Source organism: Streptomyces sp. NPDC044064 (assembly GCF_056434245.1).
This window is the reverse complement of record NZ_JBWKFN010000047.1, coordinates 1-56,437: the sequence shown is the minus strand read 5'-3', so window position 1 is coordinate 56,437 and position 56,437 is coordinate 1. Positions and strand designations below refer to the sequence as shown.

At 72.4% G+C, this 56,437-nt stretch carries 48 protein-coding genes and 1 pseudogene (1 of these 49 cut by a window edge); 29 read left to right on the top strand and 20 right to left on the bottom strand.

The window, feature by feature from the left end:
- The 5 genes from AC07DS_RS43470 to AC07DS_RS43450 form a co-directional block, all read right to left on the bottom strand.
- Positions 1 to 2,531, bottom strand: the 5' portion of a protein-coding gene (locus tag AC07DS_RS43470; RefSeq protein WP_479154260.1) for an efflux RND transporter permease subunit. It extends 571 nt beyond the left edge of the window; the window shows 2,531 of its 3,102 coding nt (coding positions 1-2,531); the start codon lies at positions 2,529 to 2,531; the stop codon falls past the left edge of the window.
- A 162-nt stretch (positions 2,532 to 2,693) separates the two neighbouring features.
- On the bottom strand, positions 2,694 to 3,374 hold the full coding sequence (locus AC07DS_RS43465) for a response regulator (RefSeq protein WP_479154259.1): 681 nt from the start codon (positions 3,372 to 3,374) through the stop codon (positions 2,694 to 2,696).
- Positions 3,371 to 4,591, bottom strand: a complete 1,221-nt coding sequence (locus tag AC07DS_RS43460) for a sensor histidine kinase (RefSeq protein WP_479154258.1) — start codon at positions 4,589 to 4,591, stop codon at positions 3,371 to 3,373. Before AC07DS_RS43460 ends, AC07DS_RS43465 begins: the two co-directional genes overlap by 4 nt.
- Positions 4,592 to 4,816: 225 nt before the next feature.
- Positions 4,817 to 5,095: a PspA-associated protein PspAA gene (pspAA, locus tag AC07DS_RS43455; protein ID WP_479154257.1), complete on the bottom strand. Its 279-nt coding sequence runs from the start codon at positions 5,093 to 5,095 to the stop codon at positions 4,817 to 4,819.
- A 34-nt stretch (positions 5,096 to 5,129) separates the two neighbouring features.
- On the bottom strand, positions 5,130 to 5,921 hold the full coding sequence (locus tag AC07DS_RS43450) for a PspA/IM30 family protein (RefSeq protein ID WP_479154256.1): 792 nt from the start codon (positions 5,919 to 5,921) through the stop codon (positions 5,130 to 5,132).
- A 279-nt stretch (positions 5,922 to 6,200) separates the two neighbouring features.
- On the opposite strand from AC07DS_RS43450, the gene AC07DS_RS43445 reads away from it, so the two are divergent.
- The 3 genes from AC07DS_RS43445 (at position 6,201) to AC07DS_RS43435 (ending at position 8,775) form a co-directional block, all read left to right on the top strand.
- On the top strand, positions 6,201 to 6,827 hold the full coding sequence (locus AC07DS_RS43445; RefSeq protein WP_479154255.1) for a DUF3043 domain-containing protein: 627 nt from the start codon (positions 6,201 to 6,203) through the stop codon (positions 6,825 to 6,827).
- Between the two features lie 83 nt (positions 6,828 to 6,910).
- A complete protein-coding gene (locus tag AC07DS_RS43440; RefSeq protein WP_479154254.1) occupies positions 6,911 to 7,612 on the top strand; it encodes a class I SAM-dependent methyltransferase in 702 nt (233 codons plus the stop codon).
- 92 nt (positions 7,613 to 7,704) lie between these two features.
- Positions 7,705 to 8,775, top strand: a complete 1,071-nt coding sequence (locus AC07DS_RS43435; RefSeq protein WP_479154253.1) for a S1C family serine protease — start codon at positions 7,705 to 7,707, stop codon at positions 8,773 to 8,775.
- A gap of 48 nt (positions 8,776 to 8,823) precedes the next feature.
- Here the strand turns inward: AC07DS_RS43435 and AC07DS_RS43430 are convergent, their stop codons facing one another.
- Positions 8,824 to 9,036: a hypothetical protein gene (locus AC07DS_RS43430; protein WP_479154252.1), complete on the bottom strand. Its 213-nt coding sequence runs from the start codon at positions 9,034 to 9,036 to the stop codon at positions 8,824 to 8,826.
- Between the two features lie 134 nt (positions 9,037 to 9,170).
- On the opposite strand from AC07DS_RS43430, the gene AC07DS_RS43425 reads away from it, so the two are divergent.
- Positions 9,171 to 10,373: a bifunctional adenosylcobinamide kinase/adenosylcobinamide-phosphate guanylyltransferase gene (locus tag AC07DS_RS43425; protein WP_479154251.1), complete on the top strand. Its 1,203-nt coding sequence runs from the start codon at positions 9,171 to 9,173 to the stop codon at positions 10,371 to 10,373.
- Positions 10,374 to 10,396: 23 nt separating this feature from the next.
- On the opposite strand, the gene AC07DS_RS43420 is transcribed toward AC07DS_RS43425, so the two are convergent.
- Entirely contained in the window at positions 10,397 to 11,386 is a 990-nt protein-coding gene (locus tag AC07DS_RS43420; protein ID WP_479154250.1) for a class I SAM-dependent methyltransferase, read from the bottom strand.
- Between the two features lie 133 nt (positions 11,387 to 11,519).
- Between AC07DS_RS43420 and cobT the strand changes: the two genes are divergently transcribed.
- From cobT to AC07DS_RS43405, 3 genes are read left to right on the top strand one after another with little or no spacing between them, the layout of a single operon-like run.
- Complete coding sequence (gene cobT / locus AC07DS_RS43415) at positions 11,520 to 12,584, top strand: nicotinate-nucleotide--dimethylbenzimidazole phosphoribosyltransferase (RefSeq protein ID WP_479154249.1); 1,065 nt, start codon at positions 11,520 to 11,522, stop codon at positions 12,582 to 12,584.
- Positions 12,585 to 12,637: 53 nt separating this feature from the next.
- Positions 12,638 to 14,416, top strand: coding sequence for a phosphatidylglycerol lysyltransferase domain-containing protein (locus AC07DS_RS43410; protein ID WP_479154248.1), 1,779 nt, complete (start codon positions 12,638 to 12,640; stop codon positions 14,414 to 14,416).
- Positions 14,417 to 14,440: 24 nt separating this feature from the next.
- Positions 14,441 to 15,169 (top strand): hypothetical protein, encoded by a 729-nt coding sequence (locus AC07DS_RS43405; protein WP_479154247.1) that lies wholly within the window; start codon positions 14,441 to 14,443, stop codon positions 15,167 to 15,169.
- Here the strand turns inward: AC07DS_RS43405 and AC07DS_RS43400 are convergent.
- Positions 15,109 to 15,873 (bottom strand): hypothetical protein, encoded by a 765-nt coding sequence (locus tag AC07DS_RS43400; RefSeq protein ID WP_479154246.1) that lies wholly within the window; start codon positions 15,871 to 15,873, stop codon positions 15,109 to 15,111. The genes AC07DS_RS43405 and AC07DS_RS43400 overlap by 61 nt on opposite strands.
- A 60-nt stretch (positions 15,874 to 15,933) precedes the next feature.
- On the opposite strand from AC07DS_RS43400, the gene AC07DS_RS43395 reads away from it, so the two are divergent.
- Entirely contained in the window at positions 15,934 to 16,719 is a 786-nt protein-coding gene (locus AC07DS_RS43395; RefSeq protein WP_479154245.1) for an adenosylcobinamide-GDP ribazoletransferase, read from the top strand.
- Here the strand turns inward: AC07DS_RS43395 and AC07DS_RS43390 are convergent.
- The 4 genes from AC07DS_RS43390 to AC07DS_RS43375 all read right to left on the bottom strand — a co-directional run bounded on the left by AC07DS_RS43390 (position 16,716) and on the right by AC07DS_RS43375 (position 22,489).
- Entirely contained in the window at positions 16,716 to 17,369 is a 654-nt protein-coding gene (locus tag AC07DS_RS43390; RefSeq protein ID WP_479154244.1) for a spherulation-specific family 4 protein, read from the bottom strand. The genes AC07DS_RS43395 and AC07DS_RS43390 overlap by 4 nt on opposite strands.
- On the bottom strand, positions 17,366 to 18,850 hold the full coding sequence (locus tag AC07DS_RS43385) for a hypothetical protein (protein WP_479154243.1): 1,485 nt from the start codon (positions 18,848 to 18,850) through the stop codon (positions 17,366 to 17,368). Before AC07DS_RS43385 ends, AC07DS_RS43390 begins: the two co-directional genes overlap by 4 nt.
- Positions 18,847 to 20,382 carry a GT4 family glycosyltransferase PelF gene (gene pelF, locus AC07DS_RS43380; protein ID WP_479154263.1) on the bottom strand — a complete coding sequence of 512 codons (1,536 nt, stop codon included), beginning with the start codon at positions 20,380 to 20,382 and terminating at the stop codon, positions 18,847 to 18,849. The genes AC07DS_RS43385 and pelF overlap by 4 nt, the downstream gene beginning before the upstream one ends.
- Positions 20,383 to 20,452: 70 nt before the next feature.
- Positions 20,453 to 22,489, bottom strand: coding sequence for a hypothetical protein (locus AC07DS_RS43375; RefSeq protein WP_479154242.1), 2,037 nt, complete (start codon positions 22,487 to 22,489; stop codon positions 20,453 to 20,455).
- A 343-nt stretch (positions 22,490 to 22,832) separates the two neighbouring features.
- Here AC07DS_RS43375 and AC07DS_RS43370 point away from each other — a divergent pair, with 343 nt between their 5' ends.
- The 7 genes from AC07DS_RS43370 to AC07DS_RS43340 all read left to right on the top strand — a co-directional run bounded on the left by AC07DS_RS43370 (position 22,833) and on the right by AC07DS_RS43340 (position 33,292).
- Complete coding sequence (locus tag AC07DS_RS43370; RefSeq protein WP_479154241.1) at positions 22,833 to 24,359, top strand: leucyl aminopeptidase; 1,527 nt, start codon at positions 22,833 to 22,835, stop codon at positions 24,357 to 24,359.
- 245 nt (positions 24,360 to 24,604) lie between these two features.
- A complete protein-coding gene (gene lpdA / locus AC07DS_RS43365; RefSeq protein ID WP_145875391.1) occupies positions 24,605 to 25,993 on the top strand; it encodes a dihydrolipoyl dehydrogenase in 1,389 nt (462 codons plus the stop codon).
- 62 nt (positions 25,994 to 26,055) lie between these two features.
- Positions 26,056 to 27,831: a 2-oxoglutarate dehydrogenase, E2 component, dihydrolipoamide succinyltransferase gene (sucB, locus tag AC07DS_RS43360; RefSeq protein WP_479154240.1), complete on the top strand. Its 1,776-nt coding sequence runs from the start codon at positions 26,056 to 26,058 to the stop codon at positions 27,829 to 27,831.
- Between the two features lie 209 nt (positions 27,832 to 28,040).
- Positions 28,041 to 28,664, top strand: a complete 624-nt coding sequence (locus AC07DS_RS43355) for a GntR family transcriptional regulator (protein ID WP_145875395.1) — start codon at positions 28,041 to 28,043, stop codon at positions 28,662 to 28,664.
- Between the two features lie 259 nt (positions 28,665 to 28,923).
- The gene (aceE, locus tag AC07DS_RS43350) at positions 28,924 to 31,626 is read left to right on the top strand and encodes a pyruvate dehydrogenase (acetyl-transferring), homodimeric type (protein ID WP_479154239.1); all 2,703 of its coding nucleotides are present in this window, start codon (positions 28,924 to 28,926) and stop codon (positions 31,624 to 31,626) included.
- A 94-nt stretch (positions 31,627 to 31,720) separates the two neighbouring features.
- A complete protein-coding gene (locus AC07DS_RS43345) occupies positions 31,721 to 32,707 on the top strand; it encodes a helix-turn-helix transcriptional regulator (protein WP_479154238.1) in 987 nt (328 codons plus the stop codon).
- Positions 32,708 to 32,773: 66 nt separating this feature from the next.
- A complete protein-coding gene (locus tag AC07DS_RS43340; protein ID WP_479154262.1) occupies positions 32,774 to 33,292 on the top strand; it encodes a DUF4240 domain-containing protein in 519 nt (172 codons plus the stop codon).
- Here AC07DS_RS43340 and AC07DS_RS43335 read toward each other — a convergent pair.
- Together AC07DS_RS43335 and AC07DS_RS43330 are read right to left on the bottom strand one after the other, a co-directional pair.
- Complete coding sequence (locus AC07DS_RS43335) at positions 33,282 to 33,482, bottom strand: hypothetical protein (protein ID WP_479154237.1); 201 nt, start codon at positions 33,480 to 33,482, stop codon at positions 33,282 to 33,284. The two genes, AC07DS_RS43340 and AC07DS_RS43335, sit on opposite strands and share 11 nt — an antisense overlap.
- A 65-nt stretch (positions 33,483 to 33,547) precedes the next feature.
- Complete coding sequence (locus AC07DS_RS43330; protein ID WP_479154236.1) at positions 33,548 to 34,411, bottom strand: peptidoglycan recognition protein family protein; 864 nt, start codon at positions 34,409 to 34,411, stop codon at positions 33,548 to 33,550.
- Positions 34,412 to 34,610: 199 nt separating this feature from the next.
- Here AC07DS_RS43330 and AC07DS_RS43325 point away from each other — a divergent pair, with 199 nt between their 5' ends.
- From AC07DS_RS43325 to AC07DS_RS43315, 3 genes are all read left to right on the top strand, one after another.
- Positions 34,611 to 35,804, top strand: a complete 1,194-nt coding sequence (locus AC07DS_RS43325; protein WP_479154235.1) for a MarP family serine protease — start codon at positions 34,611 to 34,613, stop codon at positions 35,802 to 35,804.
- A gap of 54 nt (positions 35,805 to 35,858) precedes the next feature.
- Positions 35,859 to 36,752 (top strand): TIGR01777 family oxidoreductase, encoded by an 894-nt coding sequence (locus tag AC07DS_RS43320; RefSeq protein ID WP_479154234.1) that lies wholly within the window; start codon positions 35,859 to 35,861, stop codon positions 36,750 to 36,752.
- A gap of 216 nt (positions 36,753 to 36,968) precedes the next feature.
- Positions 36,969 to 38,333, top strand: a complete 1,365-nt coding sequence (locus AC07DS_RS43315) for an NAD(P)/FAD-dependent oxidoreductase (protein ID WP_479154233.1) — start codon at positions 36,969 to 36,971, stop codon at positions 38,331 to 38,333.
- Positions 38,334 to 38,337: 4 nt separating this feature from the next.
- Here AC07DS_RS43315 and AC07DS_RS43310 read toward each other — a convergent pair whose 3' ends face one another.
- Positions 38,338 to 39,801 carry a regulator gene (locus AC07DS_RS43310; RefSeq protein ID WP_479154232.1) on the bottom strand — a complete coding sequence of 488 codons (1,464 nt, stop codon included), beginning with the start codon at positions 39,799 to 39,801 and terminating at the stop codon, positions 38,338 to 38,340.
- Between the two features lie 238 nt (positions 39,802 to 40,039).
- Between AC07DS_RS43310 and lipB the strand changes: the two genes are divergently transcribed.
- From lipB to AC07DS_RS43290, 4 genes are all read left to right on the top strand, one after another.
- Positions 40,040 to 40,837 (top strand): lipoyl(octanoyl) transferase LipB, encoded by a 798-nt coding sequence (gene lipB / locus AC07DS_RS43305; protein WP_479154231.1) that lies wholly within the window; start codon positions 40,040 to 40,042, stop codon positions 40,835 to 40,837.
- A 123-nt stretch (positions 40,838 to 40,960) separates the two neighbouring features.
- Positions 40,961 to 41,950, top strand: coding sequence for a lipoyl synthase (gene lipA, locus AC07DS_RS43300; protein ID WP_479154230.1), 990 nt, complete (start codon positions 40,961 to 40,963; stop codon positions 41,948 to 41,950).
- A gap of 213 nt (positions 41,951 to 42,163) precedes the next feature.
- Positions 42,164 to 42,361 (top strand): SCO2195 family GlnR-regulated protein, encoded by a 198-nt coding sequence (locus AC07DS_RS43295; RefSeq protein ID WP_145875414.1) that lies wholly within the window; start codon positions 42,164 to 42,166, stop codon positions 42,359 to 42,361.
- Between the two features lie 61 nt (positions 42,362 to 42,422).
- Complete coding sequence (locus AC07DS_RS43290; protein ID WP_145875416.1) at positions 42,423 to 43,124, top strand: DUF4191 domain-containing protein; 702 nt, start codon at positions 42,423 to 42,425, stop codon at positions 43,122 to 43,124.
- 84 nt (positions 43,125 to 43,208) lie between these two features.
- Here the strand turns inward: AC07DS_RS43290 and AC07DS_RS43285 are convergent, their stop codons facing one another.
- Complete coding sequence (locus tag AC07DS_RS43285) at positions 43,209 to 43,676, bottom strand: RDD family protein (protein WP_392283083.1); 468 nt, start codon at positions 43,674 to 43,676, stop codon at positions 43,209 to 43,211.
- Between the two features lie 208 nt (positions 43,677 to 43,884).
- Here AC07DS_RS43285 and glnA point away from each other — a divergent pair, with 208 nt between their 5' ends.
- A complete protein-coding gene (glnA, locus tag AC07DS_RS43280; RefSeq protein WP_479154229.1) occupies positions 43,885 to 45,294 on the top strand; it encodes a type I glutamate--ammonia ligase in 1,410 nt (469 codons plus the stop codon).
- Between the two features lie 117 nt (positions 45,295 to 45,411).
- Here glnA and AC07DS_RS43275 read toward each other — a convergent pair whose 3' ends face one another.
- Positions 45,412 to 47,613, bottom strand: coding sequence for a tetratricopeptide repeat protein (locus AC07DS_RS43275; protein WP_479154228.1), 2,202 nt, complete (start codon positions 47,611 to 47,613; stop codon positions 45,412 to 45,414).
- 131 nt (positions 47,614 to 47,744) lie between these two features.
- Positions 47,745 to 48,014 carry a hypothetical protein gene (locus AC07DS_RS43270; RefSeq protein WP_479154227.1) on the bottom strand — a complete coding sequence of 90 codons (270 nt, stop codon included), beginning with the start codon at positions 48,012 to 48,014 and terminating at the stop codon, positions 47,745 to 47,747.
- A 276-nt stretch (positions 48,015 to 48,290) separates the two neighbouring features.
- Here AC07DS_RS43270 and AC07DS_RS43265 point away from each other — a divergent pair, with 276 nt between their 5' ends.
- The 4 genes from AC07DS_RS43265 to pspAB all read left to right on the top strand — a co-directional run bounded on the left by AC07DS_RS43265 (position 48,291) and on the right by pspAB (position 51,597).
- Complete coding sequence (locus AC07DS_RS43265) at positions 48,291 to 48,548, top strand: SCO2583/SCO2584 N-terminal domain-containing protein (RefSeq protein WP_479154226.1); 258 nt, start codon at positions 48,291 to 48,293, stop codon at positions 48,546 to 48,548.
- Positions 48,549 to 48,568: 20 nt separating this feature from the next.
- Entirely contained in the window at positions 48,569 to 49,939 is a 1,371-nt protein-coding gene (locus AC07DS_RS43260; RefSeq protein ID WP_479154225.1) for a hypothetical protein, read from the top strand.
- A gap of 118 nt (positions 49,940 to 50,057) precedes the next feature.
- On the top strand, positions 50,058 to 50,975 hold the full coding sequence (gene htpX, locus AC07DS_RS43255; RefSeq protein ID WP_336111971.1) for a zinc metalloprotease HtpX: 918 nt from the start codon (positions 50,058 to 50,060) through the stop codon (positions 50,973 to 50,975).
- A 34-nt stretch (positions 50,976 to 51,009) separates the two neighbouring features.
- Entirely contained in the window at positions 51,010 to 51,597 is a 588-nt protein-coding gene (pspAB, locus tag AC07DS_RS43250) for a PspA-associated protein PspAB (protein ID WP_479154224.1), read from the top strand.
- 16 nt (positions 51,598 to 51,613) lie between these two features.
- Here pspAB and AC07DS_RS43245 read toward each other — a convergent pair whose 3' ends face one another.
- Positions 51,614 to 51,883 (bottom strand): hypothetical protein, encoded by a 270-nt coding sequence (locus AC07DS_RS43245; RefSeq protein ID WP_479154223.1) that lies wholly within the window; start codon positions 51,881 to 51,883, stop codon positions 51,614 to 51,616.
- A 99-nt stretch (positions 51,884 to 51,982) separates the two neighbouring features.
- Between AC07DS_RS43245 and AC07DS_RS43240 the strand changes: the two genes are divergently transcribed.
- Entirely contained in the window at positions 51,983 to 53,620 is a 1,638-nt protein-coding gene (locus AC07DS_RS43240) for an alpha/beta fold hydrolase (RefSeq protein WP_479154222.1), read from the top strand.
- Positions 53,621 to 53,628: 8 nt separating this feature from the next.
- On the opposite strand, the gene AC07DS_RS43235 is transcribed toward AC07DS_RS43240, so the two are convergent.
- A complete protein-coding gene (locus AC07DS_RS43235; protein WP_479154221.1) occupies positions 53,629 to 54,996 on the bottom strand; it encodes a DUF2252 domain-containing protein in 1,368 nt (455 codons plus the stop codon).
- Between the two features lie 171 nt (positions 54,997 to 55,167).
- Here AC07DS_RS43235 and AC07DS_RS43230 point away from each other — a divergent pair.
- Positions 55,168 to 56,346: pseudogene (locus tag AC07DS_RS43230) on the top strand (winged helix DNA-binding domain-containing protein); the annotation flags it as partial.
- Between the last annotated feature and the right edge of the window lie 91 nt (positions 56,347 to 56,437).

Below are 56,437 nucleotides of genomic sequence, written 5' to 3'. Positions count from 1 at the left end.
TCGTCCTGGTCGGAGGACACACCGCCGATCTCCGCCTCGGCCCCCGCCGGGAGCTTCAGGGCCTTGATCTTCGACTGGAGCTGGGTGCTGACCGCGCCCGTGTTGTCGCCGGTCGGCCGGGCCGTGATGGTGGCGGCACGCCGGCCGTCGATGCGGGTCATGGACACGGGCCCGTCGACCAGCTTGACGGTGGCGATGTCACCGAGCTTCACCGGGCCGAGGCGCAGCGCCTTCAGCTGGGCCAGGGTGGTGGCGGGCTTGGCCGACTTCACGACGACGTCGCGCTCGGTGTCGTCGAGGATCGCCTTCGCCGCCGTCGTACCGCGCACGGCCTGCGCGACCGCGGCGCCCAGCTTCTGGTCGTCGAACCCGGCCGCGGCCGCCTTGGAGTTGGCCTTGACCGAGATCCGCGGCACGCTCTGGGAGAGATCGCTGGTGACGTCGGTGACGTGGTCGAGGCCGGCCACGGTGGAGAGCACCCGGTCGGAGGCCTCGCCGAGCACCTGCGCGTCGGACGCCTTCACCACGACCTTGAGGTCCTGGTTGCCGAAGCCGTCACCGGCGGACACCGTCGTCGTGCCGACTCCGTCGAGCTTCTTCAGCCCGGCCTCCAGACGCTTCTGCACGTCACCGTAGGACGCCGAGTCCTTCAGCATGACCTGGTACGACGCCTGGTTGGTGTCGGTGCCGCCGCCGAAGGCCGCCATGAAGCCGGAGGAGCCGATGGTGACCTGGTAGTCCTTGACGCCGTCGGTGGAGGCGAGCAGCTTCTCGACCTTCCTGGCCTGCGCGTCCGTGGCCGCGAGGCTGGTGCCGGGCTTCAGCTCCTGCTTGACCGTGAGGACTTCCTGGTCGCCCTGGTCGAAGAAGTTGGTCTTCAGCAGTCCGCCCATGCCGAACGTGAGGACCAGGACGACCACGGCGATCAGCACGCTGGTGAGGCGGCGGCGGGTGGCGAAGCGCAGGACGGGGACGTAGAGGCGCTGGAGGCGGCTCTTCGCCTCCTTCTCCTCGGCCCGGCGGCGGGCCTCCTCGGCGTCCTCGGGGGTGCCCTTGGGGGCGCGCAGGAACCAGTACGACAGGACGGGCACGACCGTCAGCGAGACGAGGAGGGAGGCCAGCAGGGCCGCCGTCACCGTGATGCTGAACGAGCCGAACAGGGCGCCCACCATGCCGCCGACCAGGCCGATCGGCAGGAAGACGGCGACCGTGGTGAGGGTGGAGGAGGTGACCGCTCCGGCCACCTCGCGGACCGCGCCCAGGATCGCTTCCCTGCGCTCCTCGCCGTAGCCGAGGTGCCGCTTGATGTTCTCCAGGACCACGATCGAGTCGTCGACGACCCGGCCGATGGCGATGGTCAGCGCGCCCAGGGTGAGCATGTTGAGCGACAGGTCGCGGGTCCACAGCACGATCAGGGCGAGGACGACCGACAGCGGGATGGACACCGCCGTGACCAGCGTGGAGCGGATCGAGGCCAGGAAGACCAGGATCACCAGGACCGCGAAGAGCAGACCGAGCGCGCCCTCCGTGGTCAGGCCCTTGATGGACTTGGACACGGCCGGGCCCTGGTCGCTGACGACCGTGAGCTCGGCGCCGGAGCCGAGGTCCTTCCGCAGGCCGGGCAGCTTGTCCTCGACCGCGTTCGAGATGGAGACCGCGCTGCCGTCGTGGTCCATGGTCACGTTGACGGCGAGGCTGGGCCGGCCGTCGGTGCGGGTGATGGAGTCGGCCGGGGCCGGCTGCTGCTTCACGGTGGCCACGTCACCGAGGCGCACCGGCTTGCGAACGCCCTCGCCGGTGACCATCAGGTCCTTGATCTGCTGCAGCGAGGTGAAGCCGCCGCCGACCTGGACGGTGCGGTTTGCGCCGTCCTCGTCGAAGGAGCCGGCCGGGACGGTCGCGCCGCCCGCCTGCAGGGCCTGGCCGAGCGCGGCGGAGGTGAGGCCCGCCCGCGCGAGCCTGGCGTCGTTCGGGGTGACGGCGACCTGGAGGTCGCGGACGCCGGTGACCTGGACACGGCCGACGCCGTCGATGTCCTTCAGAGCCGGTACGACCGTCTTGTCGAGCTGGTCGGCGAGGGCCTGCTGGTCCTTGGGTGAGGTGGCGGCGAGCACCACGGTCGGCATGTCGTCCGTGGAGCCGGCGACGACCTGCGGGTCGACGTCGTCCGGCAGCTGGGCACGGGCCCGGTTGACGGCCTGCTGGACGTCGGAGACGAGCCGCTTGGTGTCGTTGCCGTAGTCGAAGGACGCCATGATCACGGCGTTGCCCTCACTGGCGGTGGAGGTGACACCGGTGATGCCGTCGACGCCCTGGAGGTTGTCCTCGATGGGCTCGACGACCTGCTTCTCGACGACGTCCGGTGCGGCGCCCTGGTACGGCGCGATGACCGACACCATGGGAAGTTCGATGGTGGGCAGCAGTTGCTGCTTGATCTGGGGTATCGCGATCAGCCCGAAGACGAGCGCGATGAGCGACATCAGGCCGATCAGGGCCCGTTGAGCGAGGCTGAATCTCGACAGCCAGGACATGGGTCAGGGTCTCTCTTCTGTGAGCGGCAGAACCTGCTGCGGGGCGTGCATGTGTGAGCGCCCACCCCAACACCCTGAGCCATGCCGGAGGGCGAATCCGTAGGCCCCAGGTCCCGTTCCTTATCCGGGTCCTACTCCGCGCGCAGTACGCGCGGGTGGAGATCAGTCCATCCTCGGACGTACCAGTCCCGACTCGTACGCGATGACGACGAGCTGGGCCCTGTCCCGGGCGCCCAGCTTGGCCATGGCCCGGTTGACGTGCGTCTTCACCGTCAGCGGGCTGACTTCCAGGCGTTCGGCGATCTCGTCGTTGGAGTGGCCGCCGGCGACCTGGACGAGCACCTCCCGCTCCCGGCCGGTGAGCGCGTCGAGGCGCTCCGAGCGGGCGGGGTCTCGGCCCTCGTCGCCGTCGCCCTGGGCGAGGAAGCGGGCGATCAGGCCCTTGGTCGCGGCCGGGGACAGCAGCGCCTCGCCGCCCGCGGCGACCCGGATGGCGTTCAGCAGCTCCTCGGGCTCGCTGCCCTTGCCGAGGAAGCCGGAGGCCCCGGCGCGCAGGGACTGCACCACGTAGTCGTCGACCTCGAAGGTGGTCAGGATGACCACGCGGACGCGGGCGAGCGACGGGTCGGCGCTGATCAGACGGGTGGCGGCGAGGCCGTCGGTGCCGGGCATCCGGATGTCCATGAGGACGACGTCGGGGCCGTGCTCCTTGGCCAGCCGGACCGCCTCGGCGCCGTCGGAGGCCTCCCCGACAACCTCCATGTCGGGCTCGGAGTCGACCAGCACCCGGAACGCGCTGCGCAGCAGTGCCTGGTCGTCGGCGAGCAGGACACGGATCGTCATGCGGGCCCTCCCGGTGCCGTCGTACGGGTCTGGACCGGCAGGATCGCATGGACGCGGAAGCCGCCGCCGTAGCGGGGTCCGGTGGTGAGGGTGCCACGCAGGGCGGTGACCCGCTCGCGCATGCCGAGCAGCCCGTGCCCGCCGCCGGCCCCGGGTTCGGCGGCCTCGCCCGAGCCGTCGTCCAGGACGGTGACCTCGATGTTCGGTCCGACGCGTACGACGCTGACCTCGGCCTTGGCGTCGGTGCCCGCGTGCTTCTGCACGTTGGTCAGGGCCTCCTGGACGATCCGGTAGGCGGCCAGGTCGACGGCGGCCGGGAGCTCGGTGCCGTGGTCGGTGCGGGCCACCTCGACGGGGAGCCCGGCGCTGCGGAAGGTGCCGGCGAGGTCCTCCAGACGGCTGAGGCCGGGTGCGGGCTCGGTGGGGGCCTCGGGATCGCCGGACTGACGGAGCAGGCCGACGGTGGCGCGCAGTTCGCCCAGCGCGGAGCGGCTGGCCTCGCGGACGTGGGCGAGGGCCTCCTTGGCCTGGTCGGGCCGTCTGTCCATGACGTGGGCGGCGACTCCGGCCTGCACGTTGACCAGCGCGATGTGGTGGGCGACGACGTCGTGCAGATCGCGGGCGATGCGCAGCCGCTCCTCGGCGACCCGGCGGCGGGCCTCCTCCTCGCGGGTGCGCTCGGCCCGCTCGGCGCGCTCCCGCATGGCCTGGACGACCGCGCGGCGGCTGCGCACGGCGTCCCCGGCGGTGGCGCCGATGCCGGTCCAGGCGAGCACGCCCAGGTTCTCCTGCGCGTACCAGGGCAGGGGGCCGCCGAGCATGGCGGCGGCGGTCAGCACGGTCATGGTGAGCAGGCCCACGCGCCAGGTGGTGGTGCGGTCGGTGGCCGAGGCGACGGTGTAGAGGGCGACCACGGCTGACATGGCGACCGGTGCGCGCGGGTCGCCAGTGACGCACTCGATCAGGGCGAGGGTGCCGGTGAGGGCGAGGACCGTCTTGGGTGCGCGGCGGCGGAAGACGAGAGCGGCGGCGCCGAGGGTCATCAGGAGCAGGCTGAGCGGGTCCGGGCTGCGGACGCCCCAGCTGACGCCGTTCTCCCCGCGGGGGTCCACGAAGGAGCCGGCGACCATGCACATCAGCACGCCCGCCGCGATGGCCGCGTCCAGCGCGAGGGGGTGCGCCTTCAGGCCGCACCGGGCGCGTTCGAGAGTGCTCACCCGGTGAGGGTACGGGGCCCGGCGGGGTGCCGGAACAGAGCGAGGCACAACTCACCGGCGTCAGCCGTCGAGCGCTGTTCGCGCGGCATACGGCGGCCGGACGCCCTGCGTCGGCCGGGTGCCGCCGACCTCTACGGCGACGCCACCGCGGCGAAGGACCTCAGCCACCCGGAGTGGCAGAAGTCCCGCACCACCTGGTTCACCCTGGGCCGACCCGGGCCGGACTCAGCCCGGGATCAGTCCGTCGTCGCTCAGCAGCTCCCGGACCTCCGCGAGCGTCGCGTCCGGGGACGGGAGGATCAGCTCCGAGGGTTCCAGGGAATCGTCCGGCAGTGGGGTGCCGAGCCGGCGGACGGCGTCCAGGAGAGCGGTGAGCGTGCGGCGGAAGCCCGCGTCGTCGCCGCTCTCCACCTCGGCCAGCAGGTCGTCGTCCAGCTTGTTCAGCTCGGTGAAGTGGGCGTCGTCCAGCTTCACCTGGCCCTCCCCCATGATCCGTACGATCACGTCGGCCTCCTCGGCTCGGGGTCCCGGCGCCCGGCTACTGCTTGTCGAAGCGCGGGGTGTCCTGCGACTGCTGCTGGGACTGCCCCTGGCCGTTGCCGCCCTCGATCGCCTGCTGCGGCGAGCCTCCGGCCAGCTCCGCCTTCATGCGCTGCAGTTCCAGCTCTACATCCGTACCACCGGAGATCCGGTCCAGCTCGGCCTGGAGGTCGTCCTTGGCCATGCCGGTGGGGTCGTCCAGGGCGCCGGAGGCGAGCAGCTCGTCGATGGCGCCGGCCCGGGCCTGGAGCTGGGCGGTCTTGTCCTCGGCGCGCTGGATGGCCAGGCCGACGTCGCCCATCTCCTCGGAGATGCCGGTGAAGGCCTCACCGATGCGGGTCTGGGCCTGGGCGGCGGTGTAGGTGGCCTTGATGGTCTCCTTCTTCGTACGGAAGGCGTCCACCTTGGCCTGCAGGCGCTGGGCCGCCAGGGTGAGCTTCTCCTCCTCGCCCTGGAGGGTCGCGTGCTGCGTCTCGAGGTCCGTGACCTGCTGCTGGAGGGCGGCACGGCGGGACAGCGCCTCCCGGGCCAGGTCCTCACGGCCGAGCGCGAGCGCCTTGCGGCCCTGGTCCTCCAGCTTGGAGGACTGCTGCTGCAACTGGTTGAGCTGGAGTTCCAGGCGCTTGCGGGAGGTCGCCACGTCGGCTACACCGCGGCGCACCTTCTGCAGCAGCTCCAGCTGCTTCTGATACGAGTAATCGAGGGTCTCGCGCGGGTCCTCGGCCCGGTCAAGGGCCTTGTTCGCCTTCGCGCGGAAGATCATCCCCATACGCTTCATGACACCGCTCATGGGCTTCGCGCGCCCCCTTCTGACGGACTCCAGCTCACAGATCCTGCGACAGAACCCACAGTACGGGCCCTGACTCCATTACCGCACTGTTCGGGGAGTGATGAGCTCATCCCCAAGAACGACTGCGGACGGTACCGCTCCGGCGTGAGGAGTAGGTGGACCTCGGGGTGGGCTCCTCGGGACCCTTCGGTGACGGCCGGATGAAGCGTCTGCAACGTCCCCTCTGTCCCCCTACAGACGCCCGGTGTTGCCGGATCGTTCCCGGGTGGACTGGGGTCCATGCCCGGGGAGCCCGTACCCTTGGGTTTTGTGTTCCGTAGCCGTGCCAAGGAAGAGAAGGCCCCCGCCGACAAGGCGCAGGTGACCGACTCCAAGCAGACCCGTGACCCGCAGGCCCCGAAGGGCAGGCCCACGCCCAAGCGCAGTGAGGCCCAGTCCCAGCGCCGCAGCGTCGCCAACACGCCGATGACGCGCAAGGACGCCTCCAAGCGTCAGCGCGACGAGCGCCGGCAGGCGCTCGAGCGGCAGCGCCAGGCGCTCGCCGGCGGCGACGAGCGTTACCTGCCCGCCCGGGACAAGGGTCCGGTGCGCAGGTTCGCGCGCGACTGGGTCGACTCACGGTTCAACGTGGCGGAGTTCTTCCTGCCGCTGGCCGTGGTCATCCTGGTGCTCAGCGTGGTGCGGGTGCCGGCGATCCAGAACGTCGCGCTGATGCTGTGGCTGATCGTGATCGTGCTGATCGTGCTGGACGCGGCCGTCAGCGGCTTCCGGCTGAAGAAGCGGCTGGCCGAGCGCTTCCCCGACCAGAACCGCCGTGGCGCCGTCGCCTACGCCCTGATGCGCTCCCTCCAGATGCGCCGGCTCCGGCTGCCGAAGCCGCAGGTCAAGCGCGGAGAGCGGCCCTGAGCGCAGAGGCATTCACCGGGGGCGCGGCAGACGCCTGGCTGAACAAGCTGGGCGGGCTGCGTGATGTCGTACGACAGGAGCTGGTGGCCCGGCAGCTCGACGAGCAGATAGCCGGGCGGTTCCCGGTCGGGCAGCGCCTTCGCGTGCTCGACGTGGGAATGGGCCAGGGCACGCAGGCGCTGCGGCTGGCCCGGCTCGGCCACCAGGTGACCGGTGTCGAGCAGGACGCGACGATGATCGCGGCCGCGCGCGAGGTGCTCGCCGGTGAGCCGGACGGCATCCGCGAGCGGGTGCGGCTGGTGCAGGGTGACGGCCGGGACACCGGCGTGCACTTCCTGCCCGGCAGTTTCGACGTGGTGCTGTGCCACGGGGTCCTGATGTACGTCGAGGAGCCCGACCCGCTGGTGGCGGGTCTGGCCCGGATGCTCGCGCCGGGCGGACTGCTGTCCCTGCTGGTGCGCAACGGCGACGCGCTCGCCGTGCGGCCGGGCCTGTCCGGTGACTGGGCGGGCGCGCTGGCCGCCTTCGACACCACCACCTACCGCAACCGCCTCGGCCTGGACGTACGGGCGGACCGTCTCTCGGCGCTCACCGCCACGCTCGCCGGCATCGGCGCTCCGCTGCACGCCTGGTACGGCGTACGGGTCTTCACCGACACGGCGGCGGACGACGCGCGGATACCGGACGACCTGGAGACGCTGCTGGCCGCCGAGGAGCGGGCCGGGCGGACGGATCCGTACCGGGGGGTCGCGGCGCTGCTGCATCTGTGCGGGGTGCGGGGCTGAGCCGGGCGCCGCGGAGTCCGGGGAGTACGGCCTGAGTCCGTTCGGACGTACACGGCAAGCTGGCACATTCACCCCGAAGGGACACTCGGGGCATGGACGCTTCCCGTACCCGTGCCCTCCGGAGGGGCACCGTCGTCCCCCTGCTCGTCGCCGCCGCGCTCGTGGCGGCCGGCTGTACGGCCCCGGGCTCGTCGGCGAAGCAGGACGGCACGACCGCCCGGGCGGCCCTCCCCCTGTCCGCGAACGACCTGCAGAACCAGTATCTGAAGGTCATCAAGCGGGTGCTGCCGTCGGTCGTGCAGATCCAGGCGAGCCAGGACCTGGGCTCCGGGGTGGTGTACGACAACCAGGGGCACATCGTCACCAACGCGCACGTGGTCGGCACCGAGAAGACCTTCGAGGTGACCACGGCCAGCAGCGAGGAGCCGCTCACCGCGAGCCTGGTGTACTCCTACCCGGACCAGGACCTCGCGGTGATCAAGCTCGACAGGGTGCCGGCCGGGCTGCGGGCGGCGGCGTTCGGGAACTCCGAGAAGGTGCAGGTCGGTCACATCGTGCTGGCGATGGGCTCGCCGCTCGGGCTGTCGTCCAGCGTGACCCAGGGCATCGTCTCGGCGACCGGACGGACCGTCAGCGAGGGCAGCGCGGGCGGGGGTACGGGCGCGACCATCGCGAACATGGTGCAGACGTCGGCCGACATCAACCCCGGCAACAGCGGGGGCGCCCTGGTCAACCTGGACGGGCAGATCATCGGCATCCCGACGCTGGCCGCCACCGACCCGGACCTCAGTGGCGGCGCGGCGCCCGGCATCGGGTTCGCCATCCCGGCGTCGATGGTGCGGACGGTCGCCGACCAGATCATCAGGAGCGGCAAGGTCGTCGACTCGGGGCGGGCCGCGCTCGGCGTCTCCGCGCGAACGGTCCTGGACGACAGCTACCGGCCGGCCGGGGCGGCGGTGGTCACCGTCAGCAGCGGCGGCGCGGCCGGCCGGGCGGGGCTGCGGGCCGGTGATGTGATCACCAGGCTGGGCAGCGCCCCGGTCACCACCACCACGGAGCTGTCCGAGGCGCTGGCCGCTCTGCGGCCGGGACAGCGGACGACGGTGACCTACCAGCGTGACGGCGTCGAGAAGACGGTCGAGGTGACGCTGGGCGAGGTGTGAGGAGGGCGGCCACTGGCGAGGGCGGCCACTCCTCACCCCCCGATCGGATTACGCCTCGTCGGCGTGCAGGCTCATCGGGCCGTAGATCTCGGTGGTCTCCTCGAACAGCCGCACCTGGTCCGCGCCGCCCTCCTCGAGGGCCTTCCAGTGCTCGCCGATCCAGGACTCGGCGTCCCCCTGCGTGGTGAACTCCTCCGGCTGCACCGCGGGCTGGACCTCCGTCCCGTCGGCCTTCTCGAACCGCCACGTCCATGCCGTCATGTGGGCCTCCCTCTGATCCAACTCTGCCCCGGAAGCGTATTCGCTCCGCCGGGTCGGCCGTTAGATGCTGTGGATCATCTCCCTTCGGGGCCACCAGGGCGCGGCACCTGCTGGGACGGGTGAAAATCGATCTCGTGGAAGTGACTCTGCTCGGTACCGGTGCCCCCGCGGGACTCCCCCGCCCCGACTGTCCCTGTGCCGTCTGCGCGACGGCGCTCGGGCCGGACACGCGGGCGGCCACCGCGCTGCTCGTGGACGGGACGCTGCTCCTCGACCTGACGCCGGGGGCGGCGTTCGCGGCCGCGCGGTCGGGGCATTCGCTGGGCGGGGTGCGGCAGGTGCTGCTGTCCCATCCGCACGACGGTCCGGCGGTGGAGGTGCCGGCCGGGCTGCCGCAGCCCGGGCGGGTGCCGGACGGGCGGGAGTTGGCGCTGCTGACGGGGCATCGGGTGCGGGCCGTGGCGATGGACGCGGGCGGCACCGGGTACGCGGTGACCGGGCCGGACGGACAGCGGCTGCTGTACCTGCCGCCCGGCGGGGCGCCGGCCGGGCTGGAGGGGGCGCCGGCGGAGACGTACCAGATCGTCCTCGCCGATGTCGTGGGACGCCCGGACGCGCTGGCCCGGCTGCGGGCGGTCGGTTCGGTGGGGCCGACCACGGACGTCGTCGCCGTCCATCTCGACCACGACGTGCCGCAGGGCCCGGAGTTGCGGCGGCGGCTCGCGGCGGCCGGGGCGCGGGCGGTGCCGGACGGTACGACGCTGCTGGCCGGCGTGTACGAGGACGTCCCGGACGTGCCGCGCCGGACGCTGGTGCTGGGCGGGGCGCGCTCGGGCAAGTCCGTGGAGGCCGAGCGGCGGCTGGAGTCCTTCCCGGAGGTGCTGTACGTGGCGACGGGCGGGACGCGGGGCGGGGACACCGAGTGGGCGGACCGGGTGGCCGTGCACCGGGAGCGGCGGCCGGGGTCGTGGCGTACGACGGAGACGACCGATCTGGTGCCGCTGCTGACCGTGGACGGGCCGCCGGTGCTGATCGACTGTCTGTCGCTGTGGCTGACGGATGCCATGGACGCCGTGGGGGCGTGGGACGACGCGGAGTGGGCCGGGGGCGGGGAGAAGGCGCTGCGCGAGCGGGTGCGGGAGCTGACGGAGGCGGTGCGGGCCACTCGGCGGACCGTGGTGGCGGTGTCCAACGAGGTGGGGTCGGGGATCGTGCCGGCCACCGCGTCCGGGCGGCGGTACCGGGATGAACTCGGGCGGCTGAACTCGGCGTTCGCGACGGAGTGCGAGCAGGTGCTGCTGGTCGTCGCCGGGCAGGCCGTGGTGCTGCGGGGTTGAGGGCGCGGCACGGCTGCCCGCGGCTAGGCGGGCCGGCCGTCCTTACGGGCCACCAGGCGGTACGCGTTGGAGAGCCCCAGGTGGGGGGCCAGGGGGGCCAGGACGTGGTCCAGGATCGCGGCCACGTCGAGCACCGGGGCGGCCATGGCTCTGAGGAGCGGGTGCAGATGGGTGAGGGTCAGGGAGAGGGCCGCCGAGAGGTCGTAGGGGACGTGGGGTGCCCTGCGGTCGGTGACGAGGATCGTGCAGCCCTGGGACTCCAGTTCGGCCCGGAGGTTGGGCAGGGGCGGCAGGTGGAGGTGGCGGGGCTGGCCGTAGGGGAGCCACCGCTTGCCGAGGAGGGCGGCGAACGCGCTCTGTGGGTCGGGGACTTCGACGACGAGGTGGCCGCCGGGACGCAGCACGGCGAGCGCGGCGCGTAGTTCGGCGCGTGGGTCGGGGGCGTGCTCCAGGTGGTGGAACATGCTGACCACGTCGTAGCGGGAGCGCAGGCGCGCCGCCAGCCCCGGGGTGGTGAGACAGCCGCGGTGGGCCTCCTCCACCCGGCCCTCCATCAGGGCCTGTTCCACACGGGCCGTCGGGTCCAGGCCGTCGAAGCTGGTGTAGGGGAAGAACTCCTTCGCCGCCTCGGGGAAGCGGGCGTGCCCGGTGCCCACGTCCAGCCAGCTCTCCGGTTCGCGCAGCGCCGACAGCGCGAAGGCGGCGGCGCGGTGCCTGCGGCGGACCGCGCGGTCGGAGAGGACGCGCTCGGCGAACTCCGCCAGCTGCCTCTCGTAGAAGTCCCGGTGGTAGAAGGCGAATCCCTCCGCCGTGAGCCGGGGGTTCTGGAAGACGTGCGCGCAGTCGCCGCACTCGTCGAGGACGAACGTGCCCGGCCGGTGCCGCAGCGGGTCGGGGGCGCGCAGCCGGGTCCGCAGCCGAGGGGAACCGCACCAGGGGCAGTCCTCGCGGCGCGGCTCCTGGAAGGGGTCGCGTGGCTCGATGACCTGGGGGGTGAGGGGCGAGGTCTGCATGGGCGGCTCCATGGGCGACATTCCGCTGCAAACCGGAACGTATGGGATACCCCTCCCGGGTGCAAAGACGTCGTGACCATGAGGTGGCGGTGTGGCGCGGAGGTGTTCGTTGACGGGCGGTACTGTTCGGCGAATGAGCAGCCTTAATCTGGACGACTTCACCGATCTGATCGAGCGCCCGGACGGGGGCGTGCGCCGTGACGCCGAGGCCCGCCGGGAGCGCCAGATCGTGCCGCCCGGCTCGCTCGGGCGCCTGGACGAGCTGGGCGAGTGGCTGGCCGCCGCACAGGGTGCCGTACCGGTACGGCCGGTCGAACGGCCGCGGGTGATTCTCTTCGCGGGCGACCACGGCATCGCCGAACTCGGTGTCTCCGCACGGCCCGCGGGCAGCGCCGACGAGCTGGTGCGGGCGGTGCTGGAGGGCGCCGCCCCGGTGTCGGTGCTCGCGCGCCGGCTCGATGTGCCCGTGCGGGTCGTGGACATGGCTCTGGACTGCCCGCCGGAGGCCTTCCCCCAGGAGGTCGTGCGGCACCGGGTGCGGCGCGGCAGCGGTCGTATCGACATCGAGGACGCGCTGACGGCCGACGAGGCCGAGGCGGCCTTCCGGGCGGGCGTGGCGGTCGCCGACGAGGAGGCCGACTCGGGCACGGACCTGGTGGTGCTCGGCGATGTGAGCGTCGGCGGGACCACGGCGGCCGCGGTGCTGATCGCCGCGCTGTGCGGGACCGACGCCTCCGTGGTGACCGGCCGGGGCGGGCGCGCCGTCGACGACCTGGCGTGGATGCGCAAGTGTGCGGCGATCCGGGACGCGCTGCGGCGGGCGCGGCCGGTGCTCGGGGACCAGTTGCAGCTGCTCGCGACCGTGGGCGGGGCCGATCTGGCCGCGACGACAGGGTTCCTGTTGCAGTGCGCGGTGCGGAAGTTGCCGGTGATCCTGGACGGCGTGGTGGCCGCCGCGTGTGCGCTGGTCGCCCAGCGGGTCGCGTTCCGCGCGCCGGACTGGTGGCTGGCCGGGCACGACAGCGGGGAGCCGGGCCAGGCGAAGGCACTGGACCGGATGGCGCTGGAGCCGCTGCTCGAGCAGGGCGTGAAGGTCGGCGAGGGCGTGGGCGCGCTGCTGTCGCTCCCACTGGTCCAGGCCGCGGCGGCGCTGGCCGCGGAGCTTCCCGAGCGGGAGGCGGCGGAGGAGAAGGAGTAGCCGCAGCCGGAAAAGAATGGTTCGCCGGGGCGGCCCCCATATGATCCTCCTCCATGGGAGATGCCCGAATTGCCGTGGAGCAGCATGCCGAGCCGGAGCGGCGGTCCAGCGGGGTCTCCCGTCGGGGCGCCGCCTTCGCCGTCTGGTATCTGCGGGCCGTCGCCTTCATCAACTTCCTGAGCGCGGTCTGGGTCTCACTGGGCCAGGACGTGCGCCGGCACAACCAGGAGAACTACTTCACGCCGTACCTGCTGACGGCCGGCTTCGCCTCGGGTGTGTTCACCGCGTTCCTGGCGATCACCATGCGCCGGCGCAAGCGGGCCGCGTGGATCCTGAACCTGGTGCTGAGCGGCTCGTTCCTGGCCCTGTTCGCCTTCGCCATGGCGTTCCCGGAGATCCGGCGGCACGCACAGAACTGGGTCTCCCTGGTGCTGACGGCCGCCTTCGTCGGCGCGCTGCTGATCGGGCGCCGCGAGTTCTACGCGAAGGGTGACCGGTCCAACCCACGGCTCGCCGCGACCGTCGCCGTCGGCGGCGGGCTCGTCGCCTCGCTGTTCGCCGGGCTGCTCATCACCGTCACCAACACGGCGCCGGACGCAGCCCGTTCGACGTTCCTGGAGCGCTGGCACTACGGCACCCTGCGGCTGGTGTCGGTGGCCGCCGAGGAATCCCGCTTCCCCGGCATCGATCCGCCCAACTGGGCCAACGTGGCGGTCAACGTGCTCAGCACGCTGCTCGTCCTCGCCGTGTTCTACGCCGCCTTCCGTTCCCGGCGTGCCGTCGACCCGCTCACCGCGGACGACGAGAAGCGGCTGCGGGTGCTGCTGGAACGGCACGGCGAGCGGGACTCGCTCGGCTACTTCGCGCTGCGCCGGGAGAAGAGCGTGGTGTGGTCGCCGACCGGGAAGGCGGCCGTCGCCTACCGCGTCGTCGGCGGGGTGAGCCTGGCCTCCGGGGATCCGCTGGGCGATCCGGAGGCGTGGCCCGGGGCGATCGCGCCCTGGCTGGTGGAGGCGCGGGCGCACGGGTGGATCCCGGCGGTGATGGGGGCGAGCGAGGAAGCGGGGACGGTCTACGCCCGGCACGGCCTGGACGCGCTGGAACTCGGTGACGAGGCGCTCGTGGAGGTGGCCGAGTTCACCCTGGAGGGACGGGCGATGCGCACCGTGCGGCAGGCGTACAACCGGGTGAAGCGGGCCGGGTACCGGGTGCGCATCCGGCGGCACGCGGACATCCGGGCGGACGAGATGGCGTATCTCCTCGAGCGTGCCGACGACTGGCGGGACGGGGCGACCGAACGCGGGTTCAGCATGGCGCTCGGGCGGCTCGGGGACCCCGAGGACGGCCGGTGCGTGATGCTGGAGTGCACGGACGCCGGGGGGAAACTGCGCGCGCTGCTCTCCTTCGTCCCCTGGGGGCCGCACGGGCTGTCCCTGGACCTGATGCGACGGGACCGGGACTGCGACAACGGGCTGATGGAGTTCATGGTCATCGAACTCCTGCGCCGGGCCCACGAGATCGAGATCACCCAGGTCTCACTCAACTTCGCCATGTTCCGATCAGTCTTCGAACGTGGGGCGCGCCTCGGTGCCGGACCGGTGCTGAGGCTGTGGCGGTCGCTGCTCAGCTTCTTCTCCCGCTGGTGGCAGATCGAGTCGCTGTACCGCGCCAACGCCAAGTACCGGCCCATCTGGGAGCCGCGGTTCCTGCTCTTCGAGAAGAGCGCGGACCTGCCGCGCATCGGCCTCGCGTCGGCGCGCGCGGAGGGCTTCCTGGAGGCGCCGGGGCTGCCGAAGTGGCTGCACCGCAGGCACCTGGACACGCACCGTTGAGGAACGTCTGATGAGGAACGTCTGATGAGGACGCTCGCCGGCTGGGCCCGTGCCGAGTGGGGGCTGCTGTACGTCACCGTGCGCGAGCCCCTGCTCAAACACCGCTGGCGGGTGATCCCCATGACGCTGACTGTGGTGTGCCTGACCGCGCTGCTGCAGTTCGTGCAGAACCGGCCGTGGGGCTACCAGATCGTGCAGGACACGGGTGCCGTACGGGCGGAGGACCCGCTGGGGCTTGCGCTGCTGCGCACTCCCCTGTCGCTGTTCGTCCCGGCGCTGGACCTGCCCGTGTGGGGGGCGCTCGCGCAGGTCCTGTTCGTGTTCGGCATCGCCGAAGTGTGCCTGGGCTGGTGGCGGACGCTGGCCATCGCGTACGTGGCCACGCTCGCCGGGACGCTGTTCGCGCGCCTGGGCATCGCGCTCGGCGCACATGCCCCGTTCGGTCTGCCCTGGACGGACGCGCAGGTCGTGGACACCGGCCCGTCGGCGGCCGTGGTGGGGCTCGCCGTCTATGTGAGCTGGCGGTACGGCGCCTATGTGACGGCGGGCGCGGTGACCATGTCGATGGTGGTCGAGGTGTTGCTCAAGGAGAACCTGGCGGGCAAGGAACATCTGGCCGCGCTGATGGGTGTGGGGACGCTGTGCCTGCTGGCGGCGGTGCGGCACCGGTACCAGTGGCCGCCGTGGCGCCGTCAGTGGCGGTCGGGCAGGCGGACCGGGCGCGGGTCGGGCTTGCCGCCGATCCAGTCCTGAAGGGCGCGGCGGGGCCCGGCCCAGCGGCGGTCGTGGTGGTAGGCGCGCAGGGTCGCCCTGGCGCGAGCGCGGGGGCGGCGGCCGTAGAAGCGGCGGGCCCAGGGCGAGTCGGGGCGGGCCAGCCGGACGGCACCGACCAGTGCGACCAGCGGCACGATCACGCCGAAGATCGCGACCCGGGCCTTGCCCTTGCTCAGGGCGACCAGGGACAGGAGGAAGTTCCCCGCGATGTTGGCGATGACCGTGCCCCGGTCCTGGAGTTCCTCCGGGGACAGGTCGTTGACGCCGAACGGCGCGAACCCGGCGAGCAGCAGGCCGACGAGGGCCGCGGTGAGCACGACGACCTCGACGCTCTGGCGGCCCTCCTCGGTCCAGTAGACGTCGTCGAGGTGCAGGATCAGCGCGAACTCGTCCAGGACGAGCCCCGTCCCCATGCCGAAGACGACGGCGGAGACTGCCGCGGCCGCGCCGTGCCGGTCGCTGGCGATGGCGCCGAAGCCGCCGACGACGGTGAGGACGACCCCGGGGACCACGTGGTGGATGTGCAGCCCGCCCGCCTTGACGTTGCCGAAGGGTCCCTTGCCGGCCCGGATCAGCCGGACGATCACACGCGTGACGAGGAAGGTGACGACGAAGGCCGTCAGAGCCAGCAGCAGCGGAAGCTTCCCCGGCTCCACGATGTTCCGCTCCCACCAGTGCCCCATGTGCGCACTTTAGTCCCGGCCGGGGTGGGGAGCCCGGCGACGGCCCGGTAACCTGCGCCGGTGCTCAAGTCCTCCCCTCTCGACGGCCTCCGCTTCGCCTTCGGCACGCTCTGCGTGCTGCCCGTCCGGGTGCACCGGTGGGACAGGGAGGCCGCCCGGGGGGGCATGCTGAACGCCCCGGTCGTCGGACTGGTCGTCGGCTGCTGCGCGGCGGGGCTCGGACTGCTGCTGCTCCTGTTGGGTGCCGGCCCGTTGCTCGCCGCCGTCGCCTCCGTCGCCGTACCGGCCGCGCTGACCCGTGGGCTGCATCTGGACGGGCTCGCCGACACGGCGGACGGGCTCGGCAGCGGGAAGCCCGCGGAGGACGCGCTGCGGATCATGAAGCAGTCGGACATCGGGCCGTTCGGGGTACTGACCCTCGTCCTGGTGCTGCTGGCCCAGGTCGCCGCGCTGGCGCAGCTCTACGCCGGCTCCTGGGTGCGGGGCGCCGCCGCGGCGGTGACCGCGGCGGTCGCGGCCAGGCTCGCGCTCACCCTGGCCGCGCGCACCGGGGTGCCCGCGGCCCGTCCGGAGGGTCTCGGGGCGGCGGTCGCCGGCGTGGTGCCGGTGCCGGGCGCGCTGGCCGTCACGGTGTCCTTCACGGTCGTCTCGGCCGCCTGGGGTACGGCCCAGGGCACGTACGGCGCCCTCCGCGCGGCGGCCGCGGTCCTGCTGTCCCTGGCCACCTCCGAACTCCTGCTGCGCCGTTGCGTCCGCCGCTTCGGCGGGGTCACCGGGGACGTCTTCGGCGCCCTCGCGGAGACGGCGGCGACGGCCGCGCTCGTGGTGCTGTCCCTGGGCCGCTAGGGGGTTCTGCCGTCCAGGCCGTGGGGCAGCGTGCCCCAGGGGTGAGCGCCCGTGCCGGGGACCGCGCAGTGCACGGCGGCGCCCCGCTCCCGGGCGGCCCCGGCCATGTCCGCGTCCGCCGGGGCGCCGTGGACCAGATGGCAGACCCGCACCCCGGCCGGGTAGTGCCGGGGCTGCGGGGGCGTGCGCAGATAGGTCGCCCAGGAGCCCTCGAAGGTGACCAGGAGGTCGGCGAGTGCCGCGTACACCGGGTGCGGCGGGGTGCCGTGGTTCAGCGCAAGCGTGACACAGCCGAGGGTCCGGGCGGCCGTGGTGAGCCGCTCGTAGTGCCCTGACTCACCCGTCCCGGACGGCACTTGGTCGAGGAACGCTCCCTGGGTGCCGTACCACTCGCGGTGCCGGCGCAGATCCCGTACGACGTCCTCGTACGGCCGCCTGCCGTAGCCGGTGTCGGTGTAGCCGAGCAGGGTCACCCCCGCTGCCCGCAGCCGGGCGGCGGTCTCGGCGAAGGCCGCGTCGGGGTGGTCTCCGGGGCCGCTGGCCGGGTTGATGACCACACCGTACAGACGGGGCGCGGCCGCGAGGATCGCCGCCCAGGCTGCGGGGCGGACGGCAGGGTGTTCGTAGTACGGGACGAGGAGAGTGCTCATCGGTGGGCGGTCGCCCTTCCGAGCAGGCCCCGGACGAGGGCGACTTGGGCGGTGGCGGCAGCACCGTACACGGCGAGCGCGACGGCGTCCGGGTCGCCCGTGCCGGTGAGCAGCGCCAGGGTCTGGGCGAGGGCGGCCGCGCCGCAGACCGCCGTCGCGCCGAGGACGGCACCGAAGGACTGGAGCAGCAGCCCGGTCCACAGCACCACACCGAGCGCGAGCAGGGCGGCCACGCGCTCGCCGGACGGGGCGGGCGCGTGGGGCCACAGCGCGGTGGTGGCGAGGGCCAGGCCGAGCAGGGCGGCCAGATAGCCGGTGAGGCAGCGGGCCAGGATGCGGGCCGTACCGCCGCGGAACGCCCTGGCGGTGCCGCTGGCCCGCAGCGCGGCGAGGCTGCCGCTGCGGAAGCGGTACAGGAGGTATTCGGCGGGGCCCATGCTGAGCGTCAGAGCGAGGGCGCTGCGCTGGGCTTCGGCCGGGGTGCCGGTCAGGGCCGCGTATATGACCAGGGCGCCGGTGCAGAGTCCGAATGCCGCGTGGGGCAGGGAGTCGGTGAGTCGGGGGCCCGTTGTCGCTTTTCGGCTGCGGGTCCGTCGTGGTTTGTCGCGCCCACGCGGCGGTAGCGGCACATCGGACGGAGCCCCGCGCCCCTTCAGAGCCGGGGCTGCTTCCAGGAGGCCGAGGACGGCTACTGCGGCGAGTGAGACCAGGAGGAGGATCAGGCCGGCCGGTTCGGGGAGCGGGCGGGCCAAGGACACGAGGGCGCCCGCCGTCATCGGGGTCAGGGCCGCCAGCAGGAGGCGCTCGCGGCCCAGTACCAGCAGGACTCCGGACGCACCCAGGTAGCAGGACTGACCGGCCGCGAAGGCCACGGCCGACAGGTGGCCGGTGCCCGCTGCGGCGAGGGCGGCCAGTGTGCCGAGGAGCATGCCCGCCGGGGTGCCGGTCAGCAGGCAGCGGCGGGCCGCCGGGCGGTCGGCGAGGCTCAGCCAGGAGTAGGCGCGATGGGCGAGCCCCTGGTTCCAGGCCCAGCCGCACAGGGCGCCGGCCAGCAGGGTGCGGGTGCCCGCGGTGAGGCCGGAGCCCTCGTGCGGGCCGGCGAGCAGCGGGGCGCCCAGGACGTAGGCGAGGCCCGGCAGCGCGAAGACGAGCCCGCGCAGCAGACAGCCGAGCAGGTCGGCCCGCCAGGGGTCGGGGAGTTCGCCGTCCGGCTCGGGGTGGCGGCGCGCGGTGCGGCCGTACAGCTCCTCGGCGAGCGCGAAGGAGTTCCGGACGCCGTAGCGCTCGCGTATCTGGTCGTCGGACAGGCCGTCGGACTCCAGCAGGGCGGCTATCTCGTCCGGGTGGACTGCGGCCGAGACGAACTCGTCCAGTCTCCCGGCGAGTTCCTCGATCGGATCGGGCCGGGCCCAGCCGGGCTGCCGGCGCTGGAGCGGAATGTCGGACAGGGTGCGGGTGGGCATCCGCAGGTCCTCGCTCACCAGCCGCTCCCGTCCGTCGCCGCGGTCGTGTACCAGGGGTCGCGCAGTTCCACGGTCCAGTCGGCGACCGTCTCGACGGTGGGCTCGTGGTCCTCCGGGTTCCCGGCTGCGCCCGGACAGGGGGCACCCCCGACGGGGAGCGCGGCGAGTTCCTGGTAGATCGAGCGGAAGTTGTCGACCGAGCGGCGCAGGGTGAACCGGTCGATCACCCGCTGCCGGGCCGACTCGCCGAGTCTCAGGCGCCGTTCGTCGTCGCGGAGGAGGGTGAGGGCGGCGGCCGCCATCTTCTCCGGCTCGCGGGGCGGGACCACGAGTCCGGTGTCGGCGACGGCCTCGCGGACCCCGCCGACGTCCGTCGAGACGGTCGTACGGCCGCAGGACATGGCCTCGATGATGGAGAACGGGAAGCCCTCGGAGATGGACGAGAGCATGACGACGTGGCCGGCCGCGTAGGCGCGCCAGACCTCACTGATGCGGCCCTCGAAGGTGAGGCCGTCGGTGACGCCGAGTTCGGCGGCGAGCTTCTCCAGGCGGGTGCGGTAGTCCTCGCCGCCGGGCGGGACCGGGCCGAACAGCCGGAGCCGGGTTTCCGGGAGTTCGGCGCGGACGAGGGCGTAGGCGCGCAGCAGGGTCTCCAGGTCCTTGATGGGGTCGACGCGGCCGCACCAGGTGAGGGTGGGTACGTCGGGTTCGGGACCGGCGTGCGGGAAGGCGTGCGGGTCGACGCCGTTGTAGACGGTGCGGATCCGGTCGGTGTCGGCGCCGCCGCGCTCCTCCCAGCGGCGGTTGTACTGGTTGCACGGGGTGATCAGGTCGGCCGCGCGATAGCCGTGTGAATTCAGTTCACGGTAGAAGCCGAGCATGAACGCCTTCACGGGCCAGCGTTGACCGTCGCCCCGCTGTCCCAGGTAGCGCTCGCGCAGGTAGATGCCGTGCTCGGTGAGCAGGAACGGCACCCCGTCCAGGCGGTGTGCGGCGAGCGCGGGCAGGGTCGCGAGGCCGCTGCTTACGGCGTGCGCCACCGAGTCGACCGGTATGCGCACCCCGAGCGGGCGCAGGGCGTGTTCCAGCAGGTCGGTGGCGGTCAGTGCGTCGTGCACGGTGGGCCGGGCGGCCGCCGTCGGCAGATGCGGCATCGTCCAGATCCACTGCAGTGAACGCAGCGCGGACTCGGTGCGCAGTGCCACCGACAGCCATCCCTCGCGGGCGATGACGGCCAGGTCGTACAACGCCTCCCCGAAGTCGCAGCGTGCCTCGGGGTCGAGGAAGGACATCAGGAGACGGTCGTAGGCGTCGGTGAAGCGGCGCCGGGCCCGGCCGTAGGGGGCGCGGGCCCGGCCGGGGCGTGGGCCCCAGGTGGGCACGGTGGTGTGCCGGTGGACGTTCGGCGGCAGGTCCCAGGTCACGGGTTCGCGGCCGCTGCCGGTGAGCGAGACGAGGTGGAAGGTCACCTCGGGCATGCCCTTCACCAGCTGGTCGCACCAGGTGCTCACGCCTCCGTGGACATGCGGATAGGTGCCTTCGGTGAGCATGGTCACGTGCCGGCCGGTACGGATGGTTCCCCCCTGGGCGCCTTGGAACTGGATGCGGTCCGCTCTGCCCCTACGGCAGTTTCAGGGTGAGGGCCGACTGCAGGGATCCCGGCGTGGCCCAGGCCGAGCGCTCGCCCGCGTACGCCGTGCCGAACGCCGGGGTGGTGAGCAGGAGTTGCTGCCTGGTGCCCTCCGGGGCCGTCACCGGGATCTGGGTGCCGGACGGTGCGGTGACCGTGACCGTCTTGCCGATCCGGTAGGCGGTGACCTTGCCGTTGTCCAGCGCGGTCTGCCACTTGGCGCGGTTCTGCAGCTCGGTGCCGATGGCGCTCTGCCGCAGGTTGACGATCGGGGTGTTGTCGGCGAACAGCGCCTGGTAGTCGGCCAGTACGCGGTCCAGGACCGGGTAGAGGATGCGGTCCTCGGCCAGGTTGGACTGGTGCGCGTAGTGCGGGCGCGGGTCGTTGGCCAGGACGTGCCCGAGGTCGGTGCGGGCCTCGGCCGGCACGATGTGGTCCGGGTAGCCGGTGGCCGTGTCCAGCGGCTGCGGCAGACAGGTCGAGGTCGGGTTGTTCTCGCAGATCCCGCTGCCGCCGTCCGCCTTGGACGTGTAGATCCAGTTGTACTCGTCGGCCATCTCCGCCTTGGTGCCGACGTTGTAGTACACGTTCATCGGGTAGCGCGGCACGGTGAGCGTGCTGCTGCCCACCGCCCGCTGCTCGGACTCGCGGGAGTTGTCCGAGGCGGTCCACTTCACACCGGCCGCGGCCAGGGCGGGGCCGAGGTTGGGGTTGTCCTGGGGCTGCTGGGGCAGGGTCTTCAGGCCCGAGTGCTCACCGGTGACCAGCTCACTGCGGTCGACCGAAAGGCCGTGCTGCAGGGCCCAGTCGTAGTTGTCGGAGATCTCCCCGGAGATGGCGGAGCGGCTCACCCACCGGGTCGAGCCGTCGGCGTTCTTCGCGCAGCTCCACGGCACCGTCGAGGTGTCCTGGACGCAGCCGAGGAACAGGTGGGTGTAGGTGTGGTTCACCCAGCGGTACTTGGCCTTGTCCGCGAGCAGCTGGGCGGTGAGGGCGTCGGTGCCGCCGTTCTCGCTCTTCCACTCCTCGCCGGCGCCCGCGTTGAACACCATGTCCAGCGTGAAGCCGTGGCTCTGCTCCCAGGAGGCCGCGTACCGGGCGTCGTCGGCGGTCATCCGGATCGGCGTGGTGGTGTCGGTGCCGCCGCTGCCGCAGTCGATGTCGCCGGGCGTGCAGTTGCGCCCGGTGTCCCAGCGGGCGTCCGGCGCGAAGACGTCGTCGACGTGGACGGCGAAGTAGTTGCGGGCCTGGCCGAGGTGCACGCCCTGGGTCAGCCATTCCACGATGCCCCGCGCCAGCACCCGGAACTGCTGCTGGTACTGGTTGTAGGCGAACGTCACCACCAGCTCGCGCCGCCCGTCGTGGGCGTACTCGCCGAGCAGGCTGCCGGTGCCGCTGCCGTCCGGCACGGGGACGTCGACATAGCTGGTGAAGCCGGTGCGGGGCCGGGCGACGAAGCCGTAGCTCTCCTGCACGGAGGGCGAGTTGTCCTCGAAGCCGAAGGCGCCGTCCAGGTAGCCGAAGGGTCCCGCCCTGCCGGCCGCGGTGACGCCGGCGGTCCGCCCGTCGAGGCTGCCGGCGTAGCCGCCCTGGTCGGTGTAGTCCAGGCCGACCTCGGGGTGGGCCCAGGTGTAGGCGTCGACCTGCGGGATGCCGTACGTCCTCTCGTACGTCTCCAGGGCCGTCTGCTCGGCGGAGCCCGCGCCGAACGGGGCCTCGTTCGGCAGCACGACGCCCTGGAACTTGGCGCGGGGCCGGCCGCCCACCGTGTCGCCGAGGAACGTGTCGGTGATGGTGGGCCGGCCGGAGTCGTCCAGGTCGACCGTGGTGTACGGGATGCCCTCGCTCCTGAGCTGTGCGGTGATCGCACCGACGGAGCTGCCGCCGTCGTCGACGACCAGGACGCGCAGATCGATGCGCGGGTCGGTGGCGGCGGAGGCGGGCGGGGCGGCGAGCCCCAGTGCGATCAGGCCCGCGGCCGTCGCGGTGACGGCCGGCGCTCTCCAGCGCTGCACGCGGTGTGCCATGGCAGGTCCTTCCCCCCAGAAGATCCCTCAGTGGTGAATTCGCGGAGGATCAGTGGAAATCATGCGAAGTGACGGGCAGCGGCCCGCCGGAACCCGATGAGTGTGGCTCAGCTCACCGGCGTCCGGGGGTGAGAAGTGGCCACGACGCCACGCACAGGTGAACACCCGCAGGCATGAGCGAACGGTCACACGCGCGTAGTCTCGTCACGGGTGTTCGCCGACAGGGTGAAGGCCCCGGTTGCCACATGCCCCCAGGCCTGGACCTAGGGTCGGCTCTCGGGCCCGGTCGACCCACCCCTCATCGGCCACAGCAACTTCACATCGGAAGCGAGATTTCACCACCGTGACTGCTCTGACTCTCAGCACCGCCGCGGCGCCCGGCCTCCGGGCCGACGCGATCGTGATCGGTGTCGCCAAGGGCGCCAAGGGACCCGTCGTCGCGCCCGGCGCCGACGCCGTGGACAACGCGTACGACGGCAGGCTGGCCGGCGTCCTGGAGACCCTCGGCGCCTCGGGTGCCGAGGGCGAGCTGACGAAGCTGCCCGCCCCGGCCGGCTTCAAGGCGCCGCTCGTGGTGGCGGTGGGCCTGGGCGCGGAGCCCGCGAAGGACGCCGGGTACGACGCCGAGGTGCTGCGCAAGGCCGCCGGCCTCGCCGCCCGTGCGCTCGCCGGCTCCAAGAAGGCCGCGTTCGCACTGCCCGTCGACGACGCGGGCGCCGTCGGCGCGATCGGGGAGGGCGTCCTGCTCGGCGCCTACGCCTTCGACGCGTACAAGGACTCCGGCAAGGACGCCAGGGCCAAGAACGGCAAGGCCCCGCTGGCCGAGGCCGCGCTGCTCGGCGGCAAGCCGCGGGACGCCGCACACAAGAGCGCCGTGGCCCGGGCCGTCGCGGTCTCCGAGGAGCTGAACCGCTCCCGTGACCTGATCAACATGCCGCCGAACGACCTCACCCCGGCGATCTTCGCCGCCGAGGCGCAGGCCGCGGCCAAGGAGCACGGCCTCAAGGTGCAGGTGCTCGACGACAAGGCCCTGGTCAAGGGCGGCTACGGCGGCATCCTGGGCGTCGGCGGCGGTTCGGCCGCGACCCCGCGCCTGGTCAAGCTGACGTACACGCACCCGAACGCGGAGAAGCACCTGGCCTTCGTCGGCAAGGGCATCACCTACGACTCGGGCGGCATCTCCCTGAAGCCGGCCGGCCACAACGAGACGATGAAGTGCGACATGAGCGGTGCCGCCGCCGTGTTCGCCGCGGTCGTCGCCGCCGCCCGCCTCGGCCTGGAGGTCAACGTCACCGGCTGGCTGGCACTGGCCGAGAACATGCCCTCCGGCTCCGCCGTGCGTCCCGGTGACGTGCTGCGCATGTACAGCGGCAAGACCGTCGAGGTGCTGAACACCGACGCCGAGGGCCGGCTGGTCCTGGCCGACGCGCTGTGGGCGGCCTCGCTGGAGAAGCCGGACGCGATCGTGGACGTGGCCACGCTGACCGGCGCGATGATGCTGGCGCTGGGCAGCCGGACGTTCGGTGTCATGGCCAACGACGAGGCCTTCCGCACGGCGGTGTACGAGGCCGCTGAGGAGGTCGGCGAGCCGGCGTGGCCGATGCCGCTGCCGGAGCACCTGCGCAAGGGCATGGACTCCACCGTCGCGGACATCGCGAACATGGGTGAGCGGATGGGCGGCGGGCTGGTCGCCGGTCTGTTCCTGAAGGAGTTCGTCGGCGAGGGCATCACCTGGGCCCACCTGGACATCGCCGGGCCGGCCTTCAACGAGGGCGGTGCATTCGGTTACACGCCGAAGGGTGGTACGGGCAGCGCGGTGCGGACGCTGGTCCGGCTCGCGGAGCTCACCGCGGCGGGTGACCTCGGCTGAGGTTGATTCCTCTGCGGTAACGGCTCCGGGGTGTTCTTCACTCCGGAGCCGTTTTCTCCTGTTGCGCTCCACCAGTGCGATGTGTCACACCCTGGCCCGGCGTCTCGTCCGCCTCGAACAAGTGCAAAGATGGAGCCCGGCAGGACAGGGCCCCACCGAAGGGCCGAAGCATCAAGCGGCCGGACACCAGCCGCCTGCCGGTCATCGGAGACCGGCGTACGGCGCACATGCATGGAGGACGTGACGTGGCGAACGACGCCAGCACCGTTTTCGACCTAGTGATCCTCGGCGGTGGTAGCGGTGGTTACGCCGCGGCCCTGCGCGGAGCGCAGCTGGGCCTGGACGTCGCCCTGATCGAGAAGGACAAGGTCGGCGGCACCTGCCTGCACCGGGGTTGCATCCCCACCAAGGCCCTGCTGCACGCGGGCGAGATCGCCGACCAGGCTCGCGAGAGCGAGCAGTTCGGCGTCAAGGCCACCTTCGAGGGCATCGACGTCCCGGCCGTCCACAAGTACAAGGACGGTGTCATCGCCGGCCTGTACAAGGGTCTGCAGGGCCTGATCGCCTCGCGCAAGGTGACCTACATCGAGGGTGAGGGCCGGCTGTCCTCCCCGACCTCCGTCGACGTGAACGGCCAGCGCATCCAGGGCCGCCACGTCCTGCTGGCGACCGGCTCCGTGCCGAAGTCGCTGCCGGGCCTGGAGATCGACGGCAACCGGATCATCTCGTCCGACCACGCCCTCGTCCTGGACCGCGTGCCCAAGTCCGCGATCATCCTGGGCGGCGGTGTCATCGGCGTCGAGTTCGCCTCGGCGTGGAAGTCCTTCGGCTCGGACGTCACGGTCATCGAGGGCCTCAAGCACCTCGTCCCGGTCGAGGACGAGAACTCCTCCAAGCTTCTTGAGCGCGCGTTCCGCAAGCGCGGCATCAAGTTCAACCTGGGCACCTTCTTCCAGAAGGCCGAGTACACCCAGGACGGCGTGAAGGTCACCCTCGCGGACGGCAAGGAGTTCGAGGCCGAGGTCCTCCTCGTCGCCGTCGGCCGTGGCCCGGTCTCCCAGGGCATCGGCTACGAGGAGCAGGGTGTCGCCATGGACCGGGGCTATGTCCTGGTCGACGAGTACATGCGCACCAACGTTCCGACCATCTCCGCCGTCGGTGACCTCGTCCCGACCCTCCAGCTCGCGCACGTCGGCTTCGCCGAGGGCATCCTGGTGGCGGAGCGTCTGGCCGGTCTGAAGGTCGTTCCGATCGACTACGACGGTGTCCCGCGGGTGACGTACTGCCACCCGGAGGTCGCCTCCGTCGGTATCACCGAGGCCAAGGCCAAGGAGATCTACGGCGCGGACAAGGTCGTCGCTCTGAAGTACAACCTGGCGGGCAACGGCAAGAGCAAGATCCTCAACACCGCGGGCGAGATCAAGCTCGTCCAGGTGAAGGACGGTGCCGTGGTCGGCGTCCACATGGTCGGCGACCGCATGGGTGAGCAGGTCGGCGAGGCCCAGCTGATCTACAACTGGGAGGCGCTGCCGGCCGAGGTCGCCCAGCTCATCCACGCCCACCCGACGCAGAACGAGGCGATGGGCGAGGCGCACCTGGCGCTCGCCGGCAAGCCCCTGCACTCCCACGACTGAGCCTTCGGTCCACGGGCGCGACGACACAGACTTCCGCAAATTCCTAAGGAGAAACCGAAACCATGGCGGTTTCCGTAACCCTTCCGGCGCTCGGTGAGAGCGTCACCGAGGGCACTGTCACCCGCTGGCTGAAGGCCGAAGGCGAGCGCGTCGAGGCCGACGAGCCGCTGCTCGAGGTGTCGACCGACAAGGTCGACACCGAGATCCCCTCGCCCGCCTCCGGCGTGCTGGCCTCCATCAAGGTCGCCGAGGACGAGACCGTCGAGGTCGGCGCCGAGCTGGCGGTCATCGACGACGGCACGGGTGCGCCCGTTGCCGCTCCGGCCCCCGCGGCCGCCGAGGCTCCGGCCCCGGCCCCCGTCGCCGAGGCCCCCGCTGCTCCGGCCCCGGCCCCCGAGGCCCCGGCCGCCCCCGCTGCCGCCCCGGCCGGTGGCGCCCAGGGCACGGACGTGGTCCTGCCCGCGCTCGGCGAGTCCGTCACCGAGGGCACCGTCACCCGCTGGCTGAAGTCGGTCGGCGACTCCGTCGAGGCCGACGAGCCGCTGCTCGAGGTCTCCACGGACAAGGTCGACACCGAGATCCCGGCGCCCGCCTCCGGCGTGCTGCTCGAGATCGTGGTCGGCGAGGACGAGACCGCCGAGGTCGGCGCCAAGCTCGCCGTCATCGGCGCCGCGGGTGCGGCTCCGGCCGCCGCCCCGGCCCCGGCTGCCCCGGCCCCCGCCGCTCCGGCCCCGGCCCCCGCCGCTCCGGCCCCGGCTCCGGCCGCCCCGGTGGCTCCGGCCGCCCCGGCCCCCGCGCCCGCCCCGGTCGCCGCCGCTCCGGCTCCGGCCGCCCCGGCCCCCGCGCCGGTGGCTCCGGCTCCGGTCACCCCGGCCCCGGCCGCTCCGGCCGCCGCCCAGGCGACCGACGAGGGCGCCTACGTCACCCCGCTGGTGCGCAAGCTCGCCGCCGAGAACGGCGTCGACCTGGCCGCCGTCAAGGGCACCGGCGTCGGCGGCCGCATCCGCAAGCAGGACGTCATCGCCGCCGCCGAGGCCGCGAAGGCCGCCGCCGCCGCTCCGGCTCCGGCCGCCGCTCCGGCCGCCGCCAAGAAGGCCCCGGCCCTCGAGGTCTCCCCGCTGCGTGGCCAGACCGTCAAGATGACCCGCATCCGCAAGGTCATCGGCGACAACATGGTCAAGGCGCTGCACGAGCAGGCCCAGTTGTCGTCGGTCGTCGAGGTCGACGTCACCCGCCTGATGAAGCTGCGCGGCAAGGCGAAGGACTCCTTCGCCGCCCGTGAGGGCGTCAAGCTCTCCCCGATGCCGTTCTTCGTCAAGGCCGCCGCCCAGGCGCTGAAGGCCCACCCGGTCATCAACTCCCGGATCAACGAGGCCGAGGGCACGATCACCTACTTCGACACCGAGAACGTCGGTATCGCGGTGGACTCGGAGAAGGGCCTGATGACCCCGGTCATCAAGGGTGCGGGCGACCTGAACATCGCCGGCATCGCCAAGGCCACGGCCGACCTGGCGGGCAAGGTCCGCGCCAACAAGATCACCCCGGACGAGCTGTCCGGCGCGACCTTCACCATCTCCAACACCGGTTCGCGCGGCGCGCTGTTCGACACGATCATCGTGCCGCCGAACCAGGTCGCGATCCTCGGCATCGGTGCCACGGTCAAGCGTCCGGCCGTCATCGAGACCGAGGAGGGCACGGTCATCGGCGTCCGCGACATGACCTACCTGACGCTCTCCTACGACCACCGCCTGGTCGACGGCGCCGACGCGGCCCGTTACCTGACGGCGGTCAAGGCGATCCTGGAGGCGGGCGAGTTCGAGGTCGAGCTCGGCCTCTGATCCCCCGATCAGGCAGTACGAAGCCCCGCCCGGAGTCGTCCGGGCGGGGCTTCGCCGTTTCACGGGGCAAGCTGCAAGTCCCAGGGGCGTCAGGCGCCGCAGGCCCCATGTGCGCCTCGTCTCACCTGCACGAAAGCACCCCCATGCATCCCCCCGAAGCCCCGCACGGCTTTATTGTCTAAACGTCAGCCCCTCCCGAAGGAGCCCTCATGACCGCCCCCGTCATCCACTCGCTGCGCGAACAGATCCGCGAGCACATCGTGGAGGGAATCGTCAGCGGTCGCTGGCAGCCGGGCGAGCGCATCGTGGAGCGGCGGATCGCGACCGAGCTGGAGGTCAGCCAGACGCCGGTCCGGGAGGCCCTGCGCGAGCTGGAGTCCCTGCGGCTGATCGAGTCCGCGCCGAACAAGGGTGTACGCGTCCGGAACCTGACCGCGGCCGATCTGGAGGAGAGCTACCCCGTCCGGGCCGGCCTGGAGGCCATCGCGGCGGAGCTGGCGGCCGAACGCCTCGCGGAGGACTGCTCGGCCCTGGAACCGCACGTCCTGGCCCTGTACGAGGCCGACCGCAGGGCCGACGGCACGGCCCAGGTCCGCCACACGGTCGGCTTCCACCGCGAGCTGGTCCGCGCGGCGGACAACTCGGTGCTGCTGCACACCTGGGAGGGCCTGGGCATCGAGGTCTTCACGGCGCTGTCGATCCGCTGGCTGGGCACGGTCCAGCAGTCGTACGCGGAGGAGCACGAGGAGCTGGTGCAGGCCTTCAAGCGCCGGGATCCGCGCATCGCCGAGTTGGTGAAGGCTCACGTCCTGGGCTGTGCCCCGAGGGCTTGATTCACCCGAGCATACCGTCGCTCACCTGCGAAAACCCCGGCCAGATGCGGCACCGGGTGCCCATTTCAAAGGCACCGGGTGCCTACTTTCTCGAAATCGAGAAGTTTTGCCCCGTACCCCTTTGATCGATCATCGATCAGGGAGTTACAGTCGCCGACGGACTTCCACCGAAGTCCGCTGCCCTGTCCTGCCAAAGACCAAGGGCACCCCCGAACCCTTACCGATGAGGGAACCCCCTTCGACTGAGGAAGGCGGCGACATGACCGACCCCAACGCCATCCAGCCGAGCGCGCTCGACCAGCTCCCCGACCGCGACCCCGAGGAGACCGCCGAATGGCAGGCCTCCCTGGACGCCGTCGCCAGGGAGGCCGGGCCGCACCGCGCCGCATACCTGATGCGTCGCACGCTGGAGCGCGCCGAGGCGGGCGGCATCGCGCTGCCGAAGCTCCTCGAGACCGACTACGTCAACACCATCCCCACCGCCGCCGAGCCGGGCATTCCCGGTGACGAGGCGATGGAGGCCCGGATCACCGCGTGGAACCGCTGGAACGCGGCCGCCATGGTGACCCGCGGCTCGAAGTACGGCGTCGGCGGCCACATCGCCACCTTCGCCTCCGCGGCCTGGCTCTACGAGACGGGCTTCAACCACTTCTTCCAGGGCAAGGAGGCCGACGGGTCCGGCGACCAGCTCTACATCCAGGGCCACGCCTCCCCCGGCATCTACGCCCGCGCCTTCCTGGACGGCCGGCTGAACGAGGGCCACCTCGACAACTTCCGCCAGGAGTCCGGCGGCAACGGCCTGCCCTCCTACCCGCACCCGCGCCGGCTGCCCTGGCTGTGGGAGTTCCCGACGGTGTCGATGGGCCTCGGCCCGCTGTCGGCGATCTACCAGGCGCGCTTCAACCGGTACCTCACCAACCGCGCCATCAAGGACGTCTCCGCCTCGCACGTGTGGGCGTTCCTCGGCGACGGCGAGATGGACGAGCCGGAGTCGACGGCGGCCCTCGCGCTCGCCGCGCGTGAGGAGCTGGACAACCTCACCTTCGTCATCAACTGCAACCTGCAGCGCCTCGACGGCCCGGTGCGCGCCAACTTCAAGATCGTGCAGGAGCTGGAGGCCCAGTTCCGCGGCGCCGGCTGGAACGTCATCAAGACGCTGTGGGGTTCGGCCTGGGACGAGCTGTTCCAGCTCGACACCACCGGCGCGCTGGTACGCCGTCTGCGCGAGGTACCGGACGCGCAGATCCAGACGTACCAGACCCGCGACGCCGCCTACATCCGCGCCGACTTCTTCGGCAAGGACCCGGCGCTCGCCGAGATGGCGAAGCTGCTGAGCGACGACAAGATCCTCGAGTGCTTCCACCTCTCGCGCGGCGGTCACGAGGCCCGCAAGGTCTACGCCGCATACAAGGCCGCCGTCGAGCACAAGGGCGCGCCGACCGTGATCCTGGCCCAGACGGTCAAGGGCCACACCCTCGGCGAGGGCTTCGCGTCGAAGAACGCCAACCACCAGATGAAGAAGCTGACGGTGGACGAGTTCAAGACGATGCGGGACCTGCTGGACCTGCCGATCAAGGACAGCGACTTCGCCGACGGCGTGGTGCCCTACGGCCACCCGGGCGCCGACTCCCCCGAGGTCCGCTACCTCCAGGAGCGCCGCGCGGCCCTCGGTGGCCCGGCCCCGGCCCGCCGCACGCACGCGCTGGCCCCGCTGCCCGCCCCCGCCGAGAAGGCCTTCGCCTCCTTCGACAAGGGCTCCGGCTCCCAGAACGTGGCCACCACCATGGCCTTCGTCCGTCTGGTCAAGGACCTGGTCCGCGACAAGGAGACCGGCAAGCGCTGGGTGCCGATCGTCCCCGACGAGGCGCGCACCTTCGGCATGGAGAGCCTCTTCCCGTCCCTGGGCATCTACTCGCCCAAGGGCCAGACGTACGAGCCGGTCGACCGCGACCAGCTGATGTACTACAAGGAGGCCAAGAACGGCCAGATCCTCAACGAGGGGATCACCGAGGCCGGTTCGATGGCCGACTTCATCGCCGCGTCCAGCGCGTACGCCACGCACGGCGAAGCGATGATCCCGTTCTACATCTTCTACTCGATGTTCGGCTGGCAGCGCACGGCCGACCAGATGTGGCAGCTCGGCGACCAGCTCGGCCGCGGCTTCCTCGTCGGCGCGACGGCGGGCCGTACGACCCTGACGGGCGAGGGCCTCCAGCACGCCGACGGCCACTCCCCGGTGATCGCGGCCACCAACCCGGCCGCCCTCACCTACGACCCGGCGTTCGCGTACGAGATCGCGGTCGTCGTCCGTGAGGGTCTGCGCCGGATGTACGGCGAGGCCAAGCCGGGCGAGGACCAGAACGTCTTCTACTACCTGACGGTCTACAACGAGCCGATGCCGCAGCCGGCCAAGCCGGCCGGGCTCGGTATCGACGAGGGCATCGTCAAGGGTCTCTACCGCTTCAACACGGCGGAGTCCGCGGGCGTGACCGCCCCGGCCAACGCCCCGCGCATCCAGCTGCTCGGCTCCGGTACGGCGATCCACTGGGCCCTGGAGGCGCAGCGGCTGCTCGCCGAGGAGTGGGGCGTGGCCGCCGACGTGTGGTCCGCGACCTCCTGGTCCGAGCTGCGCCGCGACGCGCTGGAGGCCGACGCGGCCCTGCTGCGCGGCGAGGAGCGCGTGCCGTACGTCCGCCAGGCGCTGCAGGGCGCCGAGGGCCCGGTCCTGGCCGTCTCCGACTACATGCGCCAGGTCCCGGACCAGATCGCGCAGTGGGTCGAGCAGGACTGGTCCTCGCTGGGCGCCGACGGCTTCGGCCTGTCCGACACCCGCGAGGCCGCCCGCCGCCACTTCGGCGTCGACGCCCAGTCGATCGTCGTCGCGGCCCTGGCCCAGCTCGCCAAGCGCGGCGAGGTCAAGGCGACCGCGGTGAAGGAAGCCCGGGAGAAGTACGGGCTGTAGTCGTCCGAGTGCTGGGAAGGGGTACGGCAGCTGCCGTACCCCTTCTTCTTTTCTTCGTCGTTCTCTGTCGGTGGCCCCCGGCATCATGAGACGCATGCGTGCGGCCCGGCTCATCAAGATGGTGCTCCTCCTCCAGTCCCGCCCCTCCATGACCGCCGCCGAGCTGGCCCGGGAGCTGGAGGTGTCGGAGCGGACGGTCACGCGGGACGCGCAGGCGCTCTCGGAGGCCGGTGTGCCCGTGTACGCCGACCGGGGGCGGGCCGGCGGGTACCGGCTGATCGGCGGGTACCGCACCCGGCTGACGGGGCTCGCCCGGAGCGAGGCCGAGGCCCTGTTCCTGAGCGGGGTGCCGGGGGCGCTGCGGGAGATGGGGCTGGACGACGTCGCCTCCGCCGCCCGGCTGAAGGTCTCCGCGGCCCTGCTGCCCTCCCTGCGGGACGCCCCGGACAGCGCCGCCCAGCGGTTCCATCTGGACGCGCCCGCCTGGTTCCGCGAGCCGGAGACACCCGCGCTGCTGCCCGTGGTCGCCGAGGCGGTGTGGGACGACCGGCGGATCGGGGCCGTGTACCGGCGCGGGGAGACCGTCGTCGAGCGTGACCTGGAGCCGTACGGGCTCGTGCTGAAGGCGGGCGTCTGGTACCTGTGCGCGCGGGTGGGCGACGGCGGCGCCTTCCGGACGTACCGGATCGACCGGTTCGACGCCGTCGAGGCCCGTGACGAGCACTTCGACCGCGATCCGGAGTTCGGCCTCCCCCGGTACTGGGCCGAGCAGGCCGAGCGGTTCGCCCGGTCGATCCTGCGCGCCGAGGTCGTCGTACGGCTGTCCCCGGACGGTGTGCGCAGGCTGCCGTACGCCGTCGATCCGCTCTCCGCGCGCGAGGCGCTCGCGGGCGCGGGCGAGCCGGACGCCGAGGGGTGGGTGACGGTGACCGTGCCGGTGGAGTCGGAGGAGGTCGCGCACACCCAGCTGACGGCGCTGGGCCCGGAGGCCGAGGTGCTGGCGCCGGGGAGCCTGCGGGAGCGGCTCGCGGCCGACGCGGCCCGGCTCGCCGCGCGCTACGGCCGTGGAGAGGTCTCATAACGATCCGCAGCACTCCCGGCGACTCCGCGTGCGCCCCACCGGCTCAGGCCCGATGCTGGACCCGTGATGGAAGAGTCGGAGTTCTGGGAGCTGATCGACACCACCCGCGAGGCCGCCGAGGGCGACCCCGAGGAACAGGCCGACCTGCTCGTGGACCGGCTGCTCCAGCTGGATCCGGAGACGGTCCTGGACTTCGCCCGTCACTTCGAGTCCCGTTACAACCGTGCCTACCACTGGGACCTGTGGGGCGCCTCCTGGGTGCTGCTCGGCGGGGCCAGCGACGACGCGTTCGACTACTTCCGGTGCTGGCTCATCGGCCAGGGCCGGGAGGTCTTCGAGGGCGCCCTGCACGCCCCGGACTCGCTGGCCGAGCTGCTGCAGGACTTCGACGAGGAGATCGACGGCGACGGAGAGGAGCTGGGCTACGCGGCGGACGAGGCGTACGAGCAGCTCACCGGCGCCGTCGCCCCGGACCTCGGCATAGCGCCGGCGCCCGTCGAACCGGAGGGCACCCCGATCGACTTCGAGAACGAGGCGGCCCTCACCGAGCTGTATCCCCGGCTTTCGGCACGTTTCAAGGGCTGACTCCGGGAGCGTGCAGGGGTGGCGCCGCGTTGGCCAGGTCAAGTGCGGAGGCCGTCGCGGCGGCCGGTCCGACCACGACCGCCGCGACCACGCAGACGACGGTCCAGGGGCGGCGCACCGCCCGGGTCCACACGGTGGCCGCCGGCCCGGACCGCCGGGCCCGCTCGTCCTGCTGCCGTGTACCGCTCATCGTCTCCCCGCCTCCGGTCGGCGCATCTCCCGCTGAGTGCGTGCCCCGACGGTAGGGCGGCGACCTCAGCGGGTGCCGTGAGTCGCCTGTGGCACTCCTGTGGGCACGGGCCGGGCGGGGACACGGCCCTGCAGGCGGGCGGCGGACTGTCTGATCTCCGGGAGCCGGGCGGTCAGGGCGGCGCCCGGGCAGCTGGTCATGAAGCCCTCGTTGTGGCCGGCCACGGCGGGCACGGTGGCGGTGCTGCCGGCCTTGTACCGGCTGAGGCCGTTGCTGGAGACCAGGCGGGTGCGGGAGCGCGGGTCGACGTCGGCGAGGCCGAGCTTCCAGGCGGTGAGGGCGGCGATCGCGTCGGTCATGGCCCGCGGCACGTCGACTCCGGCGGTGAAGGTGCCGAGGGCGGCGATGCCGGTGGTGCGGTGGTTGAAGCCCTGGGTGTGGGCGCCGGTGACGGGCCGCTCGACGCCTCCGGCGCGGCCCTCGTAGATGGTGCCGCAGCGGTCGACGAGGAAGTTGTAGCCGATGTCGTCCCAGCGGCGCAGGCCGGTCTGGCCGGCGTACAGGTCGCGGATGATGCGGGGCGCCTCGGCGCAGTCGTAGTGGTTGGGCGAGTCGGTGTGGTGGACGAAGACGGCGACCACCTTGTCGTCGTAGCGCGGGGGCGGCTGGCTGTGCGCGGCCGCGGTGCGGTCCAGCCAGGCGGAGCGGGGCACGATCCGCGGCCTGGGGGCGTGATGGGCCGGCTGGGGCCGGTCCGCGGCGGGCTGGCCGAGCCCCAGCTCGCCAGGGCGCTCGACACCGCGGGCGAACAGGGCCAGCGCGAGGATGGCGGTCAGGCCGGGCAGACAGCCCAGCAGCACCAGTACGGCACCGGGCACGTGCACGCCCTGCCGCTTCCGCGTCCCTCGCGATCTTCGGAAGACAGGCATGAGCCCACTGTCGGGCCGGTCCGCCGGGCTCGCGATGTGTGCTGTGCCACCCGGTGGAACCATCGTCCTGGTGGAGGACGTTTCTGGGGATATACGCACACGTGGCCGGTTCACCGTCCGGTGGCCGCTCGCGCGCGTGCGTGACTGATCATCGGGCCCGTCCCGGCCGTATTAGGGGGTCCGAGAGAAAGGCGGCTCCGTGGACCTGCTCGACCTGGTGCTCGCACTGGTGATCCTCGTCTACGCGGCGTCGGGGTACCGGCGCGGCCTGGTGGCCGGATGCGTGTCCCTGGCCGGGTTCGTGGGCGGCGCGGTCGTCGGTGTGTGGGTGCTGCCGTGGGTGACCGGCCTGGTGGCGCGCGGCTCGGCGACCGCGACCGTGCTGGCGGTGCTGACGGTGCTGGTGCCGGGGGCGGTGGGGCACGAGCTGGCGGGCCGGCTGGCGCTGCGGCTGCGCCGGGAGCTGGACCGGGAGGGCCGGGGTCCGCTGCGGGTGGCGGACGGGATAGGGGGTGCGGCGGCCAACTCGGTCGCGGTGCTGATCGTGGCCTGGGTCGCGGCGAGCGTGCTGGGCGCGTCCTCGTCGCAGACCCTGACGACGGCCATACGGAACTCTGCGTTGCTGGGCGCGGTGCAGCAGACGATGCCGGAGACGACCCCGGTGTGGTTCTCGCGGGCGACGTCCGCGCTGACCGAGGCGGGCTTCCCGCAGGTCTTCAACCCCTTCGAGAACGAGTCGACGGCGCAGGTGCCCCGGCCCACGGGCGACAGTGTGACGCCGGCCGCCGGCGATGCCGCCAAGCGGAGCACGGTGAAGATCGAGGGCGCCTCCGGCACCGAGGGCCGGGAGGGCAGCGGCTTCGTGTACGCGCCGCGGCACGTGATGACGAACGCCCACGTGGTGGCGGGCATCGACCACCCGAGCGTGCGGGTGGGCGGGGTCGGGCGGTCGTACGAGGCCCGGGTGGTGCTCTTCGACCCCGACCGGGACGTGGCGGTGCTGTACGTGCCCGATCTGCGCGCCCCGGTGCTGCGGTTCGACCGGAGTGCCGCACGCGGCGACTCGGCGGTGGTCGCGGGCTATCCGCAGGACGGGAACCTGAACCTGCAGGCGGCGACAGTGGCGAACCGGGTGCGGGCGACCGGCCAGAACATCTACAGCAACCACACGGTCACCCGGGAGATCTACTCGATCCGCTCGACGGTCCGGCCGGGCAACTCCGGCGGCCCGCTGCTGACCACCGGCGGGCGGGTGTTCGGTGTGGTCTTCGCCCGCTCCACCTCGGACGCCGAGACGGGGTACGTGCTGACCGCGGCCGAGGTGGCGGGCGACGCCGGACGCGCGGCCTCGGCGACCGCGCCGGTGGACACGGGCCAGCTGGTCACGTCGTAGCGCGTCGTCGCCGCGTGACGGTCTTCTCGGGCGCGAGGGGGAAGGATGGGGCGCATGGAACCTTCGCGAATCGCGGTGGCCGGTGCGTCCGGTCTCATCGGCAGCGCCCTGGTGCGGTCCCTGACCGCGGACGGGCACGAGGTGGTGCGTCTGGTCCGCCGTGCGCCCCGGGACGGCAGCGAGGTCCGCTGGGACCCCGAGCGGCAGCAGGTGGACGCGGCCGGTCTCGTCGGCTGCGACGTGGTGGTCAACCTCGCGGGGGCGGGGATCGGCGACCGGCGCTGGACACCGGAGTACAAGCGGCTGGTCCGGGACAGCCGGGTGCTCGGCACGGCGGCGCTGGCGGAGGCGGTGGCCTCGCTGGACACACCGCCGCGGGTCTTCGTGAACGGCAGCGCGATCGGCTTCTACGGCGACACGGGCGACCGGGCCGTGGACGAGGACGCGCCGCCCGGGGACGGGTTCCTGCCATCGCTGTGCGTGGAGTGGGAGGAGGCGGCGGCGCCCGTGCAGGAGGCGGGCGTGCGGACGGTCTTCGTGCGCACGGGGCTGGTGGTGGCGCGCGGCGGCGGGGCCTGGGGCCGGCTGTTCCCGCTGTTCAAGGCCGGGCTCGGGGGGCGGATGGGCGACGGACGGCAGTACTGGTCGTACATCGCGCTGCACGACGAGGTCGCCGCGATCCGGTATCTCATCGACCAGGACACGCTGTCCGGGCCGTTCAACCTCACCGCGCCCCAGCCGCTGACGAACCGTGAGATCACCGGAGCAATGGGACGGGTGCTGCACCGGCCGACGCTGTTCGCCGTCCCGGCGCCGGTGCTGCGGACGGCGCTCGGCGAGATGGCCGGGGAGGTGCTGGGCAGCCTGCGGGTGGTGCCGAAGCGGCTGCTGGAGTCGGGGTTCACCTTTGCGTTCCCGGGGATCGACGACGCGATCCGCGCGGCCTGAGGGGACGCCGTGCACGCCGACTGACATGACGTCAGGAAGCTCTGGGATGTCCTGCGACCTCTTGTGACCGCATGCGACCGTCGTGCGACCGTGCTCTGTTGATGCGCGACTGTTCCTGACCGATCACGGCCCTAACCTCGACCCGAACTCGGGTATCCCCGGAGCCTGTTGGGGGCATGACGTCTCCACCGGCCGCGCAACCACAGGAGGGGCCTCGTGCTTGAGCCCGCGTACCAGGTGGACGTCGTCATCGTGGGAGCCGGAATCGCCGGACTCTCGGCGGCTCATCGGCTCACCAGCGCAGGAGTAACAACCGTAGTCCTGGAAGCCGCCCCTTATGCGGGCGGCCGCATGTCGACCGAGAAGGTCGACGGCTTCCGGCTCGACCGCATCGGACAGCTGCTGTCCACGTCCTATCCCGAGCTCCGCCGCACCCCGGGACTCGGCTCGCTCACCCTGCGCCGCTTCGCGCCGGGCGTACTGCTGCACCGCGACGGACAGACCCATCGCGCGGGCGCACCGGCGACCGGAGGGAGCGCAAGGGGCGCACTCCATGTGGTGCGCGCCCTGGCAAGCGCCCCCAGGGGCCCGGCGGCCGCACCGAGCCGTGCCGGTGCGCCGGTGGGCGGCGCGGTCGACCAGGCCCGCCTCGGCGCCGCCCTGGGCCGGATCGCCGCCACTCCCGTCGAACGCCTGCTGTCCCGGCCCGAGCTGCCCGCCGCGCAGGCCCTCGCGGCCCGCGGGGTGCCCGCCCGGACCGTCGACGGCTTCCTGCGCCCGCTGCTCGCCGCGCTGCTGTGCGACCCGGAGCTGACCACGTCCAGCCGCTGCGCCGACCTGGCGCTGCACTCCTTCGCGAGCGGCCGGCTGTGCGTGCCGGAGGGCGGTGCGGAGGCGCTGCCGGAGCTGCTGGCCGGCGCGCTGCCGCCCGGCACCGTGCGCACCGGGGTGCGGGTCACCTCCGTGTCCACGACCTCGGTGGCCACGGCCGAGCACGGTGAGATCCGCTGCCGTGCGGTGCTGCTGGCGACCGACGCGCGGGCCGCGGCCGAGCTGCTGCCGGGCCTGCGGGTACCGGACTTCCATCCGGTGACGGTCGTTCACCACACCACGGACGAGCCGGCCGCGGTCCTCGCGACGGGCACGTCGCTGCTGCTGGACGCCGACCGCGGCGGACCGGTCGCACACACGGCGGTGCTCAGCAACGTCGACCCGAGCCGCGCGCCGGCCGGCCGGGTGCTGATCTCGTCGACCGTGCTGGGCACCCCGCCCGACGACGTCGACACCGCCGTCCGCATCCACCTCTCGCGGCTCTACGGGACCTCGACGCGCCGCTGGGAGACGCTCGCCGTGCACCACACCCCGCAGGCGGTACCGGCGATGCGTCCCCCGCACGACCTGCGCCGCCCGGTACGTCTGCTGGCCGGCCTGTACGTCTGCGGCGACCACCGCGACACCAGCACCGTCCAGGGCGCCCTGTACTCGGCCCACCGGGCCGCGGCGGCGATCCTGGCGGACCTGGGAGCGGCGGGACCGATGCACAGGGCGGATCCGGCACCCACGCTGCCTCGAGCGGCCTAGTCCGTCAGCCCAGTGCGGCGACCCTCTCCCGGTACCCCCTCACCGGCGCCGCGTCCTTGTACGGCTCCAGTCTGCGTTCGAAGTCCTTCACGTACTCGATCGCCCGAGCGCTCCGCATCTCCGCCGCCTGGCCGGCGGCCTCGGCGGCCAGTGCGCAGGCCTGGTCGAGTTCGCCGAGGCCGAGCCGGGCGGTGGCGAGGACGACCCGGCAGAACAGGCGGCTGCGGGCGTAGGAGGGCGCGCGCAGCTGGAGGGAGCGCTCCGCGTGCTGGGCGGCGGCCCGGAACTGCTGCAGGTCGCGGTGGCAGTGCCCGAACTCGTCGGCGAGCTGCGCCTCGTCGAAGAACCGGGCCCAGTACGGCACCTCGTCCCCGGGCCGGGCCGCCTCCAGGGCGCGCTCGGCCCGCACCAGCGACCCGGTGCACGCCCGCACCTCCCCGAGCACCCCGTGCGCGCGGGCCTCGGAGGCGTGCAGCAGCGCCTGCACGACCGACGGTGCGCCGGTGCCGACCCCCTGCTGGGCCACCCGTGCCAGCTGTACGGCCTCCCTGCCGTGCCCGAGGTAGACGGCCTGGCGGCTCATGGTGACCAGCACGTAGGAGCCGTAGGACCGGTCGCCGGCCGCCTGGGAGAGGCGCAGGGCCTGCACGAAGTAGCGCTGGGCGAGCCCGTGCGCGGCGATGTCGTACGAGGTCCAGCCGGCGAGCCGGGTGAGGTCGGCGGCCGCGGCGAACAGGCGGCGGCCGGTCTGCTCGTCGTAGACGCCGCGCAGCATCGGCTCGCACTCGTGCTCCAGATAGCGCACCAGGGCCTGCCGGGCGTGGCCGCCGCCGTAGGCGTCGTCGAGGGTGCGGAACAGCTCGCCGACCGAGCGCAGCGCGGCGATGTCACCGCCGGTGACCTTGTGGCCGGGAGCGCGGGCGGCGTGTCCGCGGGGCCGGGGCGGAGCGGGTACGGCCTCGGGCCGGTCCCGGGCGGCGGGTCGGCCCTGCGCGGGCACCCGGGGTGCCGGCTCCCGGGCCACCCGGTCGTCGGCCTTGCCGATCAGCCAGTCCCGGCTGGGCACGACCAGCCCCGCCGGGGTGAAGGCGATCTTGCGCAGCTCGGCATGACTGCCGGAGTCCTTGCGCCACAGCCCGCTGACGATGTCGACGGCCTCTTCGGGAGTGGCCGCGAACTCGAGCCCGGCGTACACCGGCGCACAGGCGTCCAGGCCGAGGTCCTGGGCCGTGAGCCGGCGTCCGAGCCGGCGGGTGAACACCTCGGCGATCAGGGCGGGCGTGGTGCCCCGGGGCTGCTGCCCACGGAGCCAGCGGGTGACCGAGGTCTTGTCGTATCTGAGGTCCAGCCCGTGCTCCAGACCGAGCTGGTCGACGCGACGAGCCAGACCCGCGTTGGAGAACCCTGCTTCTGCGATGAGCGCGGCGAGCTGGCGGTTGGGGGTGCGCTGCGCGGGTCGGTCCGTCATCTGCGGTGCGGTCTCCTGCCTTCCGGCGCCTGAAGTGCCGGGATTGCCTGTGAGCAGCCCTTATGGCCTCGTGAACGGCGCGAATGTAGCGGAGGGTGAGTAGACGATCACATACTTCGCCGCTCATTCATCCGATCGTGTGAGGATTGCCCCCAGGGCTGACGTGCGCCGGGCGGACGTACAGTGGCGTGGGCGCGTTACGTGCCTGACACACCCATTGCTGAGGGAGGCGCTTGCCGTGAGTGAGTTGCGGTTCGTCCACATGGGGTTCGGCGCGGACGCCGTCGAGTACCAGGAGGCGTGGGACGAGCAGCGCCGGGTGCACGCGGCCCGGTTCGCCGACGAGACCCCCGACACCGTGCTGCTCCTGGAGCACCCCCCGGTGTACACGGCGGGCCGCCGGACCGAGGACAGCGAGCGCCCGCTGGACGGCACCCCCGTCATCGACGTGGACCGCGGCGGCAAGATCACCTGGCACGGCCCCGGTCAGCTGGTGGGCTACCCGATCCAGAAGCTGCCCCGCCCGGTGGACGTGGTCGCCCACGTGCGCCGCCTCGAGGAGGCGCTCATCCGCACCTGCACCGAGTTCGGCGTGGAGAGCACCCGGGTCGAGGGCCGCAGCGGCGTGTGGGTGCTCGGCGACCCGGTCGAGCAGCGGCCGGCCCTCGGCGGGCTCTCCCTCGACTTCGACCCGCGGCTCCAGGACGAGGAGTTCGACCCCCGCCTGAACGGCCCGGAGTACGCCCCCTCCAACGCCGGCCAGCGCCGCGAGGACCGCAAGATCGCCGCGATCGGCATCCGCGTCGCCAAGGGGGTCACGATGCACGGCTTCTCCTTCAACGTGAACCCGGACAACCGCTGGTTCGACCGGATCATCCCGTGCGGCATCCGTGACGCGGGGGTGGCCTCCCTGGCCGGCGAGCTGGGTCGCGACATCACCATCGAGGAGGTCCTGCCGGTGGTGGAGCGCCATCTGCGGGACATTCTGGAGAACGCGGAGCCGAAGCCGCGGGAGATCGAGAAGGCATCCGCCTGATCGGGGAATGCGCCCCATGGCTGTGAGGTTGGCCTCACCCGTAGGGCTCAGTTAACACGGGCGTACCCTGGTGTGCGCCGAAGAATCGAAGATTTCGTCTAAGCAATCAGCAGGGAGCCGGTCGTGTCCGCAGTCGCACCCGACGGACGCAAGATGCTGCGCCTGGAGGTCCGCAACAGCCAGACCCCCATCGAGCGCAAGCCCGAGTGGATCAAGACTCGGGCGAAAATGGGCCCCGAGTACACGGCGATGCAGAAGCTCGTGAAGAGCGAGGGTCTGCACACCGTCTGCCAGGAAGCCGGCTGCCCGAACATCTATGAGTGCTGGGAGGACCGCGAGGCGACCTTCCTCATCGGCGGCGACCAGTGCACCCGGCGCTGTGACTTCTGCCAGATCGACACCGGCAAGCCCGAGGCCCTCGACCGTGACGAGCCGCGCCGGGTCGGCGAGTCCGTGGTCACCATGGACCTGAACTACGCCACCATCACCGGCGTCGCCCGCGACGACCTGGAGGACGGCGGCGCCTGGCTGTACGCCGAGACCGTGCGCCAGATCCACCAGCAGACCTCCGGGCGCGAGGCCGGCCGGACCAAGGTCGAACTGCTGGCCCCCGACTTCAACGCGGTCCCCGAGCAGCTCGCCGAGGTCTTCTCCTCCCGACCCGAGGTCTTCGCGCACAACGTCGAGACCGTGCCGCGGATCTTCAAGCGGATCCGCCCGGGCTTCCGCTACGAGCGCTCGCTGAAGGTCATCACCGAGGCCCGCGACTTCGGCCTGGTCACCAAGTCCAACCTGATCCTCGGCATGGGCGAGACCCGCGAGGAGGTCAGCGAGGCGCTCAGGCAGCTGCACGAGGCGGGCTGCGAGCTGATCACCATCACCCAGTACCTGCGCCCCTCGGTGCGCCACCACCCGGTGGAGCGCTGGGTGAAGCCGCAGGAGTTCGTGGAGCTGAAGGAGGAGGCCGAGCAGATCGGCTTCTCCGGTGTGATGTCCGGCCCGCTGGTCCGGTCCTCGTACCGCGCCGGGCGCCTGTACCAGATGGCGATGGAACAGCGTCAGTCCGCTGCTCCGCAGCCGGGCGGCGACTCCATCGCGACCCAGGCTGTGTGAATTCACGCACAAGCTATTACTGGCCAGTAATGGCCGAGTCGACGCGGTCCTGACCGTCCTCGCTGATGAGGGCGACCGTCAGGGCCGCGTCAGTGTTTCGGGGCTCCGCATCAAGGCTTCACTGGCGTTTGACCGGTCGGTCACGCCCTGGTAACACCAATCAGTGACTCTGGTATCACGCGACGTACACCCGACCGAGGGGGGACCTCGATCATGCAGGCCGCGCCCGTCCGCGCCACCGCCATTCCGTCCTTCACCGACGCGCTCCGCGCAGTGGAGTCCCTGCTCATGAGCGGCGGCCAGCGCACCGCCCGCCGCAACGCCTGGACCTCCGTGCTGGAGGACCGCCGCCGCGCCAAGGACCGGGTCGAGGCGCAGCGCGTGCTCGAACAGGCCCGTACCCGCTCCTGAAACCTCTCCTCGCCGGGCACTGCCGTCGTGGGCACTCCCGGGGGCACGTAGACTTCGTGGCATGGCGAGGAAGGAAACCGCGGCGGACGCCGCGAACGCAGGGCGACTGAAGCAGATCGCCCTTACGTACAAGATGACCCGTAAGGCCGACAAAAAGATCGGTCTTGTGCTGGCGGCCGTCGGTATCGGCACCCTCGGTGTCTTCCTCGCGATCGGCTTCGTGACCGGCTACCCGGTCTATCTCGGCATCCTGGGCCTGCTGCTGGCCTTCCTGGCGACGGCGATCGTTTTCGGCCGCCGCGCCGAGCGTGCCGCGTTCGGGCAGATGGAGGGCCAGCCGGGCGCCGCAGCGGCCGTGCTGGACAACATCGGCCGGGGCTGGACGACGACGCCGGCGGTGGCGATGAACCGCAGCCAGGACGTGGTGCACCGCGCGGTCGGCAAGGCCGGCATCGTGCTGGTCGCCGAGGGCAACCCGAACCGGGTGAAGAGCCTGCTGGCCGCCGAGAAGAAGAAGATGAACCGCATCGTGGCGGACGTGCCGGTGCACGACGTGATCGTGGGCAACGGCGAGGGCCAGATCGAGCTGAAGAAGCTGCGCACGACCATGCTGAAGTACCCGCGCGTGCTGACCGGCCCCCAGGTGACCACGACCAACGACCGGCTGCGCGCCATGGGCGACCTGATGAGCAACATGCCGCTGCCGAAGGGTCCGATGCCGAAGGGCATGCGGATGCCGAAGGGCGGGCCGAAGGCCCGCTAGTCCTCCTCGTACGAGAAAGGGGGCGCCCGACCACTGGTCAGGCGCCCCCTCCGTCGTACGAGGTTCGGCTTGGTCGTACGAGGTTCAGCTCCGGACTTCCACGGTCTTCGCGACCCGGTCGTGCAGGCCGCGGCCGTCCCGGTCCCAGATCAGGGCGGGGATCGCCAGGCACAGCAGGACCGTGCGCAGCAGGGCGCGCAGCGGGTTGACCGTGCCGGTCTGCAGGGCCACGACCCGGATGCCGAAGAGACGCTTGCCCGGGGTGAAGCCGATCGTGCCGACCGTGAGGGCGCTCATCACGAAGAAGATGAGCAGGGCCCAGTTGCTGGTGGCGGGGCTATTGCCATGCGTGATCAGGCCGTATGCGATCAACACGCACAGACCCCAGTCCACGGCCAGGGCGCCGAGCCGCCTGCCGGGCCGTGCGATCGAGTTCGGTCCGTCCTGCGGGAGGCCGAGCTGCTCGCCCCGGTACCCGAAGTCGGCGCCGGCTTCTTCCATGGCCGCGCGCGGCCCGGAGAGCCACGATCCCATTGCTTGCCTGTTGTCCACCCGTCCACGGTACGCGCCGGGAATCGGGCCGGGCGCACAGGGGTGTGTCGGCGCTACGGTGGAACAGTGGCCGGTTAACTTCTGCGAAACAAACGGGTCACGCCCGAGAAATCACCCGTCCCTAGGGTCGGAGGCAGCGTGTGCCACCGCACTGGCCGCACGAACGATCTACCACCCCGGCGGGACGGTCGGGAGTAGGAGGAGCTGGATGTTCCAGAACGCCGACGAGGCCAAGAAGTTCATCGCGGACGAGGACGTCAAGTTCGTCGACGTCCGTTTCTGCGACCTGCCGGGCGTCATGCAGCACTTCACCGTGCCCGTCGAGGCGTTCGACCCGGACGAGGAGCTGGCCTTCGACGGATCGTCGATCCGTGGTTTCCAGGCCATCCACGAGTCCGACATGGCTCTGCGCGCCGACCTCTCCACGGCCCGTGTGGACCCGTTCCGCCGCGACAAGACCCTCAACATCAACTTCTTCATCCACGACCCGATCACGGGCGAGCAGTACTCCCGTGACCCGCGCAACGTGGCCAAGAAGGCCGAGGCCTACCTCGCGTCGACCGGTATCGCGGACACCGCGTACTTCGGTCCCGAGGCCGAGTTCTACGTCTTCGACTCCGTCCGCTTCGCCACCAGCGCGAACGAGTCCTTCTACCACATCGACTCCGAGGCGGGTGCCTGGAACACCGGCGCCGTCGAGAACAACCGTGGCTACAAGGTCCGCTACAAGGGCGGTTACTTCCCCGTCCCGCCGGTCGACCACTTCGCCGACCTGCGCGCCGAGATCTCCCTGGAGCTGGACAGGCAGGGCCTGAAGGTCGAGCGCCAGCACCACGAGGTCGGCACCGCCGGCCAGGCCGAGATCAACTACAAGTTCAACACGCTGCTCGCCGCGGCCGACGACCTCCAGCTCTTCAAGTACATCGTGAAGAACGTGGCCTGGCGCAACGGCAAGACCGCGACCTTCATGCCGAAGCCGATCTTCGGTGACAACGGCTCGGGCATGCACGTGCACCAGTCGCTGTGGACCAACGGCGACCCGCTGTTCTACGACGAGGCCGGTTACGCGGGCCTGTCGGACACCGCCCGCTACTACATCGGCGGCATCCTCAAGCACGCCCCGTCGCTGCTGGCCTTCACCAACCCGACGGTGAACTCCTACCACCGTCTGGTCCCGGGCTTCGAGGCGCCGATCAACCTGGTGTACTCGCAGCGCAACCGCTCCGCCGCGATGCGCATCCCGATCACGGGCTCCAACCCGAAGGCCAAGCGCGTCGAGTTCCGCGCGCCCGACTCCTCCGGCAACCCGTACCTCGCCTTCTCGGCGCTGCTCCTCGCGGGCCTCGACGGCATCAAGAACAAGATCGAGCCGGCCGAGCCGATCGACAAGGACCTGTACGAGCTGGCTCCCGAGGAGCACGCGAACGTGGCCCAGGTCCCGACCTCGCTGCCGGCCGTCCTCGACTCGCTCGAGGCCGACCACGAGTTCCTCCTCCAGGGCGACGTGTTCACGCCGGACCTGATCGAGACGTGGATCGACCTCAAGCGCACCACCGAGATCGCGCCGCTGCAGCTGCGTCCGCACCCGCACGAGTTCGAGCTGTACTTCGACGTGTGATATCGCCCCAGGTCGGAGCGTTCTTCCGCTCCCCTGGGCCGTCTGTGGGCCGTCGGCCGGCTCTCCCCGCACGGGAGAGCCGGCCGTCGGCTTTTCGGCGCCGGATGCCGTCGGCCTTCAGGCGCGGGGGGTCCATCCCGCCTTCCCCCGCCAGTAGGCGAGGTTGTTGCGGGCGGCCAGGGTGTGGGGGTGATCCTCACCCAGCACCCGAACCTGGTCGGCCAGCAGCAGCTCGCACGCGGCTGCGGCACCGGCCGTGTCTCCCGCCTGCCCCAGCCAGTAGGCGAGGTTGTGGCGGGTGGTCAGGGTGTCGGGGTGATCCTCACCCAGCACCCGAACCCGGTCGGCCAGCAGCAGCTCGCACGCGGCTGCGGCACCGGCCGCGTCTCCCGCCTCCCCCCGCCACCCGGCGAGGTTGTTGCGGGCGATCAACGTATCGGGGTGATCCTCACCCAACACCCGAACCCGGTCGGCCAGCAGCAGCTCGCACGCAGCCGCGGCACCGGCCACGTCCCCCGCCTTCCCCCGCCAGTAGGCGAGGTTGTTGCGGGTGGTCAGGGTGTCGGGGTGGTCCTCACCCTGTACCCGGACCCGGTCGGCCAGCAGCTGTTCGTACGCGGCTGCGGCGCCGGCCGTGTCTCCCGTCTCCCCCCGCCAGTAGGCGAGGTCGTTGCGGGTGGTCAGGGTGTCGGGGTGATCCTCACCCATCACCCGAACCCGGTCGGCCAGCAGTTCCTCGCACGCAGCCGCGGCACCGGCCACGTCCCCCGCCTCTCCCCGCCACCGGGCGAGTTCGCTGCGGGCGGTCAGGGTGTGGGGGTGGTCGGGCCCGAGGCGGTGGCCGGTGGTCTGGGTCAGGCGTTGGAAGTGGGTTGTGGCGGCGGTGACCTGGCCGGCTTCGCCGAGGCTTGTTCCGGCCTGGTACAGCACCGTATGCGCGTCGGGCCGGTGGAGGGCGTCCTCGGCGGTGCGGGTGAGGGTGGTGGCATTGGCGCGCAGGGCCTGGGCGAGTTCGGTGTCGCGTTCGATGTCCGGCCAGGCGGCCATGAGGGCGTCGGCGGCAGCGTGGGCGAGCTGGTCGTGCTGGTCGGGGGTGAGCGTGTCGCGGGTGGCGCGCTGGATGAGCTGGTGGACGCGGATGGCCTGGTGGGGGGTGGCGGGGGTGTGGTCGATGAGGCTGAGCCGATTCAGCGCCCGCAGTGCACCGACCGCCTCGTCTTCAGTGACAGACACGGGAGTGTTGCGGTTCCGGGTCAGGTGGTCGAGGGCGGGTGCGCTGGTCAGGACGGTTTCGGGGATGCCGTTGGGGTTGAGGAACGCGGCGAGCTGGAGCATGGGTCGGGCCAGACCGGCCGGGCGCAGGGTGTCGGCGCGGTCGACGGACAGCGACCAGGCTGCCGCCGCGGTCTGGGTCTGGCCGTCGGGCAGGACCTCCGGGGCAGCGTCGGCGAGCAGGGTGGCACGGTCGGCCAGCCGAGCCCGGTAGGCGGCAGCACTGATGCCCGCATCGATGAGGTAGGCGGCCGCCTGAGACAACGCGAGCGGCAGGTGCCCTAAATCCTCGGCGAGCGCGGTCAGCTGTTCGTCGGGCTCGTGGCGCTCGCGGGCACCGAGTGCGGCGGTGAGGTAGGCGACGGATTCGGCCCCGGTGAACAGCCCGACCTTGATCAGACGACCGGCCAGGGCCAGGGCGGCGTCCTGACGGCGGGTGGTGACCAGGGTCCGGCCGTGCGGGCCGGCCGGCGGCCACAATCCGTTCAGGTCGGCGGGGTCGATGACGTCGTCGAGGACGACCAGCCACCGGCACGGCTCGGCGTTCGCCTTGGGTTCCAGCCAGGCCAAAAACGCGCCCGCGGCCGCTTCCCGGTCGGCGGGGTCGGCGCCCAGGATTTCCACGGCGGCCTGCGCATACCCGGACGCGGCCGCGGTGGCGTTGCTCGCGGTGATCCACACCAGCACATCCAGCTCACCGGCCCGCCAGGCCGTGCGGGCGTAGTCGGCGGCCAGCTGGGTCTTGCCCACCCCACCCATCCCGGCCAGCACCTGACCGTGCACGGTGTCCTGCCCCACCAGGACCGCAGCCTGCCCACCCGTGAGTGCCTCACGCAGCCGCACCACCTCGGCCCGAGTCTGGAAGCAGCCCGCCCGCGGCGGAATCACCCCCACCTGATGCGGCCACGCGGCGGGAGGCCGCGATGCTCCGTGGTAGTGGATGTTCTTGCCCGTGACCGGGCCGTTGAACAAACCACCCCGGAAATCGACGTGGTCCCGGTCCCCGCCCGCCACCAAAGCCCCCTCGAACACGGTCGGATCCAGCACCCCGACCGTACCCGCGCACCCACCCCCGCCACCGGCCGTTCACGACACGGCCGCCACCGGGAACAACGCTCCCGGTGGCGGCCCCTGGCCGTTGTCTACGACCCGTGTCCTTCCGGCCGTGGCCGTGGCCGTCAGCTCACCACGACCACCACGACGGGAGTGTTGAACCCGTTGTTGAAGCCGAACCCGTTGTTGAAGCCGAACCCGTTGTTGAAGCCGAAGAAGCCGTTGTTGCCGAAGCAGTTGCCCCGCCAGCCGTTGTTGAAGCAGCCACGGTTGGTGGACACGTGGGTCGAGGTTGCTGCCGACGCGGTACCTGCCGTGCTGATCGCGGCTCCGCCGAGCATCAGGACACCGACGGCGGACACTGCGGCGATACGCCGCGCACGATGTGCATTCATGGATCCACCTTCCTTCCACCCCTCGTGCGGCTTTCCGGGCACGAGACGGATGGCCGCGACCAGGGAGTGAGGAGTCCGGCGCGGGTAGGGGGTGCCGCACGACGAGTGGGAGAAGCAGGGCAGACGACGTCGGACACCCTGCGGTGCGGCTCTCACCGGAAATGCTAGCCGTCCGGTGACCACCCAGCATCCTGGGCAACCTTTGCCGCTTCCCATGCTTCCTACTCTCGGGGGATCATCCTCCTGGTTCTGTCCGACGAGAGAGGTTGAACGGGGATGTCCGAACAGGACAACTGGGAGCGCGATTTCGATCACAGATGGGCGAACTCCGCCGAGCACAAGGAGCCCTCCGCACGGGCCCGGATGCTCGCCGCCCGCTGGAAGGAGAACCCTCCGGACCCGGCGCCGTTCCGCGCCGACCCGGACCCGGTGGGGCCGCGGCGGTCGTCGTGGGTGTCGACGGTCGTGGTGCTGGGCTGCGTGGCCGCGGTGATAGTGCTGCTCGGGTACGCGCAGATGCGTTCTCCGTACTAGAGACAACGGGAGTTCAGGGGATGCGCGAGGGGGCTCGGGCCGCGCGACGGCTGGCCGAGGGCTCGGTGCTGCGGGACGTGATCGACACGAGCGACCCGAGCGCCTGGCTGGGACTGGACGAGCAGGTGCGGGCGGAGGAGTGGTACCTCCCGCCGTACGTCGTACCCGCCTGGGAGGAGACGGCCGGCGGGCGTTCGCTGACGGCCGCCCTGCACGCCGGCGGCCCGCTCACCGAGGGGCAGCTCGCACTCGCCCTGTGTCACCGGGACGGCCGGATCCGGCACAGGGCGCTGGGCCGGGTCGCCGGGTTTCCGGCGCTGCTGCCGCTGGTGGCCGTGCGGTGTACCGACTGGGCACAGCCGGTGCGGGATCGGGCCAGGGAGCGGTTCGCCGAGGCGCTGGACGCGGAGGCGGCCGCACGGCTCGCCCCGCTGGTCCGGCGCCTCGCCGACCGCCACCGGGGCGACTTCGCCCTCGGCCTGCTGAGCGAGGTGCTGCGGCGGGCGCCCGGCGAGCGGCTGGCGCCCCTCCTCGCCTCCTCCGACCGCCCGGTACGCCGCTTCGCGTACCGCCTCGCCGTCGAGGAGCGGCTGCTCTCCCCCGCCGAGCTGGCCCGCGCGGCCGCCCGGGACGACGACGCCGTCGTCCAGAGCCTGTGCGCCGATGCCGCCCTGGCCGCCATGGGGGAAGAGGACGCGGAGGAGGTGCTGGGGGCGCTGCTCGGCGCCCGCAGTCCGCGGGCCCGGTCCGCCGGGGTGACCGCGCTGCGGCGCCTGGAGCGGCCCGGGTCGGCCGTCGGGTTCCTGGCGGACCGGTCCGCGCTGGTTCGGGCCTGCGCCCGGTATGTCGTACGCCAGCACGGGACGGATCCGCTGCCCTGGTACCGGGACCGGTGCGCCGACCCCGGTGACCCCGCGCTGCCGCCGGGTGCCGCGATCGGGCTGGCGGAGTGCGGGACCCACGCGGACGCCGCCCTGCTGTGGCCGCTGCTGGACCACCCGGTGCCCGGCGTGCGGGCCAGGGCGGTGGCCGGGCTGCGCACGCTGGACGTGACGGATCTGCCGCGGATGCGGCGGCTGCTGGACGATCCGGCGCCCGGGGTCGTCGGCGAGGCCACCCTCGCCCTGCTCCCCTCGGCCGGACTGCTGCCCGAGGGGTGGCTGGCGGAGCGGCTGGCGGCGGGGCGGCCGCGCTGGGTACGGGTGTCGGCGTACCGGTTGCTGGACGCGCGCGGGGGCGTCGTACGGCTGCGGGCGGCCGTGGCGCTGCTCGGTGACACGGACGAGCGGCTGCGCACACGGGCCGAACTGGCCGTGCGGCGGACCCTGCCGTGGGGAGCGGACGCCGAGGTCGCGGAGCTGCTCGGCCGGGCCCGCGCCCACCTGGGCTGAGGCGCCCGGACTCACAGGAAGCCTTTGCTGCCCCTAGGTCTGCTCGCGACCTCCTTATGGCATTCCGCAGGTGCACACTGGACATCGGGACGAGTGCCTGACTGCGGGGTGATGCAAGATGCAGAGCCGCTTCCGGAGCGATCGGCGTCTGACCGTGCGGATGACGGTCACGATGTTCCTGCTCGGGCTGCTGTACGTGGCCTTCGTCGCCGCGTTGATCGTGTTGCTGAAGTCCTGGCTGCTGGTCGTGGTCCTGGTCGGGGCGATGTTCGTGGCGCAGTTCTGGTTCTCCGACCGGATCGCGATGTTCGCCATGCACGGGCAGGTCGTGGAGCGCGAGGAGTACCCCGAGCTGCACGCGGTGGTCGACCGGCTCTGCGCGATCGCGGACATGCCGAAGCCGGTGGTCGCCGTCTCCAACATGGACATGCCGAACGCGTTCGCGACCGGGCGCAATCCCGACCACGCCGTGGTCTGTGTGACCACCGGGCTGCTGCGGCGGCTGGAGCCCGCGGAGCTTGAGGGTGTGCTCGCGCACGAGCTGTCGCACGTGGCGCACAAGGACGTCGCCGTGATCACGATCGCGTCCTTCCTCGGGGTGATCGCGGGACTGATCGTCCGGTTCGCCTTCTACTCGCAGCTCTTCGGCGGCCGCAGGGACCAGAACACCGCCGTCGTGTTCGCGGCCGTGATGGGGGTCTCGGCGGCCGTGTACGCGATCAGCTTCCTGCTGATCCGGGCCCTGTCCCGGTACCGGGAACTGGCGGCGGACCGCGCGGCCGCGCTGCTGACCGGCCGGCCCTCGGCGCTGGCGTCGGCGCTCACCAAGGTCACCGGGGACATCGCCCGGATCCCGACCAAGGACCTGCGCACGGCACAGGCCTTCAACGCCTTCTACTTCACCCCGGCGACGGGCAAGGAGCCCGGCATCGAGCGCTTCTTCTCCACCCACCCGACCCTGGAGCAGCGGCTGGAGCAGCTCGGGCGGATCTCCGCGGAGCTGGGTGAGGCGGCCGCTCCCGGAAAGGCGGGCTGAAAACTTGCGACGGCTACGGAAGGCGGGCTGAACCTTGGGGCTGCTGGACATCCTGCTCGGGCGCACGAAGCCCGTCGCGCCCGACCTCGACCAGCTGTTCGCGCTGCCGTCGGCGGCCGTGACGCTCGAGGCCGCGGCCGGGTTCACGCCGACCGGCGAGGGCGCGGTGTGCTTCGCCACGGTCGAGGGCGCGGCCTTCGAACAGACCCGCCGGGAGGTCCAGGCACTGCTCGACGCGGACGCGGAACGTGGCGGAGGCCCCCCGGTGGAACTCGTCCAGGACGGCTACGGCTACTCCTGGCTGGTCTCCCGGCGGCCCCCGGACCAGCTGCCCCAGCTGGTCAACGACCTGCACGCGGTGAACAGCTCGATGGAGGTGAACGGCTTCGGGCCGCAGCTGCTGTGCTCCCTCGCCGCCTTCCGGGACGAGCGGGAGCGGCGTCTGGCCCTCGTCTACCTCTACAAGCGCGGCACCTTCTACCCCTTCGCGCCCCTGCCCGGCGCCGCCGAACGCCGGGACAGCGCGCTGGAGTTGCAGGTGAAGGCCGTGCTCGCGAACGACCTCAGGACCGAGCAGGACCTGAGCCGCTGGTTCCCGGTGTGGGGAGCCCCCGGCCTGTGACCGGGGGCTCGGCTGCTCACCTGCTCTTCTCGCGCTCCTGGCGCCGGGCCTCGAAGGGCCGCTCGCGCCGGTAGCGGCGCTCCCACCTGGCCTGCCGGTCCCGGCGCTCGCGGTAGGCCTGATAGGTGGTGGGCCCGCCCGGCTGCCCCCCTCCGGTGGACGGGGTCCGGCCCCGCCCGTACCGCACGTGGAGGAAGAGCACGGCGACGGCGGCGAGCCACCAGTTGTGGTTCCCGAATCCGAGGATCACCAGGACGGCGGTCCCGGACAGGACGATGGTGCCCATGACGGTCCTCCGTTCGCGTGGATGTGTGATCGGCGTGAAACCAGCGTAGGGACGCCGTCACTCGGAGTGCATCCCGATTTCCGTGAGTGAATGGGTGTCATGAGCGAGCCGATCCCCTTCACTCACGAGTACGACGGCGAACGCCTCAGCGGTCTGTACGGCGGCGGCTCCGGACGGGCCACCGTCGTCCTCCTGCACGGCGCGGGCAAGGGCAGCAAGGAGCGGCTGCGGCCGCTGCTCGCCGAGGCCGCCGCGCACGGCTGCCGCGCTCTGGCCTTCGACTTCTCCGGGCACGGCGAAAGCAGCGGCACGCTGGGCGAGTTGAGCCTGCGCCGGCGGTTCGAGCAGGCGGTCGCGGTGCTCGACGCGCACGCTCCGGCAAACGACCCGCTGGTCCTGGTCGGGTTCAGCATGAGCGGGCAGACGGTCGCGGATCTCGTGCGGCACTACGGCCCGCGCGTGGCCGCCGTGGGCCTGTGCGCGCCCGCGGTGTACGCGCCGGAGGCCCATGACCTGCCCTTCGGGAACAGCGGGGGGAGATTCAGCGAGATCATCCGTGCGCCCGGCAGCTGGCGGAACTCCCCCGCGCTCACGGCCCTGCGGGCGTACGAGGGCCGGGCGGTGCTCGCGGTACCGGGCACGGACGCGGTGATCCCGCCGGAGGTGACGGAGGCCGTCCAGGACGCGCTGGCGGCGCGCGCCCAGTACACCCGCTTCGAACTCCCGGATGCCGAGCACCGGTTGGGGCTGTGGTTCCGTGACCACGCCGAGGACCGGCGGGAGTTCGTCGCGTCCCTGCTGTGCGGGCTCGAGGAGCAGGGCTGGGCGGCGACGCGGCGGTGGGTGGCCGAGCGGCTTCCGCAGGGCCGTACGGTCGCCGGCTCCCGCCCGCTCCAGGGGGGTTGGTCCTCGCAGATACGCGGGCTCACCCTCGACGACGGTGAGGAGCTGGTGCTGCGTACGTTCGTGAAGCCCTTCTTCCGGCGGCACGCCCCGGGCCTGCTGTCCCGGGAGGCGGGTGTGCTCAGCCTGTTGGCGGGGCAGGAGGGCATCCCGGCCCCGGCGCTGGTCGCCGTGGACGCGACCGGCGAACACTGCGACCATCCCTCGCTGCTGATGACCCGGCTGCCGGGTCTGGTACGGGTGGACGAGGAGGACCCGGAGTCCCTGCACCGGCGCCTGGACCTGCTCGCCGCCCAGCTGGTCCGCATCCACACGGTCGTACCGCGGCAGCGGCCGCGTTCGTATCAGGCGTGGACCTCGCCCGAGCGGGCGCGCACCCCGGACGGACCGATGTGGGAGCGGGCGGTGGACGTGATCCGCCGCGACCCGCCGCCGTACGAGGGCCGCTTCCTGCACCGGGACTTCCACCCCGGGAACGTGCTCTTCACGGGGGCCGGGGACGGACTGTGCATCAGCGGGGTCGTCGACTGGGTGGAGACCTCGTGGGGTCCCGCCGACCTGGACGTCGCCCACTGCTCGACGGCCCTGGCGCTGCTGCACGGCCCGGGGTACGGCCTCGCCTTCCGGGACCGGTACGAGGAGCTGGGCGGTGTCCGGCTCGCGGACGGGCCGGACCACCTGTACTGGCGGCTGCTCGACGCGCTGGCCCACTCCCCCGACGCGCAGAAGCTGGCCAGCCCCTGGCGGGAGCTGGGCCGCACGGATCTGACGCCGGAGGTGCTGGCCGGGCGGCTGGAGGCGTACGTGCGCGGGCTGCTGGAACGGTACGGCTGAGCGACCGGTCACACCCCCGGCTCGGCCTGCACCACCCCCGCCGCGATGGCCGCGCCGAGGGTGGCGTGGTCGGCGGTGGTCCGGTCGGCGTAGGACACGGCGAAGTCGGCGACGGCGTGGTCGAAGGTGTCGGCACCACCGAGGTAGGCGGCGATGGCGATGCGGTCGCCGGAGCGGGCGTGGGCGCGGGCCAGGGTGGTGCCGCACAGCCGGGCGTAGGCGAGCAGGCCGGCCGGGTCCAGACCTGCGACCTCGGCGGAGCCCTTCATGTCGCGCAGCTGACGCCAGTAGAAGGAGCGGCCCTCCGGCCCGCTCATCCAGCCGAGGAAGATGTCGGTGGCGGACTGCAGCAGCCGCTGCCCGGCGACCACCCGGTGCCCGGGGTGGACGTACGGCCCGCTCGGCAGATGCTCCTCGAGCACCGAGGACCGCGCCTCCTTGATCTGCAGGAACAGCGGGTCGTCGGCGTCGCGCCCGGCGAGCAGCACGATGAAGCAGCGCATGCCGACGCTGCCGACGCCGACGACCTTGCGGGCGGCGTCGACGAAGTGGTAGCGGTCGAGGAGATGGCGGCGCTCCTCGGCGAGGGTGGAACGGTAGTCGCAGAAGATCTTGCGCAGGGAGGCCATGTCCGGCGCGCCCGCGGGTTCCAGGAGCGGCGGGTCGTGGACGATCCGGCGCCGCCCGTCCACCACCTCGGTCAGGCTGCCCAGCGCCTGGAGGCTGGTGCGGCGGCGGGCCCGGGTGAGGGTCGACTCCAGGCGGCGCCGGCGGCGGGCGGAGCGGACGAGCGGCAGCAGGCTCTCGGCGTCGACCTGCTCGTACCAGACGGCCAGCTCCCCGAGTCCGGCCATGCGGCGTATGGCCGTGCGGTACCCGGCGGCGGCCGCCCGGGCCGCGGCCCGTTCCCCGGCCCTGGTGTGCCCGTTCTCCCGGGCGGCCACGGTCACACTGGCCGCGAGCCGTTTGACGTCCCACTCGAAGGGCCCGGGGTGGGTCTCGTCGAAGTCGTTGAGGTCGAAGAGCAGGCTGCGTTCCGGGGAGGCGTAGAGCCCGAAGTTGAGCAGGTGGGCGTCGCCGCACAGCTGCACGGTGAGCCCGGTGTGCGGCTGGGCGGCGAGGTCGGCCGTCATCACCGCGGCGGCGCCGCGCAGGAAGGCCAGCGGCGAGCCGGCCATCCGCCCGTACCGGATCGGCAGCAGCTCCGGCAGCCGGTCCCGGCCCTGCCGCTCCAGTACGGCGACGGGATCGCGCCGGCCGGCGGACGGGAGCCAGAGGGCGTGCGCGGAGCGGGGGGCGTGCTTTCGGGCCTCTTTGCCGCGCCGGGCCCGGTCCTCGGGGGTACCGCGCCGGAAACGCTCCTCGGGGATGCTCATACGGCAGCCTCTCTCTGCGGGGCCTCGCCCTTCCCGTCACCTCCTGTTCGCAGTGAAGGGCGTGGGGGTGGGCGTGCGCATGCCGGGCACGCCGATCGGGTGACGGTGCCGACTGTCAGTGGCGTCGGCGACGATGCGGGCAGGGCATGGTGGACCGACGGGGAGGTCGGCATGGGTGACGGACGGCGGCACATCGACGTGGCGGAGCGGCGGGCCCGGCTCGCCCTGCGGCACCGTCTGGCGGGCCCGGCGCGGGCGGCGCGGCCCGAGGAGGTCGCCGAATCGCTGGTGGCCCTGCACGGCACGGACCCGGCGACGGTGTACCTGGCGGTGGCGGCGCGGCTCGCCGACCCGGCGAAGGCGGTGCCGCAGACGGAGCGGGCGCTGTACGAGGACCGCACGCTGGTCCGCATGCACGGCATGCGGCACACGGTGTTCGTGTTCCCGACCGGGCTGACGGCCGTCGTCCACGCGTCGACGGGCCTGACGGTGGCCGCCCGCGAGCGGACCTCCCTGCTCAAGGACATGGCCAGGGCGGGCGCCCCGGACGCGGACTGGCTGGCGGAGGTCGAGGCGTCCGCGCTGGCCGCGCTGGGCCGGCGCGGCCAGGCGACGGCGGCGGAGCTGACCGCGGACGAGCCGCGTCTGCGCGAGCAGTTCGTGTACGCGGCCGGGAAGAGCTACGAGGGCGTCCACACGGTCTCCTCCCGCCTGCTTCGGGTGCTCGGCGTCGAGGGCAAGGTGGTCCGCGGCCGTCCGCTCGGCTCCTGGACGTCCGGCCAGTTCCGCTGGGCGCCGGCGCCCGAACATCCCGAACTGGACCCGGCGCGGGCCCAGGCGGACCTGCTGGAGCGCTGGCTGCGGGCGTGCGGCCCGGCGACGGAGGCGGACCTGAAGTGGTGGACGGGCTGGCGGGTCACCGAGGTCCGGCGTGCCCTGTCCGCGATCGGCGCCCAGGAGGTCTCCCTGGACGGGGGCACGGGTTACGTCGCCGACGGGGACACGGAGCCGGTCGCGGCCCCCGGGGAATCCTGGGCGGCCCTGCTCCCCGGGCTGGACCCGACCGCCATGGCCTGGCAGCAGCGCGACTGGTACCTCGCCCCGGAGCTGCGCCCCAGCCTCTTCGACCGCAGCGGCAACGTGGGTCCGACGGTGTGGTGGGACGGCAGGGTGGTGGGCGGCTGGGCCCAGCGGGCGGACGGGGAGATCGTCTGGCGCATCACCGGGCCGGGCGTACGCCGGGAGGCCGAGGCGGCGGTCGCGGCGGAGGCGGAGCGGCTGCGGGGGTGGCTGGGGGCGACGAAGGTGACTCCGCGCTTCCGGACGCCTCTGGAGCGGGAGTTGTCGGCGTGGGGGGGGGGGGGGGGGGGGGGGGGGGGGGGGGGGGGGGGGGGGGGGGGGGGGGGGGGGGGGGGGGGGGGGGGGGGGGGGGGGGGGGGGG

Excerpts from the sequence above, each read along its gene's own strand:
- AC07DS_RS43465 (WP_479154259.1), bottom strand. The coding sequence starts at position 3,374 with ATGACGATCCGTGTCCTGCTCGCCGACGACCAGGCACTGCTGCGCAGC.
- AC07DS_RS43450 (WP_479154256.1), bottom strand. The coding sequence starts at position 5,921 with ATGAGCGGTGTCATGAAGCGTATGGGGATGATCTTCCGCGCGAAGGCG.
- AC07DS_RS43445 (WP_479154255.1), top strand. The coding sequence starts at position 6,201 with ATGCCCGGGGAGCCCGTACCCTTGGGTTTTGTGTTCCGTAGCCGTGCC.
- AC07DS_RS43435 (WP_479154253.1), top strand. The coding sequence starts at position 7,705 with ATGGACGCTTCCCGTACCCGTGCCCTCCGGAGGGGCACCGTCGTCCCC.
- AC07DS_RS43430 (WP_479154252.1), bottom strand. The coding sequence starts at position 9,036 with ATGACGGCATGGACGTGGCGGTTCGAGAAGGCCGACGGGACGGAGGTC.
- AC07DS_RS43420 (WP_479154250.1), bottom strand. The coding sequence starts at position 11,386 with ATGCAGACCTCGCCCCTCACCCCCCAGGTCATCGAGCCACGCGACCCC.
- cobT (WP_479154249.1), top strand. The coding sequence starts at position 11,520 with ATGAGCAGCCTTAATCTGGACGACTTCACCGATCTGATCGAGCGCCCG.
- AC07DS_RS43410 (WP_479154248.1), top strand. The coding sequence starts at position 12,638 with ATGGGAGATGCCCGAATTGCCGTGGAGCAGCATGCCGAGCCGGAGCGG.
- AC07DS_RS43405 (WP_479154247.1), top strand. The coding sequence starts at position 14,441 with ATGAGGACGCTCGCCGGCTGGGCCCGTGCCGAGTGGGGGCTGCTGTAC.
- AC07DS_RS43400 (WP_479154246.1), bottom strand. The coding sequence starts at position 15,873 with ATGGGGCACTGGTGGGAGCGGAACATCGTGGAGCCGGGGAAGCTTCCG.
- AC07DS_RS43390 (WP_479154244.1), bottom strand. The coding sequence starts at position 17,369 with ATGAGCACTCTCCTCGTCCCGTACTACGAACACCCTGCCGTCCGCCCC.
- pelF (WP_479154263.1), bottom strand. The coding sequence starts at position 20,382 with ATGCTCACCGAAGGCACCTATCCGCATGTCCACGGAGGCGTGAGCACC.
- AC07DS_RS43375 (WP_479154242.1), bottom strand. The coding sequence starts at position 22,489 with ATGGCACACCGCGTGCAGCGCTGGAGAGCGCCGGCCGTCACCGCGACG.
- sucB (WP_479154240.1), top strand. The coding sequence starts at position 26,056 with ATGGCGGTTTCCGTAACCCTTCCGGCGCTCGGTGAGAGCGTCACCGAG.
- AC07DS_RS43355 (WP_145875395.1), top strand. The coding sequence starts at position 28,041 with ATGACCGCCCCCGTCATCCACTCGCTGCGCGAACAGATCCGCGAGCAC.
- aceE (WP_479154239.1), top strand. The coding sequence starts at position 28,924 with ATGACCGACCCCAACGCCATCCAGCCGAGCGCGCTCGACCAGCTCCCC.
- AC07DS_RS43345 (WP_479154238.1), top strand. The coding sequence starts at position 31,721 with ATGCGTGCGGCCCGGCTCATCAAGATGGTGCTCCTCCTCCAGTCCCGC.
- AC07DS_RS43340 (WP_479154262.1), top strand. The coding sequence starts at position 32,774 with ATGGAAGAGTCGGAGTTCTGGGAGCTGATCGACACCACCCGCGAGGCC.
- AC07DS_RS43335 (WP_479154237.1), bottom strand. The coding sequence starts at position 33,482 with ATGAGCGGTACACGGCAGCAGGACGAGCGGGCCCGGCGGTCCGGGCCG.
- AC07DS_RS43330 (WP_479154236.1), bottom strand. The coding sequence starts at position 34,411 with ATGCCTGTCTTCCGAAGATCGCGAGGGACGCGGAAGCGGCAGGGCGTG.
- AC07DS_RS43320 (WP_479154234.1), top strand. The coding sequence starts at position 35,859 with ATGGAACCTTCGCGAATCGCGGTGGCCGGTGCGTCCGGTCTCATCGGC.
- AC07DS_RS43310 (WP_479154232.1), bottom strand. The coding sequence starts at position 39,801 with ATGACGGACCGACCCGCGCAGCGCACCCCCAACCGCCAGCTCGCCGCG.
- AC07DS_RS43295 (WP_145875414.1), top strand. The coding sequence starts at position 42,164 with ATGCAGGCCGCGCCCGTCCGCGCCACCGCCATTCCGTCCTTCACCGAC.
- AC07DS_RS43290 (WP_145875416.1), top strand. The coding sequence starts at position 42,423 with ATGGCGAGGAAGGAAACCGCGGCGGACGCCGCGAACGCAGGGCGACTG.
- glnA (WP_479154229.1), top strand. The coding sequence starts at position 43,885 with ATGTTCCAGAACGCCGACGAGGCCAAGAAGTTCATCGCGGACGAGGAC.
- AC07DS_RS43270 (WP_479154227.1), bottom strand. The coding sequence starts at position 48,014 with ATGAATGCACATCGTGCGCGGCGTATCGCCGCAGTGTCCGCCGTCGGT.
- AC07DS_RS43265 (WP_479154226.1), top strand. The coding sequence starts at position 48,291 with ATGTCCGAACAGGACAACTGGGAGCGCGATTTCGATCACAGATGGGCG.
- AC07DS_RS43260 (WP_479154225.1), top strand. The coding sequence starts at position 48,569 with ATGCGCGAGGGGGCTCGGGCCGCGCGACGGCTGGCCGAGGGCTCGGTG.
- htpX (WP_336111971.1), top strand. The coding sequence starts at position 50,058 with ATGCAGAGCCGCTTCCGGAGCGATCGGCGTCTGACCGTGCGGATGACG.
- AC07DS_RS43245 (WP_479154223.1), bottom strand. The coding sequence starts at position 51,883 with ATGGGCACCATCGTCCTGTCCGGGACCGCCGTCCTGGTGATCCTCGGA.
- AC07DS_RS43240 (WP_479154222.1), top strand. The coding sequence starts at position 51,983 with ATGAGCGAGCCGATCCCCTTCACTCACGAGTACGACGGCGAACGCCTC.
- AC07DS_RS43235 (WP_479154221.1), bottom strand. The coding sequence starts at position 54,996 with ATGAGCATCCCCGAGGAGCGTTTCCGGCGCGGTACCCCCGAGGACCGG.